We start from the raw sequence: 55,338 nt of genomic DNA, 5'->3' as shown, positions 1-55,338 counted from the left end.
GCCGTTGGTTGGTTGATTGGCGCACGCCAGAGGCAGCCTGAAAAGCTGTTTTGAAGCCGTGGCGAATGATGAGTCTGCTTTAATTGCTCCACGCCATTCAATAGGATGCAAGAGCACGGCTTGCAAGCAAGCCGTAGAGGCGCGGGGATGGTTTTCAGGCTGCCTCATAGTGCGCCCGCGTTGAGGCAGCCTGAAAACTATTTCGCTGGCGATGCGCTGGATTGATGTTTCTCCCATTTGGCGCGGTGTTCGGGGGCGTAGGCGAGGTTGATGATGATTAAGGCGGGGATTTTGTTTCTTGTGTTGGCTTGGGCGGGGATGGCGAGCGCAAGCAGTGTGCCTTTTTTAAATAGCAGGATGCCTGCTTGTTGCATGCCTTGTTTGCGGCTTTCGGGGGTTTGGCTGGGATCGATTTGCAAAATGGCAAATTCATCGGCGGTTAAATCGGGGTAGGGGGCGAAGCCTGCGGTTTTCAGGCTGCCTAATAGTGCGTCAAAATTGAGGTCGGTGCGCAAGAATAAGATGGATTGCAACACTTTGCTGTCGTTATCAAACATAAACATTTGCTGTGGCACGTTGCCTTTGATGTCGCGCATATAGACGGCGATGTCGCCTGATTCAACGGTGATGCTGCGGTTGCCATAGGTTAAATAGCCGCTGTCGCTTTGCAGGACATCGGGATAAAGTTTTTTCAACTGTTCAACTGTGGTGCTGCCGATTTGGATTTGCTGCAACACATCGCTTTGGCTGGTGACAACGGCTGGGGCAGAATCGGTGTTGTTGCCCATGCGAACATCGCAAGCGGTGAGCGCGAGCGCGAGCAGGATGGGGGCAATCAGATTGAGTTTCATGGGCACTCCTTGGTTGGTAGGATGGAAGCGAAGTTGAGGCAGCCTGAAATGGCAATTAGGCGCATGAGGCAGCCTGAAACGGTGGCACAGCCGCGCCGCAGCGTTGCAACAGGGCGATGGTTTCAAACACGGGCAAGCCCATCACGCCGGTGAAGCTGCCTGCCAAATGCTGCACAAACACGCCGCCGATGCCTTGGATGCCGTATGCGCCCGCTTTGTCCAGCGGCTCGCCCGTGGCGATGTAGGCGGCGATTTGCGCGTCGCCCAGCGGGCAGAACTGCACGTTGTTTTGCTGCACGCAGGCGTGTTCGTGTTCGCCGAACGACACGCACACGGCGGTGAGCACTTGGTGCGTGTCGCCCGATAGCTCGCGCAGCATGGCGGCGGCGTGTTCGGGCAAGGCGGGCTTGCCGAGGATTGCGCCGCGATGCACCACGCTGGTGTCGGCGCTGATAATGGGGAACTGCCGCGCGTGCGGGTGGGCTTGGCGGGCGGCGCGGTTTTTGGCGACGGCAAGGCGCAGCACATAGTCGTGCGCGGGTTCGTTGGGGCGCGGGGTTTCGTCGATTTCGGCGGCGATGTTGTGGATGGTGTAGCCGAGATTTTGCAGGATTTCGCGGCGGCGTGGGCTGTTGGAGGCGAGGTAGAGTTGGGGCATGGGGTGTCCTTGTGGGCGGGCGGTGTTGCGCGGAGCAGGCAGCCTGAAAACATTGTTAGAGACACGTTTTAGCTTCGCTGAAACCCGCTTCGCTTGTTTTCAGGCTGCCTTGTTTTTGTTTCGCTTGGCGCGCATCCATTCCATCGCCATGGGGACGACGGAAAAAACCACGATGCCGATTACCAGCGCGCCAAAGTTGTTTTTGATAAACGGCACGTTGCCGAAGGCATAGCCCAGATAGGTGAGCGACACCACCCACGCGATTGCGCCCACGATGTTGTAGCGCAAAAAATGCCCGTAGTGCATTTTGCCCATGCCCGCCACAAACGGGGCGAAGGTGCGCACGATGGGCACGAAGCGGGCGAGGATGATGGTTTTGCCGCCGTATTTTTCGTAAAACGCATGGGTTTTGGCAAGGTATTCAGGCTTGAAGATTTTGCTATCGGGGCGTGAGAACAGCTTTGCGCCGAAATATTTGCCGATTTCAAAATTGGATGCGTCGCCCAAAACGGCGGCGGCAAGCAGCACGGCAACGATGATGTGCACGTTTAACGCGCCAGCGGAAGCAGCGGCGACTGCGCCTGCGGCAAACAGCAGCGAATCCCCTGGTAAAAACGGCGTTACCACCAAGCCTGTTTCGCAGAACACGATGATGAACAAGATAGCGTAAATCCAAATGCCGTGTTGCGCGGCAAGGGCGATGAGGTGTTGGTCGATGTGGAGGATGAAATCTAGCATGGTTAGGGCAGCCTGAAAAAAGGTTGGATGAGAGGGGAAAAGGGAAGGGCAGCCTGAAAACGAGCGAAGCGGGTTTTAGCGAAGCTAAAACGTGCCTCTAACAATGTTTTCAGGCTGCCTAATCGCGCTCGCGCCACCACGGCAGCGTGATGTCGGGCAGGTTCCAGCCGCGATACACCGCCAGCATCCGAACGGCGAAAATCAGCGCGATGGTGGACAGGCTGCGCAGCCAAGCGTTTATGCCCGTTTGCAGCATCAGCAGGTAATAGCCGCTGCCGATAATCGACGCGGTGATGTAAATTTCCTGGCGCAGCACCAGCGGGATTTGGCGGCACACAATATCGCGCATCACGCCGCCGATGACGGCGGTAAACGCGCCCATCAAAATGGCGATGGTTGCCGTCATGCCACGGCTGAGTGCGGCTTCCACGCCGATGATGGTGAACGCCGCCAAGCCCAGCGCGTCAAACCAGCGAATCACATGGTTAATTCGCGCAAAAAAGCCGTAAAACATTTGCACCACCGTGCTCAGCAGCAAAATGGTGTAGAGGTAGTTCAAATCGTGCAGCCAGAAAATGGGGTGGCGGTTAATCAGCAAATCGCGCAAAGTACCGCCGCCCACGCTGCCGAGAAACGAAACCAGCACCGCGCCCCAAAAATCTAATTTGAGCTGTTTGGCCAGCACGGTGGCGGCGATGGTGCAGGCGATAACGCCGACGATGTCCAGCGCGTAGATGATGTTTTTGATTTCGGGTAGGGGCAGGGGATTGGGCATGGCGGCGTGCGGGGGGAACAAGATGGGCGCGATTATAACGGATGCGGCGGGCGAGGCAGCCTGAAAAACCCATCCGCATGGCAAAAAACCGTTTGGCGCGGCACGAAGCGGCTGCGTTTTCAGGCTGCCCCGTCATCCCGACGGCTAACGAAAAAGGCAGCCTGAAAAAGCAAAAATGTTATAATCCACGCTTCTTTTGCCCACTGTTTTGCCCGCCGCGGTTCGCTTTGCGACGCAGGCTGCTCCAATCTTACGGAAACCCCATGCAAGCGAAGTCTCCCCAAATTGCCCTATTGCCCCAAGAATGGCGCGCCGCTGTGTCTTTGGCAGGCGTGTATGCCTTGCGGATGCTGGGGATGTTTCTGGTGCTGCCTGTGTTGGCGTTGCACGCGCACGATTTGGCGGGGGCAAATGCCGCCAATGCGCCGAAAATGGTGGGCTTGGCGATGGCGATGTATGGCTTAACCCAAGCTTTGTTACAACTGCCGCTGGGGATGCTGTCTGACAAAATTGGGCGCAAAAAAGTGATTTATCTGGGCATGGGCGTGTTTGCGCTGGGCAGCTTTTGGGCGGCAATGGCAACCGATGTGCACACGCTGATTATGGCGCGGGCGGTGCAGGGCGCGGGCGCGGTGAGCGCGGCGGTAACGGCGTTGCTGGCGGATTTAACCCGCGAAGAAGTGCGTACCCGCGCGATGTCGTTGATTGGATTGAGTATTGGGCTCACTTTTTCCGTTAGCTTGGTGCTGTCGCCGATACTCAGCCGCTGGCTGGGCGTGAACGGCTTGTTTGCGCTGATGGGCGCGTTGAGCCTTGCCAGCATTGCGCTGGTGGCGTGGTACACGCCCAATCCCACCAGCGCACAATCGCGTTTGCATGAAGATGCGCAACTGCAAGTGGGGCATATTGGCGAAGTGTTGAAAAATGGACAGCTTTTGCGGTTGAATTTTGGCATTTTTGTGTTGCAAGCGGGACTGATGGCGATGTTTACCACGCTGCCGTTTGCGTTAAAAAATCTAGGCTGGGACAAAGCCAGCCATTGGCAAATCTATCTGCCCGCCACCGTGATCGGCTTGGTGCTGATGATTCCCGCCATCATCATCGGCGAAACGCGCAATAAGCTCAAACTCGTGTTTTTGCTGGGCATCGGCTTAACCACCGCCGCGCAGTTCGCGCTATTAGGCAGCCTGAATGCGGCATGGCTCATCGGGCTGAGCTTGGTGGTGTATTTTATCGGCTTCAATATTTTGGAAGCCAGTATGCCCTCGCTGGTGTCCAAAATCGCGCCCAGCGACCTTAAAGGCACGGCGATGGGTGTGTACAACACCTTGCAATCGGTGGGCGTGTTTTCGGGCGGCATCATCGGCAGCCGCTTATACGCGCAATACGGCTTTAACGGCGTGTTTATTTTTTGCGGCGCAATCGGCATGGCGTGGTTTGCGCTTGCCGCCCGCGCCCCCGCGCCCAAGCCCGTTAAAAACATCATGTTCGCCGTCCCCCCTGCGTGGCAGGGCGATTTGGGCAGCCTGAAAACTGCCATTCAAACTACGGCGGGCGTGGAAAGCATCGCGTTTAGCCACGACAACCAAACCTTATTTATCAAAGCCTTGCAGCAAGGATTTGACGAAGCCGCCATCCAAACCATCTTAACAGGAGCAAACAAATGTCATTGAACAAAGTGATTTTAATTGGCAACTTGGGGCGCGACCCCGAGCTGCGCTATATGCCCAACGGCGATGCGGTGTGCAATTTTTCTATTGCCACCAGCGAATCGTGGAACGACCGCAACAGCGGGCAACGCCAAGAGCGCACCGAATGGCACAACATCACGCTGTATCGCCGCCTTGCCGAAGTGGCGGGGCAATACCTAAAAAAAGGCAGCCAAGTGTATATTGAAGGCAAAATCCAAAGCCGCAAATACACCGACAAGCAAGGCGTAGAGCGCACGGCATACGACATCATCGGCAACGAAATGAAAATGCTCGGCTCGCGCGGCGGCAATCAGCAAGGCGGCGGTTATCACGACGATGCAGGCTATGCCCCTGCGCCACAGCAAAACTACGCGCCGCAGCCGCAACAGCCCTACGCGCCGCAACAGCCCGCTTACGACGCGCCGCCTCCTGCCGCGCCCACCCAACGCCAAGCGCCCGTTGCCCCCGCCGCGCCGGTGGACGATATTGACGACGATATTCCGTTCTAAACACAGGTTCACTGTTAAGGCAGCCTGAAAAGCAGCATGGCGTTGCTTTGGCAAAAGATAGCCGCAGATGCTGCTTAGCGTGTCTGCGGTTTTGTTGTGCGCCAAAGGCAGCCTGAAAACGAACCCAGCGCGTTTCAGGCTGCCCCAACCCGCCGCCCTAGGCAGCCTGAAAACCCATCAACCCACAAGGAAACCGATGATGAAATACCGCGACCTGCGCGAATTTATCCAAATGCTCGAAGCCAAAGGCAGCCTGAAACGCATCGCCGCGCCCGTTTCGCCGCATTTGGAAATGACCGAAATCGCCGACCGCGTGCTGCGCGCCGAAGGGCCGGCGCTCTTGTTTGAACACGCCGTGCGCCCCGACGGCAGCCGCTACGATTTTCCCGTGCTCGCCAACCTGTTCGGCACGCCCGAGCGCGTGGCGATGGGCATGGGCGCAGACAGCGTTGCCAAGCTGCGCGAAATCGGGCAGACGCTGGCCTACCTGAAAGAACCCGAGCCGCCCAAGGGCATCAAAGACGCATTCTCCAAACTGCCGCTGTTAAAAGACATTTGGAGCATGGCGCCGAACGTGGTGAAAAAAGCGCCGTGCCAAGAAATCGTGTGGGAGGGCGGCGAAGTGGATTTGACGCGCCTGCCGATTCAGCATTGCTGGCCTGAAGACGTTGCCCCGCTGGTAACCTGGGGCTTAACCGTAACGCGCGGGCCGCACAAAAAACGGCAAAATCTCGGCATCTACCGCCAGCAGCTGCTCGGCAAAAACAAGCTCATCATGCGCTGGCTCGCCCATCGCGGCGGCGCGCTGGATTATCAGGCGTTCCGCAAAGAAAACCCCAGTGCGCCCTACCCCGTTGCCGTGGTGCTCGGCTGCGACCCCGCCACCATTCTCGGCGCGGTTACGCCCGTACCCGACACTTTGAGCGAATATCAGTTCGCCGGCTTGCTGCGCGGCTCGCGTACCGAATTGGTGAAATGCATCGGCAGCGATTTGCAAGTGCCCGCCCGCGCCGAAATCGTGCTCGAAGGCGTGATTCATCCCGACGAAACCGCGCTGGAAGGCCCCTACGGCGACCACACCGGCTATTACAACGAGCAGGACTACTTCCCCGTGTTCACCGTTGAGCGCATCACCATGCGCGAAAACCCGATTTACCACAGCACCTACACCGGCAAACCGCCCGACGAACCCGCCGTATTGGGCGTGGCCTTAAACGAAGTGTTCGTGCCGCTGTTGCAAAAACAGTTCCCCGAAATCACCGATTTCTACCTGCCACCCGAAGGCTGCTCCTACCGCATGGCGGTGGTGAGCATGAAAAAACAATACGCCGGCCACGCCAAGCGCGTGATGATGGGCTGTTGGAGCTTCCTGCGCCAGTTTATGTACACCAAATTCATCATTGTGGTGGACGACGACGTAAACGTGCGCGACTGGAAAGAAGTCATCTGGGCGGTTACCACGCGTATGGATCCCGTGCGCGATACGGTTTTGATGGAAAACACGCCGATTGATTATTTGGACTTCGCCAGCCCCGTAAGCGGACTCGGCGGCAAAATGGGCTTGGATGCGACCAACAAATGGCCGGGCGAAACCCAACGCGAATGGGGGCGTGTGATTGAACGCGATGCCGATGTGGCGGCGAAGGTGGATGCGATGTGGGGCGAGTTGGGGTTGTGATGTTTCAATTGCTTTATTTGCTTTTAGCGGCTGGCGAATTGGTGATGTTGGTGATGTGGACTGTGCAGCAGTTTAAAGACGATTGGCGGCGGGGGAAATGGTCGGAAGGGTCGGTGGTGGTGGCGTTGCTTTGGCTGGTGTTTGCTGTGATGGTGGGCGTGGGGCTGTGGTTGGAATTTGCCTGATGCCGTTTGAAAAGCCAAAGGCAGCCTGAAAATCGTTAAAATAAAATCGCGTGTAATGGCAGCCTGAAAGATTGATTGGGATTTTCAGGCTGCCTCAATCATCTCTCAACAAAAGGAAAAACATGAGCGACACCATCAACATCAACGGCACAGATTACGCCGTCCATACTTTTCGCGGCAAAGTGCTGCCAAACCCTGCTGCCAGCGTATCCGAAACCTACGCCGCGCAGCTCCAATGCGGCAAACTGTGCTTGGAAAACAGCGAGGGCAAGCAAAACGTTACCGAGCGGGTAGATGCCCGCGTGCTGGATTGGGTGGGGCATGATGTGGCGAAGATTTGGCTTACCCGCGAGGGCGATGAAAACGGGATAACGGTGGGCTTTTTCAATGCCACGCTGAATAAATTTTATTGGGTTGCTGATGCGTGGCAAGATTTTTTTAACTACTACCCAACTTGGTTTAAGGGTCAAGCATCTTCATTGTATAGAGGAGGGGAAGTTAAATCTGTTGTTAAACCTCAATTGGGAATAGGTGGTATGTTGAAATGGGATATTTGGAACGGAAGAAGTAAAGGATATGAAAAAATTAGATGACAAAGAACAAGCAATGTATATTGCGAAAAAATTTCAAAAAAGAATGTTAATTCCTAAGATTTTTTTTATTTCCGTAGCCTGTATATCTGGTGCGGCAACCCTCCAAGAAATTGTTATAAATAATAATTTCTTAGAGAAAGATATTTTTTTTATTATATATACTATATATTGGGTTGTTGGATTACTTTTTTGTATTATTTATATTCCGATTGCCAGCATATGTCCATATTGCCATTCTTTTCAAAAATTTAATGGCAAATCATTTGAGATTGATGCTAATAATTTAACTTATTCAAGAGGAATTTCTCCATTTAATAAAGATTATTGCACCGAGTGTAAAGCACCACTATCACCTAAAGCCGTAGAGTATATGTATTCCAAAATAGCTGATGAGTAAGTATAACAGGCGTAGCCTATAAGTAGGATGTGTGCGGAACGCACGCATGCGGTTCTCAAGGTTTGAGCTAAGAGGCCGTCTGAAACAACAAATACGTTTCAGACGGCCTTTCTTTTAATAATTAGAGACGATTGGTGTTTTTATCGTGTTTGGTGTGGTGTTTTATATTAAGCCGATGGTTGATGATTGGGTGTATCAGGGGCTGTTTTTCGGTTTATTTGGTGTTCTTTCGCTCTATATAACGTGGTTGGAGAAGAGAAGCAGCCTGCGTGCGCGGGTTTGGCAGCGGGATATCGCAGGGATATTGAATAAGCAGTATGGCTGAAATAAGGCAGCCTGAAAATCGGATTTGCGCTTTCAGGCTGCCTCAATCAGCCTTCAATAAAACCATTTTGGAGAACAGCATGACCGATTACGAACTTGCACATCCCAAAGCCCTGCGTCGTGTGTTGATACTGGGCTGGTGCTGCGTGGCTTTGCCTTGGCTGGGGTTTCACTGGGTGAGTAGCGCGCCGTTGTTTTTTATAACGCCGTATATACCGCTCCTCTTGCTTAACCTCGGGCAGTTGCTCAAACCAGAATACGAGCGGCATGCGGAATACCCAAGCGTGCAGGTTGCGCTCATGACAGCAGCCTTGCTTGTGTTGGGGGTTTGGTTAATTGCAGTAGGGTCTATTTGGGACAAAATGCAAGTGGTGCGCGATAACAGCATCAACACGCCGCCTGCCATGATGTTGCGTGCCGAGGGCGTGGTACCTGCTTATCCCAAGCGCGTGCTCCGCAGCGATTATTTTGTGCTGAGCGGTGTGCGCATGGGCTGCCCTGGGGATAGCTCCTGCCGCGATGAGGGCGTATACCGCTTCGTAGGCGAACAAGCCGTTGCCTTATATATGCCCAACCATAGGGGCTTCAATAGGTTGTATAGCTTGTCGGTGAACGGCAAGGAAATCATCCGCTTCGCCGACAGCCGCGCATACTATTTTGCCCTGCGCGAGAAGGCGGCTCGCCAAGCCCTTGCTGAATTGGTGCTGGTGTTGTTGCCGTTGGCTTATTTGTTTTACTGCTTAGTGCGTTTGGCGCGCGAAGAAAAAAAGCATGAGGCGCATGAAGAGGCAGCCTGAAAACGGGATTTCTTGTTTTCAGGCTACCTTTTTGTTCCAGTTATTGTTCCGGCCCCAATTCGTCGGCGGGCTGTTCAAACTGTTGGTTTCTTGTGCCTTGGTTGATTGAAGTGAAACTTTTTCAGGCTGCCTTTTTTGATGATGGAGGCAGCCTGAAAATGTATCTGGCGCAATCAATCCAGCGCGTTTTGGATTTCGCGGTGCAGTTTGTCCAAAAAACGCCCTTGGCGCACAAGGTCGCTGGCGACGGGGTAGTCTTGTTGGTTGAATGCGTGTTCTAGCTGTTGATAAAGCTGGGTTTGGGCTTGGGCGATTTCGTTTTGCAGGGCGTGTAGTTCGGCGGTGTTTTGCTCGGCTTGAGCTTCGGCTAGGGTTTCGCGCCATTGCATTTGTTGCATCAGAAATTCGGGGTCTATTTGGGTGTTGTGGGGGTCGTCGGGGTGGATGTTGCGTTGTTGCAGGATGTAGGCGGCGCGGTCTATGGGGGATTGGAGCGTGGTGTAGGCTTGGTTGAGGGTGGCGCTCATCATCAGGGCTTGCTTTTGCTCGAAGGGGTTGGCGGTGGTGTGTTTGTCAGGGTGGAACTGGGCGGCGAGGGCGCGGTAGCGTTGTTCCAGTGCGGCGGTGTCTAGGGGGTATTGCTCGGGGAGGTTGAAGAGTTGGAAGTATTGGGACATGGTGGATTTCCTTGTGTGGGCGGTTGCTGGGGGGATTGAGGCAGCCTGAAAAGGGGATTTTCTATTTTCAGGCTGCCTTTGTTGTTTCGCTGCTGGTTTACGGCTGTGTATCAATCAACACGAATTGTTCGTGCTTGCTGCGGGGGCGCCGCCCTGTCCACAGGATTTTGCCGTGGATTTCAGGCTGCCTTTGGGCTTTGGGGTTGTATTGCAGGAGCATATAGTGGCAGTTGGGTGTGCTGCTGGTGATGGGCAGGGTGCTGTATTGTTGCCATGCGATGCGGGTGTCGGTTTGGCTGGGGGGGATGTAGAGGCAGCTGGTGTGGCTGTGTAGGGAGACGAGGATGTCATCGCTTAGGCTGTTTTGCATTTGTTGCACGATGGGGCGGTGGCTTTTGGCGGCATCTATCCACGGCAGAAACAGGGTCATCAGCAGCGCCCACACGAGGGTGATGCCTGCCGCCCAGTTGGTTACGGCTTGCCGCCCGCGTATGTTTTTGCGGGTAATGGCGATGAGCCACATGGGGGTGAACAGCAGAGCGACGATGATGGGCATGGGGTCAATGTCGCGGGTGTAGTAGGGGCTGAAATAGGCGGCGCGCTCGGCGAGTTTGGCGGGGATGCCGTAGTTCATAGCGATAAAGCCTATCCATAGGAACAGCGCGGCTGCGCCGAAAGCCATCGCGCCAAACCAGTTAAGAAAGGCGACTGCGCCGCGGCGTAGGTTGTCCAGCTGGGCTGCGCCGAGCAGGGCGAGCGGCGGAAGGATGAGCACGAGGTTGTCTTGGTTGCGCTGCGGGTTGAGGGCGATGAACAGCGTGAGCAGGGCGAGGGTGTAGCCAGCGTAGCTGCCTGCGTTGGCAGGCAGGGTTTTGCGGCGGCTGGCTGTCCAAACGGCAAGCGGCAGGGCGGGAAAGGCGAACCACAGGATGTGTTGCAAGTAATAGGGGAGCCGGAAGGCAGCCTGAAAATGCTGTGTACCGCCGTAGCCGCCGAACAGGTGTTGGTGAACATATTGGGCGAACGCGGCAGGATGGGTGACGGCGAGGGCGACGGGGTGGATGCTGGCGAGCGGCAGGGCGGTGAGCGTGGCGCAGACGAGGGTGATGAGAATGCGGTTGCTGCGCCATTGCGCGCTGGTGAACCAGAGCAGCCAGCCTGTGAGCAGGGGCGCGGCGGCGATAAGGATGCCCGCGCTTTGCATCAGAAATACGCTGGCAAGGGCGATGAGCAAGGCGGCGAGAATGGCTTGGCGGTGGGCAACAGCGTAGCCCCACATCGCCAGTCCGATGCCTGCAAACAGCAGCGATTGGCTGTCGATAAAGTGGGCGACGGGCAGCAAGCCTGCCGAGCCGATGAGAATGAGCACCACGCTGCGCCCGTGATGCCGCCCGAGAAAGCGGTAGCCCGCCATGCCGCTGCCCAAGAGCCCGAGGCTGGTGTAGAACACGCTGGCGAAGCGGGCGGCGGAATAGGCATCGGCTGCCCACGGCGTGAGCAGGCGTTGGAACAGCTGGGCGGTTTGCACGTATAACGGGGCAGCCTGAAAATTGGGCTCGCCAAACAGCATCGGCAGCCATGCGCCGAACGGGGTTTCGCTGATGGTGGTGTAGAGCTCGGGTTCGCCGGGCTTCCACAAATCGTGCGAAAACACGCCCGGCCACAGCCATGCGAAGGCGAGCAGGAGCAGCAGCCACGGGTATTCGCGGGTGGGTTGGACGGGGCGTTTGGGCGTGGGGGTGTAGGTGAGCATGGGACGGGTGGAGATTTTGCGGATGGGGGATTATAGCGTATTTGGGTTGGCGGGCTGGGCGGGCGGGTTTCAGGCTGCCGTTGGATGGCGGCGGCAGCCTGAAACCGTTGCGTATATAAAAAGGCGGATGGGCAATCCGCCTTGCTGAATGGTGTTGAACGGGGCGCAAGCCGTTTTGCCGCGCGATGGCGTTTTCAGGCTGCCTATCTGCTCAGCGCAAGGCAGATGAGCCCGAGCAGGGCGGGGGCGGCTTGAATCAGCGCAGGGCGTTGTTTGCTGGGCTGGCTGTACCACAGGTATGCGCCTGCGGCGGTGGCGGTGCCGAGGGCGGCGAAGATTAAGCCGTTTGCCATGCCGTAGAGGTAGTTGCTGTTGGCGACGATGTGCAGCAGGATGCCGAGGCTGGCGGCTAGGGCGAGGGCGATGTTGTAGATGGCGAGGTTGTTAAACGGGGCGCGCACGATGGGCAGGTGTTCGGGCGGGATTTGGAACACGCGGCGGAAGTTGCTCGCGCCGTAGGCAAGCAGTTCCAGATAGAAGATGTAGAAATGGGTGGCGGCGGTGAGGGCGGCGCAGAGGAGGGCGAGGGCGAGCATTTTAGTCTTTCATCATGTGGTTGAGTTTTTGGGCTTTGGTGTTGAGGTAGTTTTGGTTTTCGGGGTGGATGCCGACGTGCAGCGGGAGGCGTTCGGTGATGTGGATGCCTGCTTGTTGCAGGGTGTGGACTTTTTCGGGGTTGTTGGTGAGCAGGCGGATGCTGCGGATGCCGAGGTGGTCGTAGATTTCTTTGGCGAGGGTGAAGTCGCGCGCGTCGACGGGCAGCCCAAGGGCGAGGTTGGCTTCTACGGTGTCCATGCCTTTGTCTTGCAGGGCGTAGGCGCGGATTTTGTTGATTAAGCCGATGCCGCGCCCTTCTTGGCGCAGGTACACAATCACGCCGCGCCCTTCGGCGGCAACGGCTTGCATGGCGGCTTTGAGCTGGGGGCCGCAGTCGCATTTTTGCGAGAAGAGGGCGTCGCCGGTGAGGCATTCGGAGTGGACGCGGGAGAGGACGGGCTCGGGCGTGGTGATGTCGCCCATCACGAGGGCGATGTGTTCTTGCCCTGTTTGGCTGTCTTGGTAGCCGTGCATTTGGTAGATGCCGTGTTCGGTGGGGAGGCGGCAGGAGGTGATGTGTTGCAGGGTCATGGTTGTGGTCTTTCTTGTGTGTGTTGATGGGGCAGCCTGAAAAGGGTTTTCAGGCTGCCATTGGAAAAAGTAAAGTGTTTTCTGCTTTGTGGTCGGCATCCGATTGGGTTTAACCATGCGTCTCGTGCCGACGGGGCACTTCCTTTTCTTTGCTTCGCCAAAGAAAAGGAAGCAAAAGAAAGGCGACTGCGGTTGCAGGTTTGGCTGCGCCAAACTTCCCTCGCTTCACGCGATTTTTCGGGCGGACAAAAAACTCGCCGCTTCGCTGCTCAAACAGTTTTGTCCTTTTTTCCCGAAAAATCGCGTTCCACTCGGCTGCGCCAGCAGGAAAGGTGCTTTGTGGTAAACGTTCTTGATGGGATTTAACTTTGCTAAGACTTGTTTTCAGGCTGCATCAGGCGTTTGCGGCAGCCTGAAAAGGGGTTTGCGGCTTGGTTCGATTGGGTTTTCAGGCTGCCTATTGTTCTTCGCTTGGGGCTTGGGGCAGCAGTTGGCTGAGAACGGGGTGGATGCCGAGGGCGACGCCTATCCAGTGGGCGAGTTGCTCGTCGCTGAGCGGGGCGGGGGTTTCCAGGTGGAGCACGCCGTACACGATGCCGTCTTCGCTGCTGACGGGCAGGCTGGTTTGGCTGGCGCTGCGCCGGTTGTGTGCGCCGGTGAGTTCGCCGTCGGCAAGCCATTGCTCGGTGCTGGGGGCGATTTGCGCCCAACCTGATTGGGCGGTGCGGGCGGCGAGGTGTTGCCAGTAGTGCTCTTCGTTGAGCGGGATGCGCTCTTCAACGGGCGCGCCGTGTTGGATGAGGCGGATAAGGCTTTGGCTGGGGGCGTGGTTGCCGTAGAGGCTGGCGGTTTGGGCGGGGTGTCGGCTGTGGGCGGAGTCCAGCGCCATGTAGAGTTGTTTGAGCAGGGCTTCGTTTTCAGGCTGCCTGATGTCTTCGGGCAGGTGTTTGGGTTGCAAAATGCTGCGCTCGATGTGGGCTTGCCCGTGGGCGATGACGGCTTGGGTGGCGGCGCGGGCGATGGCGATGCTGTCGGGGTTGAGGGCGAGGGCTTGGGTTTGCAGGTAGTCTCGGATGGTGTTCATGACGGGGCTCCGTTTGGTTTCAGGCTGCCGTTAGGTGGGGGGTGTTACGGTGTAATCAAGAGTGCATGAGGCAGCCTGAAAGCCTTGATTGCGTGCGGCTATGGCATCGGCGGCACAGGCTCATTTGCCCCGCACTTCAATTATCCACACTTCGCTTTGCGAGCCGAGGCGAAAGGGGATGCCCCAGAAGCCGTAGCCCGAGGTTACGACAAAGTGTCCGTTGCCGATGGCTTGGTAGCCGTAGGATAGCGGGCGGTAAATGGTTTGGGCGATAAAGTTGGCGGGGAAGATTTGCCCGTTGTGCACGTGTCCCGACACTTGCAAATCAATCGGCAGGCGCGCGTGTTCGGCGACGTGGTCGGGGCGGTGGTCCATCAGGATGACGGGTTGCGCGGGGTTGGTTTTTTGCACGAGTTCGGCGGTGGACAGGCGGTGGCTGTTTAGGTTGTCGGGCCGCCCGATGAGCCAGAATTGCCGGTTGATAAGGATGGCTTGGTCGTGCAGCACGGTGATGCCTGCGTCTTCAATGGCGCGGGTGATGGCTTGGGGGTTGATAAAGTAGTCGTGGTTGCCCAGCGTGGCGTACACGCCCAGTGGGGCGCGCAGTTTGGCGAGGTGGGGCTTCATGTTTTCGGCGGTGTAGGCGGCGATGTCGTCGTCCATGATGTCGCCTGGCAGCAGGATGATGTCTGCTTTTTCCTGCTGCATGATTTGGGCGAGTTTGTCTAACTGGCGCGCGCCTACGAGCGTGCCGAGGTGGGTGTCGGATGCCATGCCGATGCGGATAGGCTGGGCGAGCGGTTTGTCGATTCGGATGCTGACGCGGCGCACCACAGGGGTGTAGGCGTTGTAAACGGATAGGGCAAACAGGGCGATGAGCAGGGCGGGGGCGATGTGGCGCAGGTCGCGCCCGAGCTTTTCAGGCTGCCTGAGGCGGCGGGCGATGCGCCCGATAACCAGCACGGCAAGGCCGGTAAGCGCGATATAGAGCAGGGCAACCAGTAGGGCGGCGTTGAGCCGGAACAGCAGGCTTTGGCGCAGGATAAGCGCGGCGAGGGTGAAGCCGTTGCACAGCGCATAGGCGAGAATGTAGAAGGTTTTGCGTTGGGCGGGGGCTTGGATGCGGAATTGCCACAGCAGGGCGCGGGCGGCGCAGTAGATTAAAAATTGCAGGGCGATGAGTACGGCGATAAAGACGGGGGGCATGCTTGGGATTGGGCTGTGTGTGCAAAAAAAGGGGGGCGATTTTAGCAGAGTTGCACGGTTTTCGCTTTTCAGGCTGCCTATGGGGATAAGGCAGCCTGAAAAACGGTCGGGCTTTATCTGTTTATCTGGTTTTGCTTTTTGCTTGGCGCGAGGCGCATCCGCGCGTTTTCAGGCTGCCTATGGGAGGGTTCGGATGGCTCCAAGGCAGCCTGAAATCATTTGTCCAGCCCGTCCTGCACCATCTCCGCCGCGCGCAACACCGCCCGCGCCTTGTTTTGCGTTTCCTGCCATTCGCTTTCTTCCACGCTGTCTGCCACGATGCCCGCGCCGCTGCTCACGAACAATTCGCCGTTTTGCACAATCGCGGTGCGGATGGCAATCGCCAAGTCCATGTCGTTGTTAAAGCCCCACACGCCCACCGCACCGCCGAAAATGTTGCGCTTGGTGGTTTCCAGCTCTTCGATGATTTCCAGCGCGCGCACTTTGGGCGCGCCCGAGAGCGTGCCGGCGGGGAAGGTGGCGGCGAGGATGTCCATGTTGCTGGTGTCGGGTTTCAGGCTGCCTTCCACGTTGGAAACGATGTGCATCACATGCGAATATTTTTCCACCACCATTTTGTCGGTTACGGCGACTTTGCCGATTTGGCTGATGCGCCCCACGTCGTTGCGCCCCAAATCGATGAGCATGGTGTGTTCGGCGATTTCTTTGGGGTCTTTGAGCAAATCCCGCTCGTTGGCAAGGTCTTGCTCGGGTGTTGCGCCGCGCAGCCGTGTGCCGGCGATGGGGCGCACCACCACTTTGTCGCGCTCGCGGCGCACCAGAATTTCGGGCGACGAGCCGACGATGTGGAAATCGCCAAAATCGTAGTAAAACAAATACGGCGAGGGGTTGAGCGTGCGCAGGGCGCGGTAAAGGTGCAGGGGGTGGTCGGTAAACGGCAGTTTCATGCTTTGCGCGGGAACGACTTGCATGCAGTCGCCGTTGAGGATGTATTCGCGCACGCGGCGCACATAGCTTTTGAAGGTTTCTTCGCCGGTGAGATGCTGCGGCACGGTGCGCCGGCTGCCGAGCGAGAGCGGGATGGCCACGCTTTGGCGCAGTTTTTCGCGCAGGCTTTCCAGCTTGGCGCGGGCGGTTTCGTAGCCTTGCGGATGGCTGGGGTCGGCATACACAATCAGGTGGATTTTGCCGCTTAAATTGTCTACCACGGCGAGCTCTTGCGACAGCATCAGCAGTATGTCGGGCGTGTTCAGCGGGTTGTGTTTTTCAGGCTGCCGCAGACGGTGGGCAATGTGTTCGAAATGGTAGATGCTTTCGTAGCCGAAGTAGCCCACCAGCCCGCCGGTAAAACGGGGCAGGCCGGGGATGTCGGGGGTTTTGAATTGGGCGTGGTATTGTTCGATGATGTGCAGCGGGTTGCCGTGGTGCGTTTGCACGAGCCGGTGGTCTTGATAGATTTCGGTGCGGCTGCCCGATACTTTGATGTAGTCGCGGCAGGGCAGCCCGATAAACGAATAGCGCCCGAAGCGTTCGCCGCCCACCACCGATTCCAGCAGATAGCTGAACGGGCGGTTGGCGAGTTTGAGATACAGCGAGAGCGGGGTGTCCAAATCGGCGAGCAGCTCTTGCACGAGGGGGATGCGGTTGTAGCCTTGCGCGGCTTGGGCTTGGTATTGGGCTTTGGTAATCATAACGGGCTTTCCGGTAATGGGGGGATTGGTTTTCAGGCTGCCTACTATATCAAAAAGTGCGGCAGGGTTTGATGTTTGGTCTTCAATTTGCTTTGCGGATGCTATTGGAATATTTATTTTATTTTAGGCAGCCTGAAAGCTGGTTCAGCCATGCTGCGCCATAACTAGTTATAATCTCAAATCTTTTATTGAATACGGCGATGTTTATGAAGCCCAGTTTTGTTTCCCGTTTGTTCAGCCATGTTTCGCAGCAAAGCCACGAGGCAAGGGCTTGGCTGAAACGCTATGCCCGCAATCCGCGCAATGTGGGCAGCATCTTGCCGTCTTCCAAAATGCTGGGGCGGGCGATGACGGCGGCAGCGTTGCGCTATGGCGCGCGCGATGCGCTGTTTATCGAGGCGGGCGCGGGCAACGGCGCGATTACGCGGGTGCTGGCGCAATCGCTGGCGGGGAGAAACCGTTTGGTGGCGTGCGAATTTTTGCCGTCGTTTGCGCAGGAATTGCAGCGCAGGCTGCCTGAAATTGAGGTGGCGTGTTGTCGGGTGCAGGATTTGCCGCATTGGCAGGAGGCGGGCAATAAAACGATTGTGTCGTCGCTGCCGTTTCGCAGTTTGGCGAAGGATGAGGCGCGGGATATCGGCGCGTTTTTGCAAAGCGAGTTGCACAAAAATCTGCGCTCGGTGTTGGTGCAGTTTACCTACGGGCTGAAAAACCCGATTCCGTTGTTGGCGGCGGACGCGTCGGTTGAGAGCTTCCGCCATGCGATGGTGTGGCACAATTCGCCGCCTGCCGCGGTGTGGGTGTACCGGCTGGCCGTGCGCTGACAGGCAGCCTGAAAACGGGAAACACGTTTGGCTTCGCGGCTAAACGTATTTTTGTTTGCGGATGGGGTTTTCAGGCTGCCTTTGCGTTACAAAACGGTGTTGGCAGGCTCGTAACGGATGATTTCGCGGATTTTGTTCGCCCCGTCCACCAGCACCACTTTGGGCTGATGCGCGGCAATTTCGGGTTCAGACAGCAGCACATACGACATGATAATCACAATGTCGCCCGCCTGCACCAGCCGCGCCGCCGCGCCGTTCAGGCACACGATGCCGCTGCCGCGCTCGCCTGCGATGGTGTAGGTTTCAAAACGCGCGCCGTTGTTGTTGTTCACGATTTGCACTTTTTCGTTCACGCAGATGTCTGCCGCGTCGAGCAGGTCTTGGTCGATGGTGATGCTGCCGACGTAGTTCAAGTCGGCTTGGGTTACGGTGGCGCGGTGGATTTTGCCGCCGAGCAGGGTTCTAAACATGATGTGTACTCAAAAATTTTGAAAGGCGCGGATTATACGCGGTTAATGGGTTTCAGGCTGCCTTTGCGCATGGGGCAGCCTGCGTAGCGTAGCGGAGTTGCGAAGCTAAAATGGGGTTGGTGTATTTCACCCTTATTTTGTATTTTCAGGCTGCCTAAACCGCCATTTCAGCCACACGGCTATCGCAGCCAGCAAGCCAATAAACGGCAGCGAGCCGCCGAGCCGCATAAATGGTGTTTCGCCTGTCATGCCTTGCACGCTGCCTTCTAGCACGGTGGCGGTGTTGGGCGCGGCTTGTTGCACGATGCTGCCTTGCGGCGAAACGATGGCGGTTGCGCCTGTGTTGGTGGCGCGAATCATGTAGCGTCCGAGTTCTAGGGCGCGGGTTTGCGATTGTTGCAGCTGCTGCCACATGGCGTTGGAATCGCCATACCACGCCATGTTGCTGGCGTTGGCCAGCAGGGTGGCTTGGCGGGCGGAGGCGATGAGTTCGTCGCCAAAGCCGTCTTCGTAGCAGATGTTGAACGCGACTTTTTGGTTTGCCATGCTAAACGGGGCTTGCGCTGCGCCGCCGCGTTGGAAGTCGCCCAAGGGCATGTTCATGGCGTTGTAGAGGAACTGGGTGAGCGGTTTGAGCGGTTTGTATTCGCCAAAGGGGACAAGGTGGTTTTTGGCGTAGATGGGCAGCTTTTCAGGCTGCGTTTGCGGGGTGTAGTCGGTGAGGTTGACGATGGCGTTGAGGTAGTTTTCGCCATCGGCTGTAAACAGCGGCACGCCCACGGCAAGGCTGCTGCCGTTGCGGCGGGCGGTTTGGGCGAATTCTTGGATGATTTCGCCGGGGGTGTTTTGCAGGAACACGGGGAGGGCGGTTTCGGGCAGGATGACGATTTGGGCGCGGGTGGTAGCGACTTGGCTCAGATAGCGTTGGTAGGTGGGGAGGAGTTGGTTTGGGGCGAATTTAAGCCGCTGTTCTATGTTGCCTTGCGCGAGTGCAACGGTGGTGGGGCTGCCTGTGGGTTGGGTGAACGCGATGGTACGCAAAAGGCAGCCTGAAAGCAGGATGGCAACGATGCCGACGGCGGCGGCGATGCGGGGCTTGGCGGTTTGGCTGTTTACCAGCAACACCAGCCATGTGCCCATCAGCGCGGTGGCAAAGGTAACCAAGTGGATGCCGCCCAGCGGGGCAAAGCCTGCCAGCGGGCTGTTATCGGCGATTTGCGAATAGCCCAATGCGCCCCAGCCAAAGCCTGTGAGCAGGCGTTCGCGGGCGAATTCGGTGAGCGTCCACAGCACGGGCAAGCCGATGCCGAGCCCCACGTTGCGCGGCAGCCTGAAATGGCGGTAAAGCCAGAAGGCGAGCGCGGGATAGAGCCCCAAAAAGGCAGGCAAAAGCAGGGTGAGCGGCAGGGCGAAATATTCGGGCAGCTTGGCGATGCCGTGCAGCGCGGTGTGTATCCACCAAAATTGGGCGGTGTAGCCAATCAAGCCAAACCAGTAAGCAGAACGCACGGCGCGATGCGGTTTAAGCTCAATCAGGCGTACCAAGCCGCCGAACAGTAGCGGCATCAGCCAGAAGTGGTAATAGGGGGCGAAGGTGAGCGGGGTGGCGAGGGCGAGGGCGGTGAGCAGGAGGCAATAGACGGCGGGGATTTGCCAGATGCGGTCAAGTTTGGGGAACATGGCGGTGGAGGGATGGGAAAAAGGTGGGGATTATAGCGGGGGATTGGTTTTCAGGCTGCCTTTGTGTAGGGAAAAGGCAACCTGAAAACGGCATTTATTCCATTTCAGGCTGCCTTTATCAAGCACACAAAGGCAGCCTGAAAACCATCCCAATAAAAATCATCCCCATCCCAAAAAGCCGTTTCACCTTTCCAGATGGGGATAACCGTTTTAGCTTCGCAACTCCGCTGCGCTACGCAGGCTGCCTACTTCGCTTGCGCCCGATACCAAGCCACAAATTCATCGGCAGGCGCGTAGCCCAGCAAGCCTGCGCCGTGGCTGCCGTCGGCTTTAAGCACAAACAAACCGGGCGGGCCAAACAGCCCGTATTTTTTCAGCAACGCCTGATGCTCGGGCGTGTTGGCGGTAACGTCGATTTGCATCAGCCGCGCCATCGGCACCGCCGCCTGCACTTGCGCCGCACCAAAGGTTTTCGCCTCCATCTCCTTGCACGACACGCACCAATCGGCATAAAAATCCAGCAGCACAGGTTGGCTTGGATCGGCGGCAAAGGCAGCCTGAATCGCCTGTTCCAGCTCGGCAACGCTGGCGGTTTTGATGCCGTGCACCGCATGGGACGATGGCTGATGCAGGGTTAAAAATTCGTGCATCGGCGTGGTTTGTCCGCGCACGCTTTGCACGCCGAACCACGCGCCCATCGCCAGCAACACCGCGCCCAAGCCCAGCGCAACCGTTTTCAGGCTGCCTGAAAACGCGCGGGCGCAGTAAAACAAATACACGGCAGGCGCAACCAGCAGCGCGGTATAAAGCCCCGCCACCACGCCATACGGCAGAAACGGTGTCGCCAAATACACCGCCACCGCCAGCAAAATCACGCCAAACGCATATTTGATGCCGTTCATCCAATCGCCCGCGCGCGGCAAAATATGCCCGCCAAACGTGCCAATCAACATCAACGGCACGCCCGTGCCCAACGCCATTGCGTATAACGCCGCCCCGCCCAACAGCGCGTCGCCCGTTTTGCCGATGTAGCCCAGCGCAAAAGCCAACGGCGGCGCAACGCACGGACCAACGATGAGTGCAGACAGCATCCCCATCACAAACACGCTCGCCACCTTGCCGCCCGACAATTTATTGCTCTGGGTTTGAAAATAACTTTGCAACGCGCTGGGCAGCTGGATGTTAAACAAGCCGAACATCGACAACGCCAGCAGCACCATCAAGCCCGCCGCTGCCAAAACCACCCAAGCCTGTTGCAGCCAAACGGTGAGCAACGCGCCCGTCAGCCCCGCCAGCACGCCCACCAGCGTGTAAGTCAAAGCCAAGCCTTGCACATACACAAACGACAGCGCAAACGCCCGCCGCTTGCCGCCCGATTTGTCGCCCACGATGATGCTGGACACAATCGGCAGCAGCGGATACATACACGCAGTGAAACTCAACCCCAAGCCAAACACAAAAAACCACAGCAAATTGCTACCGATGGTGTCGCGCGACAGGGTGAAACGGCTGTCAGCATTGGCGGACGAAAGGGGAGCATTCTGCGTTGCCGCGGGTTGCTCCACGGCTAACGAATCCGCCTGAACGCTCCCCTGCGGCTTTACAAACATATCCTTCGCGTTATCCGCCGCCACCTCTTGCGGCGCATATACGCCCGGGCCGTTGATGCTCAATTCCGTGTCCACAGGCGGGTAGCACACGCCCGCTTCCGCGCAGCCCTGATAATGCAGCGTGATTTTATAAGCCGCGGGCGCAGGGCGGGCGTAATCCCATTTCACGTTCGCCGCGCGGTGGTACACCACTTGCTTGCCGAAAAACTCGTCTTCCTTTTGCTCGCCTTGGCTGAACGCCGCCTGGTCGCGCAACAGCTTTTCAGGCTGCGTATCCGCCGTAATCTTGCCCTGATACAGATAATAGCCATCGGCGATTTTAAACTGTACGTCCACACCCTTGTCCGACGCGGTTACCGTGGGCACAAACGCCTGCTCGGGCGGCAACAAATCATCCGCGTTCACCGCCGCATGGGCAAACTGCGTCAGGCTCAAACACGCCGACAGCGCGTAAATAAATGGTTTCATCGGGATTCCTTTCTCTATTTTCCGTTTGCAGGCATCGTTTGCCGGATAGGCAGCCTGAAAATAAAAACGGGCGCATTATCGCTTGTTTTGCGCTGCGGCGCATCCGCTTATCTGCTCAATAGATTGCCTGAAAATTGCAACGATAGCCTGGAATAATGGCAAGCGTTTTTCAGCCCTTGATTTTCAGCACTTGAAATACTGTAAACAAGGCTAGGGCGGTTTAAATTGAAAAAGGCAGCCTGAAAACGCACGTTCTCGTTTTCAGGCTGCCTCTGTTTGAGGTTTAACGATTATTCTTCGTCGGGCATTTCACCATCGGTTTCATCCAAAACGTCTTCGGTGATGATGGGGTTTACCAAGCCTTCGGCGCGGATTTTTTCGGCGATTTGGTTGGCGATTTCGGGGTTTTCTTTCAGCCAGATGCGCACGTTTTCTTTGCCTTGCCCGATTTTGTTGCCATCGTAGCTGTACCACGCGCCCGATTTTTGGATGATGCCGTATTTGTCGCCCAAATCAATCAACTCGCCCTCCCAGCTGATGCCTTCGCCGTACAGGATGTCAAACGCAGCGGAGCGGAAAGGCGGCGCCACTTTGTTTTTCACCACTTTCACTTTGGTTTCTTTGCCGATTGGTGTTTCGTCTTTGCCTGTGGGTTTGATTTGCGTTGTGCCGCGAATGTCTATGCGCACGGACGAATAGAATTTCAGCGCGTTGCCGCCGGTGGTGGTTTCGGGGTTGCCGAACATCACGCCGATTTTCATGCGCAGCTGGTTGATGAACACCACCAGCGTGTTGGTTTTTTTGATGTGCCCCGTGAGCTTGCGCAAAGCTTGGCTCATCAAACGGGCTTGCAAGCCGACGTGGCTGTCACCCATGTCGCCTTCAATCTCGGCTTTGGGCACCAGCGCGGCAACAGAATCCACCACCACCATGTCCACGCCGCCTGAGCGCACCAGCATATCGCAGATTTCCAGCGCTTGCTCGCCTGTGTCGGGTTGCGACACCATCAAATCTTCCACTTTTACGCCGAGTTTGCGGGCGTAAACGGGGTCAAAGGCGTTTTCGGCATCAATAAACGCGCACACGCCGCCGATTTTTTGGCATTGGGCGATGGTTTCCAGGCAAAGCGTGGTTTTGCCTGATGATTCCGGCCCGAAAATTTCCACGATGCGCCCGCGCGGCAAGCCGCCTACGCCAAGGGCGAGGTCCAGCCCGAGCGAGCCTGTGGAGATGACTTGCAGCTCTTCTTGCGGCGTGCTGCCGTCCATTTTCATAATCGCGCCTTTGCCGAAGCTTTTTTCAATTTGGGCGAGGGCGGCTTTGAGCGCGGCGGCTTTGTCGGTGGGTTTATCGGTGTTTTTGTCGGATTTCTTTTCTGCCATGATTGGATTCTCTTGTTGCATAGGGTTTTTGACGGGGGCGGATTATCGCATAGTTTTCAGGCTGCCTGAAATGGGATTGTGCGGGGATGCTGCTTTCGCTTTGCTGTTTTATTTTCTACACAGGCTGAGCCTTGTTTAACGTTATGTGGTGATAAACCGTTGCCGTTCCATGCGCTACTGGAGCGTGCATGGTTTTCAGGCTGCCTTACGCGCGGTTTTCGGGGTCAAGCGCGGCGGTGGCTTCGCGCAGCCATTGCCATGCAAGGCGGTAGTGGTCGTCGAACGCGTCAAACAGCGTGTCTTCGCTCAACACGCTGTATTCGCCTTCGGTGCGCAGCGACACGGGCAGCCCGTCCGCCACGGCATTCGTGTATGCCATATATTCGGCGGCGTAAAACTTGTCCAGCTCCGTCATGATTTGCGCCGCCTGCCGCCATTGCTGCTGCGCGGCTTCAAGCTGGGGCAAGAGTTGCAGCCAGCGGCGGTATAGGGCTTGGATTTCGTCAATGCGCTGCTGCGCTTGTTCGGGGGTGAGGGGCATGGGGGTTCCTTTCTTTGCATAATTTGGCGGGGGCTACAATTTTAATTTTTTCGGATCAAAGGCGGTGGGGTCGTATTTTAAAATTCGCTTGGTGTAATAATCGGTTAGCTCGGCTAGTTCTTCTTGATAGGCGGGGTTATCGCGGTTGGATAGGATTGTTAGGATGTGAGCATAACCATACACGCCGCCGCAATTTTCAAATGCAGCATGGTTTGCGCCATCTACGCAGTGCGGCAGGCGAATTTTGGGTGGTTTAACCATCAAGGCTTCGCAGTAGATTTCATGCTCCCAGCTGTCGCCAAAGTCGTACACATAAAACAGGCTTTCGCCAACTTTTAATACTTTGTGTAATGGTGGCGCGGGCGGATATTTGCCGTTGTCATCGGGCTCAACCATGCTTCCATCTTCGTCCGATGGGGGATACAAGACTTCTCCCCAAGGGTCGCCTTGGCAGAATTGGAATAAGTGCTCGTGATTCCATTCAAAAGCGTTTTGGATAACATAATGCAAATTGTGTAAATCAAAATGCACGGGCACCAATATTCTGCGCCAAATATCGGGCTTGGAATCTATTAAGCGGATATGCAGTTGATAGACTAATGTTGCAGGCGTTCTTTTTGCCATGACGCTTCCTTAAATGATTGCGAGAAAAGGAAATTATCTCAAATTTATTAGCGATGGATAAAGGATTGCTTGCTGTTTTATTTTTTTATATTGCTCGCCCCGCTCCCTCGCATCGCACGCAAATTCTTCAACACATCTTCAATCGCGGGCTTGGCTGGCGCAGCTTGGGCGCAAATGGGGATTTGTTCTACGCTGGTGTAATAAGCGCGGCATTGGGCGGTGAAGTCGGCTTGCAGCTGTGGGTAGTAGGGGCTGTCCATAATCGGGTCGGAATAGGCGGAGAATTTGCTGGGGTAATAGTGATACATCAGCATCATCCAATCGCGGGCAGCCTGAATTTTGCCTGCGCGGTAGGCGGCAAAGGCGTAGCGTTGGGCGTTGGCATAGGGGCGGTAGCGCAGCGACTCGGCGGCTTCTTCTGCCCATGGCGGCACCGTTGCGCTGCTGGGGTCAAAATGGCTGATTAGCTGGAAATGGGCGTAGTAGCGGAGCATGGCGTTGTGGCGGGCGATGCGTTGCAAGCCGGCGATGTTTTTGGCTTGTTGCGCGGTGTTGCCGCCGCCGGCGGAAAATTGGCGCAAGTCTTGATACACGGTTGCGGTGTACACAATGCCTGCGCTCAATAGCGCGATTGCCAACGCGGTAGCGGCGTAAACCGTTTTCAGGCTGCCTACTGGCGGTTGGGCGGATGCTTTTGCCGATGCGGGCGCAAAGCCAATAAACAGGGCGAAGATGCTTAAAAAATAGATGTACCACAGCGGATATTCCAGCGCGCTGTGCACCAGTGAAACGCCCATCAGCGCGAGGATGAACACGCCCGCGGGCGCGTTGGCGCGTTGAAAGCAGCCGCGAATCGCCCAAAGCATGCCCAATAAAACCAAGGCGGTGCCTACAATGCCCATTTCAGCGAGCAGGTTGAGAAAGGAATTGTGGCTGTGGGTAAACAACACATCAGTTTCATACGGGCGGAAGGTGGTGGGGTAAACATTGGTTAAAAAACCATACAGCGGATAGCTGCCCCAGCCATGCCCAAACCACGGCGCGGATAGGAAAATTTGCCACGCTTTTTGCCATTCGTAGCCACGCCCCGAGCCGGCGATTTGCGAGCCGCTGCTGATGCGGTCTGCCGCGCTGGTGATTGTGCCTTCGCGGAACAAATCCAACACAGGCTCAACGGCAAATTGCCCCAGCAGCACCAATGCCGCCGCCAAGCCCAAGCCCCACACCGTGCGCGTGCTGAGGCAGCCTGAAAACAGGCGATACAACGGCAGCAGCACCGCCATCGCCAACACATAGCCAAAAATCGTGCGCGAACCCGTTAAGCCCATAGTCGCCGCAATCAACAGTATCAACGGCACGGCAACAAACCACGCCAAACGCCGTTGCGCCCAAAGCCAACCCGCCGCCAGCATGCCCCACATCAAATAATGGGCAAAATGGTTGCGCTGGGCAAGCTGCCCCTCCACAATGCCTTTGCGATACATCAACACGCCGTGGAATTTTCCTGCCAAATCAGTATATTGCAGCCAGCCCACCATCGCTTGCAACACCGCGCCCAGCAGCAGCGTGCCCGCCAACACCGACAACGCCCGCTCCGCGCCCAACCGCGCCATCCAACCACGGCACGCCCAGCACAGCAACGCCAATATCGCAAACGTCCACGCCACCATGTCGCTCATGCCCGTATAAACAAGCTGCATAACACGCGCCTGCGCCGCCCAAAAAACCGCCAGCGCCACAAAATAATACGATGCGGCGGGCGGGCGCGTTTTCAGGCAGCCTGAAAACAAGGTCAGCGCCACCAAAATCAAACCGCCCAGCAGCGAGCCCGCTTCCAAAAAGAAGCTGGGCAACGGCCCCACGCGCATAATGGAAAACGGCACGGCAACCGCAATCAGAAACAAGCCCAGCCAAAGCGGCAGCGTTTCTCGGGTAAACAAAGTATCGCGTTGAGACAAATCCATGCGTTTAATCTTTCTTTTTAAACTGTTTCAAATACAACAGGCAACACACAAAAAACGCCGCCGAAAGCACCGTTTCCACGCCCGCCAGCGCGCGGCTTAACGGCGTGGGGTCAAACCAGCGCATCACGCTTTCGCAAAAATACGCCAAAACCAGCATAGAGCAATATTGATAGGTGTACACCCGCCCGCGCAAAATCCCGCGCAATGGCAGCAGCAAGGGCAGCAGCTTAATCAGCAGCAACGCACGCCCCGTATGCAGCGGCGCAAACGCCCAATCCCACAGCAGCGTGAGCGCAATCAGCGCACACCAAGCGGCTTGCGCAAGCCAAAGAGAATAGGGCGGACGATTGTTGTTCATAAGAAAACCTTGTTGAGGCAGCCTGAAACGGGAAAAAGCGTTTTCAGGCTGCCTAATGTGTTTGTTATCAATCAGGCGCAACCAATCATCAGGCAGCCTGAAAAGCATACGGCGAACACGCAACCCATTTTAGCTACGCTGAACTGCGTTTCAGGCTGCCGTGTTATATAGATTGAAACCTTTGCAAAGGTTTCAGATTGGCAAGCAAATAAATATCGGATTTAACAATCCGACCCCATAATATCGCCAAAAAAAGCGCGGTATTATATCGCCCAGTTATAAAACAAAGTAACAGAAATTCTTTTATTTTCCCCCTATTCCCCCGTAACATAGCCCAATCGCAATTTTGCAAAACCAACCAAAGGACGCAATCATGGCCATCGCAGCAAACATCAACGCCTTAATCGGCAACACCCCCCTTGTTCAGCTTAACCAGCTCGCGCAAGGCTTGCCCGCCCGCGTGGCAGTTAAACTGGAATTTTTTAACCCCGCTGGCAGCGTGAAAGACCGCATTGCCATCGCCATGGTGGAAAGCGCCGAGAAAGCCGGTAAAATCAAAGCAGGCAGCACCATCGTGGAAGCCACCTCGGGCAACACAGGCATCGGCTTGGCGATGGTGTGCGCGGCAAAAGGCTACAAGCTGGCCATTGTGATGCCCGAAAGCATGAGCAAAGAGCGCAGAATGCTGCTGCGTGCCTACGGTGCAGAGCTGATTCTCACCCCCGCCGCCGAAGGCATGAGCGGCGCGATTGCCAAAGCCGAAGAGCTGGTGAAAAACCATCCCGACACCCACTTTATGCCGCGCCAGTTTGACAACCCCGCCAACCCCGAAATCCACCGCCAAACCACCGCCGAAGAAATCTGGCGCGACACCGACGGCAAAGTGGACATTTTCCTCGCCGGCGTGGGCACAGGCGGCACGCTCACCGGTGTGGGTGAAGTGTTGAAAGCGCGCAATCCCAACGTGCAGATTTATGCCGTGGAGCCCGCCAATTCGCCCGTGTTGAGCGGCGGCGAAAAAGGCGCGCACGCCATTCAAGGCTTGGGCGCAGGCTTTGTGCCCAGCATTTTGAACACTGGTGTTTATGGCAGCGTCATCACCGTAACCAACGAAGACGCGCTCGCCACCGCCCGCGCACTCGCCGAAAAAGAAGGCATTTTGGCGGGCATTTCATCAGGCGCGGCGGTATGGGCGGCGCTTGAACTGGCGAAAAAACCCGAAAACGCCGGCAAGCTGATTGTTACCGTGTTGCCCGATTTCGGCGAGCGTTATCTTTCCACCGCGCTGTATGCCGATTTGGCGTAATGCCCGTCATTAAAGGCAGCCTGAAAACGCCGTTTGCCCGTTTTCAGGCTGCTTTTTGTTTGCCCGATTTGGATGCGTGTGAACAAGCAGAGCGCGTTGAGGCAGGCGCATCGGCATCATCCTGTTTTCAGGCTGCCTGTTCATCCCGCCCAAGGCAGCCTGAAAATCCTGCCCATCCAACCCGCCCGCAAAACTTTGCGCTATTGCAAAAATAGGTTAATATTCCGCGTTAATAAGACTCGGAATATTACTCGGAGACCCAGCCATGATGAAAAAAGCCCTTACATTAAGCCTGCTCGCCATCGCGTTGAGCGCGTGCCAAAGCGGATTCAACAGCGGCCGCACGCCATCGAGCAGCGTTTCCGCCGCAGGTTTTAGAATGAAATCCAGCCATTATTCCGATGTGGCGAAAATCCGCGCCGAAGCCAACCGCTTGGGCACGCAAGTGCGCGAAGGCAAGCTCACCAAAGTGCAGGCCGCGCAGCATTTGAACCGCTTCCGCTTGGATTTGGTGGGGCATAACAATGTGGACGACAGCGTGTATGAAGTGTATCTGCGCTCCGCTGTCGACAACCAACGCGGCAGCATCACCGCGCAACAGCAACGCGCCTATGTGGAAAACGCGCTCAAAGGCTGGCAGCAACGCTGGTCGTCCATGCACGAAAAACCGAACAACCCCGCGTTCACCAACTTCCTGTTGGAATTTATGGGCATGAAACCATTGCAATAAATCGCGCATTTGATACAATGCCGACCAATTTGATTGACTCCGCAAGCCGCATTTCAGATGTGGCTTGCCTTTTTATTGATACCTAAAACTCATTTTCAGGCTGCCTCATCATGTTCCGCAAAGGCAGCCTGAAAACCAAAATCTCATCGGAGTAACACGAACATGCAAAAAATCCCTTTAACCGTTGCGGGCGCAGAAAAGCTCAAAGCCGAATTGCAACAGCTCAAAAGCGTTGCCCGCCCCGAAGTCATCGCCGCCATCGCCGAAGCGCGCTCGCATGGCGATTTATCGGAAAACGCCGAATACGAAGCCGCCAAAGACCGCCAAGGCTTTATTGAAGGGCGCATCGCCGAGCTGGAAAGCAAGCTCTCGCACGCGCAAATCATCGACCCCAAAGAAATCCACGCCGAAGGCAAAATCGTGTTTGGCGCAACGGTAACCGTGTCTGACTTGGAAACCGACGAAGAAGCCACCTATCAAATCGTGGGCGACGACGAAGCCGACATCAAAATCGGCAAGATTTCGGTGAACTCGCCCATCGCCCGCGCCATGATTGGCAAAGAAGAAGGCGACGTTGCCGAAGTGCAGGCTCCCAGCGGCGTGCGCGAATACGATATTTTGAACGTGCAATACATTTAACAGCGCACACTCAGCCCAGCCCTTGTTTGCCCGCAAGGGCTTTTGGCATTTTCAGGCTGCCTATATAATCCCGCATCAACCAAATTAACCTGCCAGAGCGCATTCATGAAACTTTTTCAACGCATCTTCGCCACCTTTTGCATGGTCATCATCTGCGGCATATTCGTTGCCAGCTTTGCCTTTTGGGTCATCCAAAACCGCCTGTCGGAAACCCACACCCAGCAAGCCCGCAACATGGAAACCGCCCTGCTCGCCAACGCGCTGGTAACCTTCCAAACCCAAGGCGCGCAAGCCACGCGCGAGCTGTTGCAACGCTGGCAGATGCCCACCGCGCAAAACATCTACATCATCACAGGCAGCACGGGTTCCGACATCCTCAACCGCAGCATTCCCGCCGGCGAGATTGAACACGCCTACGATTTCGCGCTTAAAAATCCGTCGTCCAACCAATCGCTTATCTATCTTGACCCCTACGGCGAAGAATATCTGTTTTTCATCCGCAATTTTGACAAACCGCGCATAGAACGCCTGCCCACCTTTATGATTCCGGGGCTGCCGATTGCCCCCGTGTGGCACGAATTCATCGTGTTCGGCGGCGTGCTCATCATCGGCTTGCTGCTGGCGTATATCCTTGCCAGCAACATTTCCAAACCCATCCGCATCCTTGAACACGGCATGAACCGCCTTGCGGCAGGCGAACTTAACGCCCGCGTATCGCAGCAGCTGGACGACCGCAAAGACGAACTCTCCAACCTCGGCATCCAATTTGACAAAATGGCGGCGCAGCTGCAACAACTCGTTGAAAAAGAACGCCATCTGCTGCACCACGTTTCCCACGAAATGCGCTCGCCGCTTGCCCGCATGCAAGCCATTGTGGGGCTGATTCAAGCCCGTCCCGAAAAGCAGACCGAATACATCACGCGGCTGGAAAACGAACTCACCCGCATGGACGACCTTGTGGGCGAATTGCTTACCCTATCGCGCCTAGAAACCGCCAACATCCCCATGGAAAAAGAGCCGCTGGCGATTGTGCCGTTTATGCAGCAACTGATTGAAGACAGCCAAGACGTTGCCGCACAAAACAACGATACCCTGCTGCTGGACACAGGCAGCCTGAAACCCACCACCAAGCTAGAAGCCAACGAAAGCTATCTGTATCGCGCGCTGGATAACGTGATTCGCAACGCCATGAAATACAGCCCGCAAGGCAGCACCATCCGCGTTATCCTGCACGAAGACCGCCGCAACATCCACATCGTCATCATCGATAACGGGCCGGGCATCAAACCCGAGCAGTTGCCGCACATCTTCACCGCGTTTTACCGCGCCGACAGCAGCAACAACACCTCGGGCACAGGCTTGGGGCTGGCGATTACCAAACACATTGCCGAGCAGCACCACGGCAAACTCATCGCCGAAAACGTGCAGCCCAACGGCTTGAAAATGCACTTTATCCTGCCCAAGCTCGGCAAACAAAAAGCCCCCAAAAAAGACAACCACGAGCCCGCCGAAAGCAACCGTCAGGCAGCCTGAAAATCCATCCGCAGCCATCCTGTCGGCGGCATCCGGTTTTCAGGCTGCCTCAGATACGCCGGACCGCGCACAAACGCACTCCCCATCCCCAAAGGAACCCGCCATGTATTTCCTGCTTTCCCCCGCCAAAAACCTCAACGAAAGCCACGAATTCACCCCCAAATTCTATTCCACCCCGCCGCTGCTCAACCACGCCGCAGAGCTGATGCACACCCTGCGCCAACTCGCCCCGCAGCAAATCGCCGAGCTGATGCACGTTTCCGACAAAATCGCCCTGCTCAACACCGAGCGCAACCAAAACTGGCAGCCCCCGTTCACGCCCGACAACGCCAAACTCGCCCTCTATCTATTTAACGGCGACGTATACGACGGCATCGCCCCCCGCAGCCTCGCCGAAGAACACATCAGCTACATCCACAACCACGTCCGCATCCTATCAGGGCTATACGGCATCCTGCGCCCGCTGGATTTAATGCAGCCCTACCGCCTAGAAATGGGCACCGCCCTTGCCAACCCGCGCGGCAAAAATCTCTACGAATTTTGGGGCGACATCATCACCGAACGGCTCAACAGCACACTGCAATGCGCCGAAGACAACATCGTTATCAACCTCGCCTCGCAAGAATACTTCAAAGCCATCCAGCCCAAAAAACTCAACGCCCGCATCATCACCCCCGTGTTCCAAGACGAAAAAGACGGCAAATACAAAATCATCAGCTTCTACGCCAAACGCGCCCGTGGCTTAATGGTGCGCTACGCCGCACAACACGCCATAGAAAACGCCGAGCAGCTGAAAAACTTTGACCTGGACGGCTACCGATACAACGCCGCCGCCTCCAACGAAAACGAATGGATATTCCAACGCCGCGCGCAGGAGAGGGCAGCCTGAAATCTTCGCAAAACCGTAGGTCGGGCATGGATGCCCGACGTTTTTTTGTTGCGGCATACACGCAGGCTGCCTTGATAATAGGCAGCCTGAAAACGTTAAAACAAACCGGCTTGCTGCGGATTGGGCGCGGAGGCGTTTTCAGGCTGCCGCAGCATATAGCGGGCAATCCAGTTGAAAAAATCGGCGGAAATTTCAAAATGCCCGTAGCGCAGCATGCCGGCGTATCGCTGCCATTCGCGGTGTTGGCGGGCGATGCTGAGCGGGCAATCGCGCGCAATCTCGGCATAGGCGACATTGCGGCGAAAGGGGATGAAGTCGGCGCTCATTTGAAACGGGTAGGCTTGGTCGTCGGCAATCTGCCCGACTGCGGTAAAGGCTTGCAGCTTTTCGTTGCCGTGCAAACGGATTTTGGGGCTGTAATACAGCAGCCAGTCGCCACGCTGCATGCGGTTGAGCGGGGCGGCTTTGCCGTGGCAGACTTGGCAGAAGCCGCCTGCCACGCCGCGCAAAACGTGTTCTTGGCAAACCGTGCCAATCCAGTATTTCATGTTTGCTCCTGCGGTGGGGTGGATGGGAAACGGTGTTTCAGGCTGCCTTTTAGGGTTGATTGAAGTTGCGATGATACGGCGTTGCCGCCTTGTCTCATTTTCTAATCAACCCTAAAAGGCAGCCTGAAACACCGTGTTGCAATGATACGCGCGGGGTGTGTCAGTTTGTGTCAGCAGTCTTTGGCGCGGATGTTTTCGCGTTGCTGCCATTGGCGCAGCAAGAGTTCGTGCGGCGTGGAGCTGGGGCTGCCAAGGGCGATGCTTTGGATGCGGTCGCAGCGGAAATGGCGGAAGTCTTGCCGTTGCTCGCACCATGCGGCCAGCAGGCGCACTTCGGGGAAATAGCCCAGCGCGATGGGCTGGATTTGGCGGCGGCTGGGGTTGCCGTGTTGGTCGGTGTAGCCGATGATGAGGCGGCGGTTTTCGCGCAGGGCTTGGCGGATGGGGGCAAGGGCGCGGATTTCTGCTTCGCTGTATTGCGGCGCGGGGCTGATGGAAAACTGCGCGTTGGCGGCGGTGTGGGACAGCCACGGCGGCAGCACGCTGCGGATTTTGGTGAGCGCGTGTTCGGCAGCTTGGGCGAGGGTCGGCTCGGTGTGCCCCGCTGCCCAGCGTATGCCGATGATGATGGCTTCCAGCTCGCTTTGGCTGAACATCAGCGGCGGCAGTTGGCTGTGGTCGCTGTGCAGCTGGTAGCCGATGCCTGCTTCGCCGCGAATGTCTGCGCCTTGCGCGCGCAGGGTGTCGATGTCACGGTAGAGCGTGCGCGGGCTGATGCCCAGCTCGGCGGCAAGCTCGGCGGCGGTGGCGGGGCGTTTGCTGCGGTGGCGCAGGATGTGGAGCAGTTGGAGCAGGCGGGTGGATTTGGTCATGGCGGTTTCAAGTTCAACGGGATGGGTAAAACGGGAGGGTGAGCGGCGCAACCACGGCTGGTGATTTTCAGGCTGCCTATGCCAAGGCAGATTTTATCGCTGCTTGGCGTAGCATGGCGCGCGGCATCGCCACCCCGATTGCCGCCCGCATTGTACCGCGCACCCCCGAGGCAGCCTGAAAACACGCAACGCGCGTTTGGGCATCGCGCAATCCGCGCAATCCCTTATTCAACTATATTCAACTATAATCCGCCTTTCCCATTGTTCCCCAAAGCCCATCATGACCGAATCCCTCACACTCGCCCCGCGCCGGCTCAAAGCGCACAACACCGTTGCCCTGCCCGGTTCAAAAAGCATCAGCAACCGCACCTTGCTGCTGGCGGCTTTGGCAGACAACGCCTGCGAAATCCGCTCGCTGCTCAAATCAGACGACACCGACCGCATGCTGGAAGCCCTTGCCGCATTGGGCATCAAGCTGGAAACCACGCCATCAGGCAGCCTGAAAATCCAAGGCAGCGGCGGCGCATTCCCTGTAAAACACGCCGATTTGTTTTTGGGTAACGCGGGCACGGCGTTTCGCCCGCTTACCGCCGCGCTGGCGATTTTGGGCGGCGATTATCATCTGCACGGCGTGCCGCGCATGCACGAACGCCCGATTGGCGATTTGGTGGACGCGCTGCGCTTGGCGGGGGCGCGGGTGGATTATTTGGGCAACGCGGGCTTTCCGCCGCTGCGCATCCATGAACGCGCGGATAACGGCATGCGCCAGATTCCGATTAAGGGCAATGTGTCCAGCCAATTTCTCACCGCGCTGCTGATAGCGTTGCCGCTCACGGGCGAGGCATTTGAAATCCGCGTGGCAGGCGAGCTGATTTCCAAGCCGTATATTGATATAACCTTGAATTTAATGAAACAATTTGGCGTGAGCGTGGCAAATCAGTCGCATCAGGTTTTCAGGCTGCCTGAAAACGCGCGTTACCATGCGCCACAGGTGGTGAACGTGGAAGGCGATGCGTCCAGCGCGAGCTATTTTTTGGCGGCGGGCTTGATTTCAGGCTGCCCCGTGCGCGTAACAGGCTTGGGGCGGAACGCGATTCAGGGCGACGTGGCGTTTGCGCACGAACTGGAAAAAATCGGCGGGACGGTGCAATGGGGCGACGATTTTATTGAAGTTTCCCGCGCGGCGGGGCAAGCCGTGTTGCCGTTTGACTTGGATGCCAACCACATCCCCGATGCCGCGATGACGCTGGCGGTGGTGGCGCTGGCAACGGGCGCGCCCTGCCGCATCCGCAACATCGCCTCTTGGCGCGTGAAAGAAACCGATCGCATCGCCGCGATGGCAACCGAGTTGTGCAAGCTGGGCGCAACCGTGCGCGAAGACCCCGATGCCATCCGCATCACGCCGCCCGCCGCGCTCACGCCCAACGCCGCGATTGATACGTATGACGACCACCGCATGGCGATGTGTTTCTCGCTGGTGTCGCTGATGGGCGTGCCGATTATCATCAACGACCCCAAATGCGTGGGCAAAACGTTTCCGCAGTATTTTGATGTGTTTAATGCGTTGAGCGCGTAGCATAGAGACAGCCTGAAAGTTTGTTTTCAGGCTGCCTATCCACTATATTCCCCCTTTCTCCACCCACCCCAAAGGTCTCCCCATGAACCAACCCCTCTCCGCCGTCCTGCTTGCCGTTCTCGCCGCGCCCACCCTTGCCGCCCCCGCGCCTTTGAAAACATCGTGTATGTTCTAAAACCCGCCGACACCCGTTACCAAACGCTGAACGTTTACATTCCCGAAGCCTATTTTTCAGGCGGCAGCATTGACGGCTACACCGCGCAAACCGCCCCCATCTTCTTCCCCAACAACATCGGCGGCTATATGCCCGCCACCGCAGGGCAGCCTGAAAACGACCAACGCGCAGGCGGCAAGCCCAACGCCATTATGCTCGCCCTATCCAAAGGCTATGTGGTTGCCAGCGCAGGCGCACGCGGGCGCACCGAAGCCAACGGGCACGCCCCCGCCGCCATCGTCGATTTAAAAGCCGCCGTGCGCTACCTCAAAGCCAACGACCAAGCGATGGCAGGCGATGCCAACAAAATCATCAGCAACGGCACCTCCGCAGGCGGCGCACTCTCCGCCCTGCTTGGCACCAGCGGCGGCAGCAAAGACTACGAACCCTATTTGCGCCAACTGGGCGCAGCCCGCGCCAACGACACCATTTTCGCCGTGTCCGCCTATTGCCCCATCACCAACCTAGAATACGCCGATGCCGCCTACGAATGGCAGTTCAACGGCGTAAACGACTACCAAAAAATAGACATCTCCATGCTGGACTACAAAGTAGAACGCAAGCTGGTAAAAGGCACGCAAACGCCCGCGCAAATCCAGCTTTCAGGCAGCCTGAAAGCCCTGTTTCCCGCCTATGTAAACAGCCTGAAACTCAAAAACGCGCAAGGCACGCCGATGACTTTGGATGCCAACGGCAACGGCACGTTCAAAACCGAAATGGAAGCCATGCTGCTGCAATCGGCGCAAAAAGCATTAGACAACGGCAAAGATTTATCCGACCAAACATGGCTCACCATCCAAAACGGCAAAGCCATCGCCGCCGACTTTGCCGCCTACGCCCAATTTGTCGGACGGCAAAAAACCGCGCCCGCGTTTGACGGCGTAGATTTGTCCACAGGCGAAAACCAGCTTTTCGGCGACGCGCGCACCGACAAAAAACACTTCACCGCGTTTAGTCTCAAAAACAGCACCGTAGCAGGCAGCCTGAAAGCCGATGCCCACACCGTCAAGCTGATGAATGCCATGAACTACACCAGCCCTACGCAGCACTACCGCATCCGCGTAGGCGAAAACGACCGCGACACCTCGCTGGCAATCGGCTTACTCTTATCGCTCAAACTGAAAAACAGCGGCAAAAACGTGGACTACGCCCTGCCATGGGGCGTGCCACACAGCGGCGATTACGATTTAGACGAACTGTTTGCATGGATGAAAAGCGTGGCGATGAAGTAAGCACGCATCAAGGCAGCCTGAAATGTGCCGTGCTTCATTTTCAGGCTGCCTATGCCCCCGCAAAAGGCAGCCTGAAACGGTATAATCCCCCGCCATTGCCATCCCCCAGCCCCCTTTTTCAGGCTGCCCACCATGACACTCAACCAAATCACCCTAATCGGCGTAGGACTAATCGGCGGCTCGTTTGTGCTGGATTTGAAACGCCAACGCCTTGTCCGCACCGTTATCGGCATCGACACCCGCCCCGCCAATCTGGAACGCGCCCTCGAACGCCGTGTGATAGACACCGCCGCCAGCCAAATCACCCCGCAAGCCGTCCGCAACAGCGATTTGGTGCTCATCGCTACTCCCGTTGCCGCGCTGCCCGCCATCTGCCAAGCCCTCGCCCCGCTGTTATCCGCCCGCACCATCGTCAGTGACGTGGGCAGCACCAAGCAATCCGCCCTCGCCGCCTTTGCCCAGCACCTGCCGCAGCACTATCCCCGCTGCGTCGCCGGCCATCCCATCGCCGGCTCAGACCGCAGCGGCGCGCTGGCGGCGCGGTTCGGGCTATACCAAGGCAAAAAGCTCATTCTCTGCCCGCACGAACAACAAGACAGCGGCAGCCTGAACACCGTCGCCGCGCTGTGGCAAAGCATCGGCGCGCAAGTCCACCAAATGACCGCCGCCGAACACGACCGCATCTTCGCCGCCGTGTCGCATTTTCCGCACCTGCTCGCCTTCGCCTATGTGCACCAAATGCTGGACCACCCGCAAGGCGCGCGTTATCTCCAATTCGCAGGCAGCGGCTTTCGCGACTTCACCCGCATCGCCGCCAGCAGCCCCGAAATGTGGCGCGACATCGCCCTTGCCAACCGCGACAGCCTGTTGCAGCTCATCGGCGAACAAAAACAGCAGTTAGACAAATTGGAACGCAGCCTGAAAAACCGCAACGCGCAAGAACTGCACGACTATTTTCAGGCTGCCCAACAGCTGCGCGAAGAATGGGGCGACACGCATTAGTGGCAGCCTGAAAACGCAAAATGGCGCGGCGGCGGTTCGCCAACATCGCCCACCTGAAATCTTTGCCAAACCTAAAATAAAAAAATTCCCGCTTGCGCGGACATGACGGCATTTCTTGTTTTGAGCTTCTCAACGCAGGCGGCTGTTAAGGCTTTACAGTTAGCCAAAATAACAACGGCACAAATAGGGTGTGTGGCTCTGCCACGCACGCGGTTTGCAAAATCTTCTGAGCCCAAGTGCGTGCCTGTGGCGCACACTCTACACGCTGATGGAATTAGATATTTCTTTGGTTTATTCCACTATACAAAGATTTCAGGCTGCCTTTGGGTGCTTAGATTGAGGCAGCCTGAAAACAAGATTTACGCCATTTTCAGGCTGCCTAAAACCTTCACAATCCATTACAATCCCACCCCACCATTTCCCCCAGCACCCGAAAGGATACCCCACATGACAGCAAAAATCGCCATCCTACGCGGCGACGGCATCGGCCCCGAAATCATCGCCCAAGCCGTGCGCGTGTTAGATAAACTCATCGAGCAAGGGCTGGACGCGCAATACCAATACGCCCCGCTCGGCGGCGAAGCCTACGACCAATACGGCGCGCCCTATCCCGAGTTCACGCAAAACCTGTGCCGCGCCGCCGATGCCGTGCTGCTGGGCGCAGTCGGCTCGCCGCAATACGACACGCTGGAACGCCCGCTGCGCCCCGAACGCGGGCTGCTCGCCATCCGCAAAGACCTCAACCTCTTCGCCAACCTGCGTCCCGCCGTGTTGTACAAAGAACTCGCCAACGCCTCCACGCTCAAACCCGAAGTCGTCGCAGGGCTGGACATCCTCATCGTGCGCGAGCTCACGGGCGACATCTACTTCGGCGAACCGCGCGGCATCCGCACGCTGGAAAACGGCGAGCGCGAAGGCTTCAACACCATGCGGTACAGCGAAAGCGAAATCCACCGCATCGCCCACGTTGCCTTTCAGGCTGCCCAAAAGCGCAACAAAAAAGTCTGCTCCGTAGGCAAAGCCAACGTGCTGGAAACCACCGAACTGTGGCGCGAAATCTTTGACGAAGTGGGCAAACAATACCCCGATGTGGAACTCTCGCACATGTATGTGGACAACGCCGCCATGCAGCTGGTGCGCGCGCCCAAACAGTTTGACGTCATCGCCACGGGCAATATCTTCGGCGACATTTTGAGCGACCAAGCATCCATGCTCACCGGCTCCATCGGCATGCTGCCCTCCGCCTCGCTGGATGAAAACGGCAAAGGGCTGTACGAACCCTCGCACGGCTCCGCGCCCGACATCGCAGGGCAAAACCAAGCCAACCCGCTGGCGACCATCCTGTCGCTCGCCATGCTGCTGCGTTACAGCCTGAACGACGAAGCGCGCGCCGTGCAAGTGGAAACCGCCGTGCAGCGCGTGCTGGAACAAGGCTACCGCACCGGCGATATTTTTGAAGCAGGCGCAAAACGGGTGTCGTGCAGCGAAATGGGCGATGCCGTGTTAGCCGCGTTGTAAGCCACGCCGAACCGAACCAATAGCGAGGCAGCCTGAAAACCCGTTTTTGCTTCACCCGTTTTCAGGCTGCCTCCCGTTCCCTCACTCCAAAGGAATCCCCATGAAAAAACTGCTTATCGCCACTTTGCTCGCCGCCGCGCTCAGCGCGCAAGCCGCCCCCCCAGCAACCGCGCTGCCCATCCCCGCCGCCGCAGCAGAAGTCGCCCGCCAATCCGAAGCCGACAGCGCCAAGCTGGTCGCCCAAGCCGAAACCCGCACGCTCGCCTACTACGATGCCGAGGGCAACGAAACGCCGCAAGCCAGTGCGGGCGGTTTCTACCGCATGCTCATCGGGCGCACCGCCGACGGCAAAGCCGTTATCCAAGACTTCTACCAAGACAGCAAAACCAAACAAATCGACCCCGTTGTCATCCCCGACGACAAAGACCTGAAAAACTTTGACGCGTTTGTTGCCGCCGACGGACGCATGGTGTGGTACACGCCCGAGGGCGAAGTGCTGAAATTCCAAGACATCAAAAACCACCAAGGCACCGCAACGGGACACTACGAAAACGGTAAGCTGGCGTTCAAAACCGAATACACCGGCCACACCCTGCGCATCCAAATGTACCACGACAACGGCAAACTCGCGTTTGACGGCTCGGGCAGCCACGACAGCAGCAAAGTCAAATTCAAAATCATCGGCAGCACGGGCAAAGTGCTTGCCGACAGCGAGAAAAAAATCAAAGCGTCGGGCAAAAACGCCGAAGAAGCCGCCGACATTCTGATGCGCGTGCGAAAATTCAACGAAGACTGATGCCGGCGCATCATCCCCAAACGATTTGTCCGCTTTTCCATTTTCAGGCTGCCTCTAAGCATTTGGGCAGCCTGAAAAGCCTAAAACCCACCCCTTTTCCATCACGTTCTCCATGCTTTTTGACCTCACCCGCTATTCCCCCGCCGATTTCAAACATGAAACCCGCCAGTTGCTCGCCCTCGCCATCCCCATGATGCTCGGGCAAATCGCCACCGTTGCCATCGGCGTGGTGGACACCGCCATGTCGGGCGCGGCGGGCAAAGACGACCTCACCGCCGTGGCGCTGGGTAGCTCGGTGTTCTCCACCCTGTTCATCACCTTTATGGGCATTATGGCGGCGCTCAACCCCATCATCGCCCAGCAGCACGGTGCGGGCGGCACGCACGAAGTCGGCGAAACGGGGCGGCAAGGCGTGTGGTTCGGGCTGCTGCTGGGCATTCTTGGCATGGCGGTTTTGTTCGCGCTCATCATCCCGCTGCAAAACTATCTGGACATGAGCGCACACATCAAAACCATGTTCGCCCGATACCTCGGCATCGTCGCGCTCGGGCTGCCCGCCGCGCTAATCTACCGCGCCCTGCACGCCTACGCATCCAGCCTGAACAAACCGCAGCCCATCATGTGGATTAACTGGGCGGCGCTGCTGCTCAACATCCCTTTAAACTACCTGTTCATTTTCGGCGCGGAAGGCACCGCCGACCTCGCCGAGCGTTTTCAGGCTGCCCCTGCGCTCATTGCATGGCTGCGGCAGCTGCCTGTTCCCGCGCTCGGCGGCGTGGGCGCAGGCGTGGCCACCACCATCGTGTTTTGGTTCAGCACCTTCGCGCTTGCCGTGTACATCGCCAAAAGCCAAGACCTGCGCCGCTTCGGCTTCACCCAACGCTTTTGCCTTCCCAATTGGCGTACGCAAAAAAACATCGCCAATCTGGGCTGGGCGATTGGGCTGTCGTATTTTTTGGAAGCTAGCTTGTTCACCTTTATCGTGTGGCTGATTGCCGATTTGGGCGAAAACCACGTTGCCGCGCAGCAAATCGTGCTGAGTTTGAGCAGCGTGATTTACATGATTCCGCAAGCCATCGGCTCCGCCGCCACCGTGCGCATCGGCTATGCCATCGGGCGCAAACAGTTTGCCCGCGCCCGTTATATTTCGGGCGTTGCCATTGTGTGCGGCTGGATTTTGGGCGCGTGCACCCTCGTTGCCCTGCTGGTTTTCAGGCTGCCTTTGGCGAAAATCTACACCCAAGATGCCGCCGTGCTCACGCTCGCCGCCAGCCTGATTGTGTTTGCCGGCGTGTTCCAAGTGTTTGATTTCACCCAATGCATCGCTTCCTACGCCCTGCGCGGTTACAAAATCACCCGCGTGCCGATGATTATCCACGCCGTCGCCTTCTGGTGCTTGGGGCTGGTTTTGGGCTACATCCTCGCCCACGCCGCTCACATGGGCATTTACGGCTTTTGGACGGCGCTCATCATCTCCCTCGCCAGCGCCGCCGCCGCTCTGGTATGGTATTTGGAACAACGCAGCCGCTTGGCAAAACACGATCGGAAAGCATGAACGGCAGCCTGAAAAACACAACCGTTTGGTCGCCGTTCTGTGCGCCAAACGGTTTTTTGTTGGATGAAACCTTTGCAAAACCGGCAACCGATGGAGCATCGGCGGCTTGCCGACATCATGCCAACCCGTAAAGCCCTATTGAATTCACCCTTTGGCAACGAGCCGTCGCCGTTGCATTTAGGTTTCAGGCTGCCCCCAAAGTTTGCGCCCAACCACCAACCGCGCCCCCATAACCAAAGGCAGCCTGAAAACGCGTTCCCCCGTTTTCAGGCTGCCTTATCTGTTGTTTACTTGGCTTATTGTTCCAGCGCCTTCAAAGAAACCGCGCCCACATCGTCAAACACCGATGTCCCTTTGAAATTGTTGATTTTCTCGTTATCCGAAGCGTCAATTTCAATTTCGCTGCCCTCTGGCAACACTTCATCCTGCTGCTCGTCAGGGCGCACCGACATACCACCATAAGGCTCAGTTAAATCAGCCGAGCCGCTTTTCCACGCGATAGAAGCCAGGCTGCCCTGAATGCGCGCGCCTTTTGCCGAGCAAGTCAGGCAAACGGGTTTCGCCGCCTGCGCCTTAATCACCGCGTCGATTTTGGCGGTGCTGACGGTGCGCCCGTTTGCCTCGCCCCAAGCGGCGATGCTTTGTTTTAGCGTGCTGGTTTTCAACGCGCCTTTTTTATACGGGTCGCGGAACACCGCCAGCCACAAATTGCCCGCGTCGTCTTGGTTCAGCGCGATGCGCTCGTAGCTCACCGTGGCGGGCGAGCCGGTGTGGATGGTTTTGGCGAATTCCAGCGCGTCGGGCGATTTCATGCGCACGCAGCCGTGGCTCACCACCCCTGGCACGCTGGCGGGATTGCTGGTGCCGTGGATGCCCAAGCCCAGCTTGGGATTGCCCAAGCGCACAAACACAGGGCCCAGCGGGTTTTTCGGGCCGGGCGGCACCGATTTCACCCCGTCGCCGCGTTCTTTTTGGATGGACAGCGGGATGTGCCAAGTGGGGTTAAACGCTTTCGCGCCGATTTTGTGTTCGCCAATATTGGTTTGCGACATCGCTTTGCCCACGCCCACCGGATAAACCTTTTTCAGGCTGCCGTCTTTAAACAAAAACAGGCGTTGCTGCGGGATGTTAATCACCACTTGATAGCCCGCTGCGGCAGGCGCGACATCGGGCACGGGAATGGTTTGCGCCGCGAAAGCGGGAGAAGCGAGCGCCACCGCGCCCAAGCTCAGTAAAGCGTATTTATTCATATAGTTTTTAAGATGAAACGTACAAACAAAAGAGTTCGCCATGATACGCTAGTTGAGCGCAGTTTTATGCGAAAATAAGCGTTTATATTAGTGAACAATTTTAATTGTTGCAGCAACACAACATTTCACATCACCATGAACCCTGCCTACATCACTTCTTTAGATTATGAATCGCGCGGCGTTGCCAAGCTCAACGGAAAAACCATCTTTGTAAACAACGCGCTGCCGCAAGAAATCGCGCAAATTCGCATCACGCAAGATAAAGCCCATTTTGCCGAAGCACAAGTTGAGCAAATTGTCCAGCCATCGCCCTATCGGCGCGCGCCCGCTTGCCCGCATTATGGCGACTGCGGCGGCTGCACGATGCAACACGTTGAATTTACGGCGCAAGTTGCCATGAAGCAGCGCGTGTTTGAAGAGCAGTTGCAGCGCATTGGCAAGGTGCAGCCTGAAAGCCTGTTGCCGCCTGTTTACGGCACGCCGTGGCATTACCGCAGCCGCACGCGTTTGGCGGTGCACACCAGCGCGAACGGCAAGGTGGTTTTGGGCTACCAAGCCAAGCGCAGCCACAAAATTGTGGGCATCAACCAATGTTTGCTGCTGCCCGAGCACGTTTCAGGCTGCCTCGGCATCATCCACGATGCGCTGCAAGATATGGTGAATGTGCAGCCAAAAGTAGGCATTCGCAGCGTGGAAATCAGTGTGGGCGAGGGGGTTACGGCGGTGAACATCGTCAGCCAAAAAAGGCAGCCTGAAAACGTGTTGTGCGCGCTTTCAGGCTGCCTCAATCGCGGCGCGGGCGGTAAAACAGTTTGGCAAGTGTGGCAACAAATAGGCAACGCGAAACCGCAAGCCGTGTCGCCGCACGATGCGCCGCCGCTGGTTTTCAGGCTGCCTGAGTTTGGCTTGACCATGCCGTTTCAGCTGGGCGATTTCACCCAAATCAACCTGCCGCTCAACGAGATTATGGTGGCGCGCGCGGTGCGTTATCTTGACCCGCAGCCGCACGAGCGCATCGCCGATTTGTTCTGCGGGCTGGGCAATTTCACGCTGCCGCTGGCAAAGCGCGCTGCCGAAGTAGTCGGCATTGAAGGCAGCGCCGCCCTCACGCAACGCGCTGTTGCCAACGCCCGCGCAAACGGCTTGCCGAACGCGCAATTTGCCAGCGCCGATTTGTTCGCCGCCACGCCCGAAACCCTCGCCGCGCTGGGGCGGTTTGACAAAATGCTGCTGGACCCGCCGCGCGCGGGCGCGTTTGCCGTGGTGCAAGCCTTGCACGCGCCGTATTTGCCGCAGCGCATTGTGTATATTTCGTGCAACCCCGCCACGCTGGCGCGGGATGCGGCGGTGTTGGCGAGCAAAGGCTATCGCTTTGCCACGGCGGGGATGATGAATTTGTTTCCGCAAACCAGCCATGTGGAAGCGATTGGCGTGTTTGAACGGGTGTAGGCAGCCTGAAACGGCTTGACGGCTTTTCAGGCTGCCTCCTGATGGCGCGGTAAGACAGCCTGAAAACGCAGATAAAACGATAACAGCGCATCGCCAAATAATCGCCAAACACCATTCCACCCATTTTCAGGCTGCCTCAGCCGCGCAATATTAAGGCAGCCTGAACCCCCACCCATCCACAAGGAACCCCCATGAAAAGCAGCGCACGCAACCAACTCACCGGCACCATCCACCGCATAGAAGACTTTTCAGGCTGCCTCAGCATCGCCGTGCAATGTGGCAGCCATCTAGTGTACAGCCACATCAGCCCGCTCGCCTACCGCAGCCTGAAACCCCAAATCGGGCAAACCGCCGTGGTGCTGTTTAAAGCCAACGCCATCACCCTGTTCACCGAAATCCACCCGCTGCGCCTTTCCGCCGAAAACAGCCTAGAAGCCCGCGTAGAAGCCATAGAACAAGGCGCAGTAAACAACATCGTGCGCCTGCGCACCGACGACGGCTTCACCCTCGCCGCCGCCATCACGCTCAACAGCAGCGAAAGCCTAGACATCCGCGCAGGGCAACGCATCACCGCCGTGTTTTTAGCCAGCCAAACCATGCTCGCGATTTTGTAAACAAGCGCAGCGAGGCAGCCTGAAAACCCAGTCGTAGGCTGTGCAGCTTGCTGCGCACACCGTTCACGCATCCCCTCAATTTACCCTTGCCCATTTTCTCCTTAACCATTTTCAGGCTGCCTCAAAGCATGCTTTATCTTTTGCCAGAGCAGGCGTTTCGCCGCCTACCACGAGCAGGGGCAAGCCCCTGCACCCCAGCGTAGCCCCACCCTCGCTAGCCGACCCAAAGGCAGCCTGAAAAACAAAACCGCTTGGTGTTCTACCATGCAGTTTTTTTACTGGATAGATTGCCTTTCAGGCTGCCTAATTTATCAGATACGGTTGATGCTACTGCTCCCTCCCCTACACCCAACGCTAACCACAAAGCAGTAACCCAAAGCGTGATATGCAGTACAACGCACATTTCAGCCCAAACCAATTTTAGCTACTCTAATCTGAACTTAATTTCAGGCTGCCTAACCCCTACCCATCTAATCCAAAAGAACTACCCCACCTCCTCCCCCATTCCACCAATACCCAAGCCTCCACCTTTGCACTACGCTACGCCCTTTTCCCCCAAACGAACTAGCTCATTAGCTAATCAGAAAGAAAGACAAACCATGAAAAAATCCCTAATTGCCGCCTTGCTCCTAGCCGCCAGCGCGTTCGCCCAAGCCGAAGACATCACCGTTTCCGCTGCCGCCAGCCTTAAAGAAGCGTTCACCGACATCGCCCGCCAATACGAAAAACAATATCCCGATGCCAAAATCAAACTGAACACCGCCGCATCCGGCACGCTGCTGCAACAGCTCGCCCAAGGCGCGCCCGTGGACGTGCTCGCCACCGCCGACCTCGCCACTATGGACAAAGCCGCCGCGCAAAACCTCATCCGCCCACAAACGCGCAAAACCTTCGCCCTCAATTCGCTCGTGTTGATTACGCCCAAAAGCAGCAGCCTGAAAATCAAACAGCCCAAAGACCTGCAACAAGAAGGCGTGAAACGTATCGCCGTGGGCAATCCCGCCAGCGTGCCAGCAGGCGCATACACCCAAGCCGCGCTGGAAAAACAAAAACTGTGGGACAGCCTGAAACCCAAAATCGTGCAAACGCAAAACGTGCGCCAAGCGCTGGATTACGTTATCCGCAGCGAAACCGAAGCGGGCTTCGTGTATCGCACCGATGCCGCGCTCAAACCCCACGCCGTGAACATCGTCGCCACCGTTCCCACCGAAAAACCCGTTGCCTACCCCATCGCGCTCACCCAAAGCAGCAAAGCCGCCAACGAAGCGCAACGCTTTGTGAACTATGTGCTTTCCGCCAACGGGCAAACCGTGTTGCGCCGCTATGGGTTTAGCGCCGCGAAATAATCCATCCGTATCACAAAAGGCAGCCTGAAAACCCGCAAAATGCGTTTCAGGCTGCCTGCAGCATTCCACATCAATTTTCAGGCAGCCCCAAAACCCAAAGGCTGCCTGAAAACCATCCCGCCCCAACAGCCCAATAATCAGGAAACCCCGATGACCTTCGCCTATTTCAGCATACTTATCTTCGCCCTATTCAACAGCCTGTGTTCCCTCTTAGCCAAGAAGTCCGCCCGACTGCTTGATGCCGAAGCCAACCGCGAACCCCGCCGCCACCGCGCGCAGGCATCTGGCAAAGCGGCACGGCTTTTTGCCGCAGAGCAGAACGGCTACGAAATGCTGCCGCTTTATGCCGCCGCCGTCATCATTGCCCACGCCACAGGCGAAGCTGCGCAAAGTACTGTTAATACCCTGTCCGCCGCGTTCCTACTGCTGCGTGCCGCCTATATTTGGGCATACGCACAGGATAAGGCCGCCTTGCGCTCCAATATCTGGTACGGCTGCCTAATGTGTATCGTTGCGCTGTTTATCGCCGCCTGTTAAGTACGCCCGAATCCGCCGACCTTATAGCAATCCTCACGTTCATGAATATCCATATCCGCCCCTATTCCCCCGAATATTGCCAAGCCGTACTCAACCTTTCCCTGCGTGCATGGCAGCCCGTGTTCGCGCAATTGTTTCCCATCCCTTGCTTCTTGTTTACTGCAAACCGCCCATTTCACCATGCCCGAAATCTTCCCCGCCCTCTATCTCTCGCTCAAAGTCGCCCTTATCGCCACCACCGTTAATCTCGTGCTTGGCACGCTCGCGGGCTATTTTCTCGCCCGCAAACGCTTTATCGGGCGCGAACTGCTGGACACCATTCTTATGCTGCCGATGGTGCTACCGCCCACCGTGTTGGGCTATTACTTGCTGGTTTTGCTCGGCAAGCAGGGCATTATTGGCAAATGGCTGGACGACACCTTCGGCATCAATCTGATTTTCACATGGCAAGGCGCGGTTATCGCCGCCGTGGTGGTAACCTTTCCCCTGATTACCAAGCCCGCTCGCGCCGCGTTTGAAAACATCACGCCCAATCTGGAAAAAATGGCCACCGTGTTTGGCGCATCGCGTCGTCAAATCTTTTTTAATGTAACCCTGCCGCTGGCATGGCGCGGCATTCTCGCGGGCGTGCTGCTCGCCTTTGCCCGCGCGCTGGGAGAATTCGGCGCAACGCTGATGGTGGCGGGCAGCATCCCCAACGAAACGCAAACGCTTTCCATCGCCGTGTATGAAGCCGTGCAGGCGGGCGACGACGCGCTGGCAAACAAGCTGGTCATCATCATCTCGCTGGTGTGCATCGCCATGCTGCTCAGTGCAACCGCGCTGGCGAAATGGAAACAGCGCGGATAGGTTTCAGGCTGCCTAAGTGCTCGTTTAGGCAGCCTGAAAATGGGTAAGGGATAAATTTCAGGCTGCCTTTTGTTCTATGCAAAGGCAGCCTGAAAACCATGATTCGCTTACTGCGCAAACTGTTTCAAGAAACTCAAATCGTTGTCAAAAAACAACCGCAAATCATTCACGCCATAACGCAGCATGGCAAATCTATCCAGCCCAATGCCAAAGGCAAAGCCCGTGTATTGCTCGGGGTCAATGTTCACATTGCGCAACACATTGGGGTGCACCATGCCGCAGCCGCCCACTTCCAGCCATTTGCCGTTGTCGCCCATGATGTCAATTTCGGCAGACGGCTCGGTGAACGGGAAGAAGCTGGGGCGAAAGCGCACTTGCAAATCGTCGCGCTCAAAGAAGCGGCGGATAAAATCGGTGAATACCGCTTTCAAATCGGCAAAGCTCACGCCTTCTTCCACCCACAAGCCTTCGCATTGGTGGAACATCGGCGAATGCGTGGCATCGCTGTCCACGCGGTACACGCGACCAGGGGCGATGATGCGGATGGGCGGGTTTTTCTTGTCCAGCATATAGCGGATTTGAATCGGCGAGGTGTGGGTGCGCAGCACGTTGCCGCCTTCGGTGTAAAACGTGTCCTGCATGGCGCGGGCGGGATGGTTTTGCGGAATGTTCAGGGCTTGGAAATTGTGGAAATCGTCTTCAATCTCGGGACCGTCTGCCACGTCAAAGCCCATGCCGTGAAACAATTCCACCACACGCTGCAAGGTGAGCGTAACGGGGTGCAAGCCGCCTGCGGATTGGCTGCGCGCGGGCAGGGTTACGTCCAAGGCTTCGGCGGCGAGTTTTTGCTGCAATTCTGCGGTGGCAAAGGCGGCGCGCTTGGCATCGTAGGCAGCCTGAAAGCGGGTTTTACATTCGTTGATGTGCGCGCCCACGGTTTTTTTCTCTTCAACGGATAACGCGCCCAGCTGTTTGAGCAGGGCGTTGAGTTCGCCTGTTTTGCCTAAATACTGCGCTTTGATGAGTTCAATGGCTTGGGTGTTTTCCGCCGATTGGATGGCGGCGATACCGCGTTCGGCGATTTGGGTGGCGTTGTTTTGCATGGTGTTTTTTGGGATGGGAATTGGAGTTAGAAAGGGATAGGAATATGCGAAATGGCGTTTTCAGGCTGCCTTTATCGTTTTCAGGCTGCCTCAATTATTCCACATCAGGCACATCAGGCTCAGCTGCCGCTTGCTCAATCAAATGCGACAGCGTCATGCCGCGTTCCAGCGAGTGGTCGTATTCAAAATGCAGCTCGGGCACGCGAAACACGGTAATGCGGCGCGATAGCTTGCTGCGCAGAAAACCTTTGGCGTGCTCCAAGGCTTCGGCGCTGGCGGCACGGTCGCCGTTGAGTACGGTGTAATACACGGTGGCGTGGCTGTAATCGCGGGTTACTTCCACATCGTTAATCGTAATCAAGCCTGCGCGCGGGTCTTTAAGCTCGGTGCGAACCAGCTCGGCAAGCTCGCGCATAATTTGTTCTTTCACACGGTCCACGCGTGCGTAGCCGTTGCGTTGTTGCTTTTTCATGTTGATTGTTCTCGTTGCAAAATGGCGGCGATTATAACCGAAATGCAAGGCAGCCTGAAACGCGCAAAGCGCGTGCAACCAAAGCTAAAACATCGTTGCCAACCTTTTTTCAGGCTGCCTATCATTTTCAGGCTGCCTATTATCGGTATAATTAACCCGTTCTCCACAACCCGTCACAAGGAATCCCGCCATGCAAACCGACGTTCAAATCGCCCAAGCCGCTACGCTGCAACCCATCGCCCGAATCGCCGCCCAGCTCGGCATCGCGCCCGACGATTTGGAGCAATACGGCAAATACAAAGCCAAAATCAATCCCGCCAACGCTTTCAGGCTGCCTAACAAACACGGCAAACTGGTTCTCGTAACTGCCATCAACCCCACGCCCGCAGGCGAAGGCAAAACCACGCTCACCATCGGACTCACCGACGCACTCAACCGCATCGGCAAGCAAGCCATCGTTGCCATGCGCGAACCCTCGCTCGGGCCCGTGTTCGGCATCAAAGGCGGCGCGGCGGGCGGCGGCTACGCGCAAGTTGTGCCGATGGAAGACATCAATTTGCACTTCACGGGCGATTTTCACGCCATCGGCGCCGCCAACAACCTGCTCGCCGCCATGCTGGACAATCACATCTATCAAGGCAACGCACTGGGCATAGACCCCAAGCGCGTGCTGTGGCGGCGCGTGGTGGACATGAACGACAGACAATTGCGCAACATCATCAATGGCTTAGGCAAGCCCACCGATGGCGTGATGCGCCCCGATGGCTTTGACATCACCGTAGCCAGCGAAGTGATGGCGATTTTCTGCCTTGCAAACGACATTGTTGATTTGAAACAACGACTTGGCAACATCTTAATCGCCTACACTTTTGACAACCAACCCGTTTACGCCAAAGATTTGCACGCCCACGGCGCAATGGCAGCCCTGCTCAAAGACGCCATCAAGCCCAATTTGGTGCAAACGCTGGCAGGCAGCCCCGCGCTGGTGCATGGCGGGCCTTTTGCCAACATCGCGCACGGCTGCAATTCCGTGTTAGCAACGCGCTTGGCGCAGCATTTGGGCGACTACGCCGTAACCGAAGCGGGCTTTGGCGCGGATTTGGGCGCAGAAAAATTCTGCGATATCAAAGCGCGGCTGGCAGGTTTGCGCCCCGATTGCGCCGTCATCGTCGCCACCGTGCGCGCCCTCAAATACAACGGCGGCATAGAAAAAGCCGATTTAAACGCCGAAAATGTCGCCGCCGTGCAACGAGGTTTGCCCAACCTTATCAAGCACATCAACAACATGAAACAAGTTTTCAGGCTGCCTGTGGTGGTGGCGATTAACCGCTTCACCTCCGACAGCGATGCCGAGCTTGCCGCCATTGAAGCCGCTTGCCAACAAGCAGGCGCAGCCGTTTCGCTTGCTGAAGTGTGGGCAAAAGGCGGCGCAGGCGGCGAAGATTTGGCGCGCAAAGTGGTTGCCGCCATTGAAAACGAGTCCAACGAATTTGCCTTTGCTTACGATGTAAACGACAGCATCGCCGACAAAATCCACGCCATCGCCGGCAAAATCTACGGCGCAGCAGGCGTAACATTCAGCGCCGAAGCCGCCGCCGAAATCGCCAATTTGGAACGGCTCGGCTTGGATAAACTGCCCATTTGCATGGCAAAAACGCAGTATTCGCTCAGCGACAACGCCAAGCTGCTCGGCAAGCCCGAAGGCTTCACGATTAACGTGCGCGGGATTACCGTCTCCGCAGGCGCGGGGTTTATCGTGGCGTTGTGCGGCGCGATGATGAAAATGCCGGGGCTGCCCAAATCGCCCGCCGCCGAGCGGATTGATGTGGACGAAAACGGCAAAATCAGCGGCTTGTTCTAAGCGCGTTTCAGGCTGCCTTAGTGTGTATAGAGGCAGCCTGAAAACATACATTGAATCAGCATCCGCCATTCAAACCTGTTCTGTTTACATTTTTCAGGCTGCCTCATCCGCATAAAGGCAGCCTGAAATCATCTTTAAACAGCTTCTTAACCAACCTAAACAAAAACAAACATCTTATGATAGAATCGCCCGCATTGTTGCCAGCCCGTTCCAGCAAAGGATAAGCATATGAACATCACCATTTTAGGCGCAGGCGCATGGGGTACCGCGCTCGGCATCCATTTTGCGAAACACAGCCACAGCGTTGCCATGTGGACGCACAACGCCGCGCATGCCCAAGCCATGCAGCAAAGCCGTGAAAACGAACGCTACCTGCCCAATTTCAGGCTGCCTGATAACCTAAATGTGTATGCCGATATGTCCGAAGCCCTGCGCGATAGCGAATTGGTGCTGGTGGTAACGCCCGTGGTGGGGCTGCGTTCCAGCGTGGAGCAGCTGAAACAACACGGCGGCGGTCATCTCCCCATTCTCACCGCCTGCAAAGGCTTTGAACTAGATACAGGCTTGCTCACATTCCAAGTGGTGCAAGAAGTGCTGCCTGAAAACCCACGCATCGGCGTGTTATCAGGGCCCAGCTTCGCGCAAGAACTCGCCCAACAGCTACCCTGCGCCGTGTGCCTTGCCTCCGAAAACGAAGCATGGCTACACGGCTTGGTGCAAGCGTTGAACACCAACGTGATGCGCCTGTATGCCAACAGCGACGTGATTGGCGTGTCCGTGGGCGGCGCAGTCAAAAACATTATGGCAATCGCCACAGGCTTATCCGACGGATTGAACTACGGCTTAAACGCCCGCGCCGCCTTGGTAACACGCGGTTTAGCCGAAATTACCCGCCTTGCCGTTGCCATGGGCGCACACACCAAAACCATGATGGGCTTGGCAGGGATGGGCGATCTGATTTTAACGTGTACAGGCGCATTGTCCCGCAACCGCAAAGTGGGCTTGGGCTTGGCAGAAGGCAAAACCCTGCACCAAGTGCTCAAAGAAATCGGACACGTTGCCGAGGGCGTGCCTACCATAGAAGAAGTGCACAACGCCGCCGCCAAATACCAAATTGATATGCCCATCACCGATATGCTCTACCAACTCGTCCGCAACGAATTAGCCGCCAGCGATGTGATGGAACGGCTGATGCAACGCGAACCCAAAAGCGAATAGCACATCAGCCTAAACACAATTGAGGCAGCCTGAAAAACACCATCCGCACAATTCTTTGGAAAGCCCATGAACACATTAAAAGAACTAGACACCCTAGAATCCAAAATCAAAGCTCTCGCCAGCAAACTACACTATCTTTACGAAGACAACCAAAAGCTCAAAGCCAAGCTCGTGGTTGAACGCAGAGAATACGATGCCCAAGTTTTGCATTGGGAAGAGCAACTCGCCGCCGCCGTAAACAAAGCCAACACCGCCAACGACGAAGAGCTCAACCACAAACTGCAATTCCAAGAACAACAAATCAAACTCTTGGAAACCGAGCGCATCAACCTGCGCGATCAAATCTCCTTTTTGCAAAACACCATTCAAAACAAAGAAAAAAACTGGCAAGAGCGCTTTACCGAGCAAGAGCAACACGGCGATAAAATCCAAGAATTGCAAGAACAACTGCAATCCGCCGAAGACAGCGCATTGGTTTTGCGCCAAGAATTAACCTCGCAAAAACAACAAGCCAGCGAAGCGCAAAAAAGCAATGCCGAATTAACCGAGCAGCTAGCAGAATTGCAAGCGCAGCTGAGCGAAGCCGAACACCGAATCGCGCAATACGACAACGAAACCGCACAACTGCGCGCCTCGCTCACCGATGCCAAATCCGAATGGCAAACGCAAGAAAAATCCCTGTTAGATAGCGTAAACGCCGAAAAAGAAGCCCTTGCCACTCAGTTGGCGCAAGAAGCCGAGCGCTTCCGCATGGAATTTGCCCTGCAAACCGAGCAACACGAAAAAAGCCTAAACGAGCTCAACCAAATGTTTAACCAACAAAAAGAACATTTGGAAAACGAAAACACCCAATTGCAACAGCAAGTGGAACAACTTATCACGCAAAACCATGCCTATCGCGCGCTCTTGCAAGAAAATGCCAACAAAATTCGCGCTTTGCTAGACCGTCTGCCCGCGCTTGAAAACAATCACGAGGAAACCATCCCATGAGCATTGAACAAATCAGCGTTGAAATTCTCAACCGCCAATTTACCATTGGCACCCCCAACAGCGAGCGCGAAACCTTGTATAAAGCGGTGGAGATGTTGAACCAAAAAATCACCGCCATCCAAGGAGCCAGCCAGAGCATGGAAACCGAAAAAGTGGTGATTATGGCGGCGCTCAATCTTTCGCACGATTTGCTCAAAATAGCGAATAAATATGAACAAGAAGCCTTGCCAAGCCAAGAGTATGAACGTAAAATCCAATCACTCATCAAGCTTTGCGACGAAACGCTGAGCAAAAGTTGAACCCGTTAAATTTCCCTGCGGTGCTCGTAATGGCACACATTTCCTTGAACCAATAAAGTTTGCTCGGTTGTCGGGAGTTGTAACAGGCGCGAGCGGTCTCTTGTTAGATTGCACCCGAAGTTACCCGAGATGACCACCTTGTGTACAAGGTTCAAGCGGACTCAGCCGAAACGGCATTCGCGGGGTTCCATGTGAAAAACACCGTTTCCTGATGGAACGGTGTTTTGTTTTGCGCGTTTGTCTTGCGTGAAGACAAGCAAAAAGCCAAGTTCCGAAAAACTTGGCTTTTTTAGCTCCCCGAGCTGGGCTCGAACCAGCGACCTGCGGATTAACAGTCCCGAACTATATTTTTAACTAATTGATTATTAAAGAGTCAATACCTGCACAATACAGTCTAAAACAGTCTAATTCAGCCACATTCAGGCACAAATTGGACACACGCGCAAAAGAGCCAAAACGCAAACATCTACACGGATTTTTGTGGATTTTTTCGTTTTTGTTTTTTGCGAGGATTCATTATGTTTAAAAAAACCATTGCCCTTTTGCTGGCAACCGCTTTGCCTTTTCAAACAATGGCTGCTCAAACACCCCGCTCACTCAAACCCGCTGCCTCATCGCAGCGGGTTTCGTTTAACCAGCTAGCCGAGCAATGCGGCAGCACGGTACATCCCGATACCTTGCAAGCGGTGGCGCGGGTGGAGAGCAAATTTAACCCTTTTGTAATTGGTGTAGTCGGCGGCGCGCTTAAAAAGCAGCCTGAAACGTTGGGCGAAGCCGTTGCCGCCGCCAACAAGCTGCATCGGGAAGGACGCAATTTCAGCATGGGGCTGATGCAAATCAACAAGAAAAACTTGGCACATTTTGGTTTGAACTATGAAACCGTGTTCCATCCCTGCAAAAACGTCGCCACCGGGGCAGCCATTTTGCAAGAGTGCTTTAAGCGCGCGGGTGGGGCAACACAGGCTCATCTGCAAAAAGCGTTTAGCTGTTATTACAGCGGAAATTTTGGTACGGGCTTTAAAGCAGATTTCAAAGGGCAACCGCCCTATGTGGTTAAAATTCTCAATGCCGCCCGTGAAAACAACCAGCATCAACTGTTGGCATACAACGTGCCGGCTATTAATCCAACTGCGCCATTGGCTGCGTCCGGCAGAGCCGGCAAAACCAATTCTGTTCCCGTTACCCCGTCGGTTTACTTTAACCGCACACCACCTGCCAACGCACAGGCAGTCAAAGCGGTTCGCGCAGTCGCCTATCAGCCAGAACTGCGGCAGCCTGAAATCCCGTCATACGATGATGCCCCCGCACAACCAAACGTAGAAACCCAGCCTGCCAAACCACGCGCCGCATGGGACGTATTCGGCGAGTTCTAGTCTCGTTTTCCTTTCTTTTTCAACCATTCAAAAGCCACGTTAGCCCTAACTAAACGTGGCTTTTTTCGTAACTGATGCCGTGCCCCGTTGATGTTTTCTGAAATCAGCGGGGTATGGCTTTGGTCGGTTTTGCATTGCTGGCTGTTTGCGCGATGTAAAGCTGTTTTCAGGCTGCCCTAGTAGTGAAAGGGTGGCATTTTTTTTTGTTTATTTTTTGGAGTTTGTAACATGAATTTAAAAGAACGGCTGATGTTGATGTGCCTCAATAGCCAGCAAGAAGCAAAGCAACAATGGGCACGCATCAACATGAAACAAGTGGCGTTGGCTGCTGTTTTGGTGTTTGGTGCACAAGCAGCGATGGCGGCAGGTGGGTTTGACCAAGCCAACAAAATTGTAGAAAACATCCGCGATGGCATTTACACCATAGTAGGCATCGTGTGTACGGTTCTACTGATTTGGCAAATGGTACAAGGTGCGAGCCGTAAAAAAGACTGGATGGATGTGTTGGGTACTTGCTTGTGGATTCTTGGCGCTGGTGCGGCCATAGCCTTTGGCACTTATTTGTTCACCGAAGGCGGCAAAATGAAATTCAGTTAATTAACCCTGAAATACTTTTCAGGCTGCCTATTCGTTTACAGGATAAAGCAGCCTGAAAACAAGGATGAAAACCATGCCAGACTACCAAGAAGACATTCACACTGAATATCCCACTTACAACGGGATGAATCGCCCCGCCATGCTGGCAGGCGCGCCGCTTATGCCGCTCATCATTTGTTTTTTCATCTTGATGTTTATCGGCATGATAGCCCAGCAATTTATAGGCAGTTCTGCCTTGCTCATTGTGGGGTTGA

At 56.3% G+C, this 55,338-nt stretch carries 57 protein-coding genes, 1 other RNA gene and 1 pseudogene (2 of these 59 cut by a window edge); 34 read left to right on the top strand and 25 right to left on the bottom strand.

Going from position 1 to position 55,338, the window contains the following annotated elements; genetic code table 11:
* The 5 genes from H3L93_RS10100 to H3L93_RS10080 form a co-directional block, all read right to left on the bottom strand.
* A protein-coding gene (locus H3L93_RS10100; RefSeq protein WP_155802918.1) for a hypothetical protein crosses the window boundary here: on the bottom strand, positions 1-237 show its 5' portion. It extends 3 nt beyond the left edge of the window; 237 of the gene's 240 nt are visible here — the first part of the coding sequence; the start codon lies at positions 235-237; its stop codon lies beyond the left edge, outside the window.
* On the bottom strand, positions 198-851 hold the full coding sequence (locus H3L93_RS10095) for a hypothetical protein (RefSeq protein WP_003793436.1): 654 nt from the start codon (positions 849-851) through the stop codon (positions 198-200). Before H3L93_RS10095 ends, H3L93_RS10100 begins: the two co-directional genes overlap by 40 nt.
* A 55-nt stretch (positions 852-906) precedes the next feature.
* Entirely contained in the window at positions 907-1,509 is a 603-nt protein-coding gene (locus H3L93_RS10090) for a Maf family protein (RefSeq protein WP_040558045.1), read from the bottom strand.
* A gap of 99 nt (positions 1,510-1,608) precedes the next feature.
* Positions 1,609-2,247: a DedA family protein gene (locus H3L93_RS10085; protein WP_003793442.1), complete on the bottom strand. Its 639-nt coding sequence runs from the start codon at positions 2,245-2,247 to the stop codon at positions 1,609-1,611.
* A 118-nt stretch (positions 2,248-2,365) separates the two neighbouring features.
* Positions 2,366-3,106, bottom strand: a complete 741-nt coding sequence (locus tag H3L93_RS10080) for a trimeric intracellular cation channel family protein (RefSeq protein ID WP_246313971.1) — start codon at positions 3,104-3,106, stop codon at positions 2,366-2,368.
* Between the two features lie 179 nt (positions 3,107-3,285).
* Between H3L93_RS10080 and H3L93_RS10075 the strand changes: the two genes are divergently transcribed.
* From H3L93_RS10075 to H3L93_RS10045, 7 genes are all read left to right on the top strand, one after another.
* A complete protein-coding gene (locus H3L93_RS10075; protein WP_003793449.1) occupies positions 3,286-4,695 on the top strand; it encodes an MFS transporter in 1,410 nt (469 codons plus the stop codon).
* Positions 4,686-5,222, top strand: a complete 537-nt coding sequence (locus tag H3L93_RS10070; protein ID WP_003793450.1) for a single-stranded DNA-binding protein — start codon at positions 4,686-4,688, stop codon at positions 5,220-5,222. Before H3L93_RS10075 ends, H3L93_RS10070 begins: the two co-directional genes overlap by 10 nt.
* A gap of 199 nt (positions 5,223-5,421) precedes the next feature.
* The gene (gene ubiD, locus H3L93_RS10065; RefSeq protein WP_040558246.1) at positions 5,422-6,900 is read left to right on the top strand and encodes a 4-hydroxy-3-polyprenylbenzoate decarboxylase; all 1,479 of its coding nucleotides are present in this window, start codon (positions 5,422-5,424) and stop codon (positions 6,898-6,900) included.
* On the top strand, positions 6,900-7,085 hold the full coding sequence (locus H3L93_RS10060) for a hypothetical protein (protein WP_003793455.1): 186 nt from the start codon (positions 6,900-6,902) through the stop codon (positions 7,083-7,085). Before ubiD ends, H3L93_RS10060 begins: the two co-directional genes overlap by 1 nt.
* A 122-nt stretch (positions 7,086-7,207) precedes the next feature.
* Entirely contained in the window at positions 7,208-7,678 is a 471-nt protein-coding gene (locus tag H3L93_RS10055) for a hypothetical protein (protein WP_003793456.1), read from the top strand.
* Entirely contained in the window at positions 7,662-8,075 is a 414-nt protein-coding gene (locus tag H3L93_RS10050) for a hypothetical protein (RefSeq protein ID WP_182077722.1), read from the top strand. The genes H3L93_RS10055 and H3L93_RS10050 overlap by 17 nt, the downstream gene beginning before the upstream one ends.
* Positions 8,076-8,479: 404 nt before the next feature.
* Positions 8,480-9,196, top strand: coding sequence for a hypothetical protein (locus H3L93_RS10045; protein ID WP_040558047.1), 717 nt, complete (start codon positions 8,480-8,482; stop codon positions 9,194-9,196).
* Between the two features lie 173 nt (positions 9,197-9,369).
* On the opposite strand, the gene hscB is transcribed toward H3L93_RS10045, so the two are convergent.
* The 7 genes from hscB to trpE all read right to left on the bottom strand — a co-directional run bounded on the left by hscB (position 9,370) and on the right by trpE (position 16,795).
* Positions 9,370-9,873, bottom strand: a complete 504-nt coding sequence (gene hscB, locus H3L93_RS10040; RefSeq protein ID WP_003793467.1) for a Fe-S protein assembly co-chaperone HscB — start codon at positions 9,871-9,873, stop codon at positions 9,370-9,372.
* A gap of 97 nt (positions 9,874-9,970) precedes the next feature.
* Positions 9,971-11,626 (bottom strand): ArnT family glycosyltransferase, encoded by a 1,656-nt coding sequence (locus H3L93_RS10035; RefSeq protein ID WP_003793469.1) that lies wholly within the window; start codon positions 11,624-11,626, stop codon positions 9,971-9,973.
* Between the two features lie 203 nt (positions 11,627-11,829).
* Positions 11,830-12,222 carry a DUF1304 family protein gene (locus tag H3L93_RS10030; protein WP_003793471.1) on the bottom strand — a complete coding sequence of 131 codons (393 nt, stop codon included), beginning with the start codon at positions 12,220-12,222 and terminating at the stop codon, positions 11,830-11,832.
* A 1-nt stretch (position 12,223) separates the two neighbouring features.
* Positions 12,224-12,814, bottom strand: a complete 591-nt coding sequence (gene ribA, locus H3L93_RS10025; protein WP_040558048.1) for a GTP cyclohydrolase II — start codon at positions 12,812-12,814, stop codon at positions 12,224-12,226.
* 457 nt (positions 12,815-13,271) lie between these two features.
* Positions 13,272-13,898 (bottom strand): hypothetical protein, encoded by a 627-nt coding sequence (locus tag H3L93_RS10020; RefSeq protein WP_003793477.1) that lies wholly within the window; start codon positions 13,896-13,898, stop codon positions 13,272-13,274.
* 120 nt (positions 13,899-14,018) lie between these two features.
* On the bottom strand, positions 14,019-15,104 hold the full coding sequence (locus tag H3L93_RS10015) for a metallophosphoesterase (protein WP_003793479.1): 1,086 nt from the start codon (positions 15,102-15,104) through the stop codon (positions 14,019-14,021).
* Between the two features lie 215 nt (positions 15,105-15,319).
* Entirely contained in the window at positions 15,320-16,795 is a 1,476-nt protein-coding gene (trpE, locus tag H3L93_RS10010; RefSeq protein WP_040558050.1) for an anthranilate synthase component I, read from the bottom strand.
* 206 nt (positions 16,796-17,001) lie between these two features.
* Here trpE and H3L93_RS10005 point away from each other — a divergent pair, with 206 nt between their 5' ends.
* Positions 17,002-17,619, top strand: coding sequence for a class I SAM-dependent methyltransferase (locus tag H3L93_RS10005; RefSeq protein ID WP_050755532.1), 618 nt, complete (start codon positions 17,002-17,004; stop codon positions 17,617-17,619).
* Between the two features lie 86 nt (positions 17,620-17,705).
* Here the strand turns inward: H3L93_RS10005 and panD are convergent, their stop codons facing one another.
* From panD to H3L93_RS09965, 8 genes are all read right to left on the bottom strand, one after another.
* A complete protein-coding gene (panD, locus tag H3L93_RS10000; protein WP_003793490.1) occupies positions 17,706-18,089 on the bottom strand; it encodes an aspartate 1-decarboxylase in 384 nt (127 codons plus the stop codon).
* Positions 18,090-18,221: 132 nt separating this feature from the next.
* Positions 18,222-19,769 carry an apolipoprotein N-acyltransferase gene (lnt, locus tag H3L93_RS09995; RefSeq protein ID WP_003793493.1) on the bottom strand — a complete coding sequence of 516 codons (1,548 nt, stop codon included), beginning with the start codon at positions 19,767-19,769 and terminating at the stop codon, positions 18,222-18,224.
* A 245-nt stretch (positions 19,770-20,014) separates the two neighbouring features.
* Positions 20,015-21,847 carry a protein-disulfide reductase DsbD gene (gene dsbD, locus H3L93_RS09990; protein WP_003793495.1) on the bottom strand — a complete coding sequence of 611 codons (1,833 nt, stop codon included), beginning with the start codon at positions 21,845-21,847 and terminating at the stop codon, positions 20,015-20,017.
* A 290-nt stretch (positions 21,848-22,137) separates the two neighbouring features.
* Positions 22,138-23,229 (bottom strand): recombinase RecA, encoded by a 1,092-nt coding sequence (gene recA, locus H3L93_RS09985; protein WP_040558052.1) that lies wholly within the window; start codon positions 23,227-23,229, stop codon positions 22,138-22,140.
* A 205-nt stretch (positions 23,230-23,434) separates the two neighbouring features.
* Positions 23,435-23,770 carry a DUF4298 domain-containing protein gene (locus H3L93_RS09980; RefSeq protein ID WP_003793501.1) on the bottom strand — a complete coding sequence of 112 codons (336 nt, stop codon included), beginning with the start codon at positions 23,768-23,770 and terminating at the stop codon, positions 23,435-23,437.
* 33 nt (positions 23,771-23,803) lie between these two features.
* Positions 23,804-24,394 carry a plasmid pRiA4b ORF-3 family protein gene (locus tag H3L93_RS09975; RefSeq protein WP_003793502.1) on the bottom strand — a complete coding sequence of 197 codons (591 nt, stop codon included), beginning with the start codon at positions 24,392-24,394 and terminating at the stop codon, positions 23,804-23,806.
* Positions 24,395-24,471: 77 nt separating this feature from the next.
* On the bottom strand, positions 24,472-26,358 hold the full coding sequence (locus H3L93_RS09970; protein WP_003793504.1) for a PglL family O-oligosaccharyltransferase: 1,887 nt from the start codon (positions 26,356-26,358) through the stop codon (positions 24,472-24,474).
* A 4-nt stretch (positions 26,359-26,362) separates the two neighbouring features.
* Positions 26,363-26,716 (bottom strand): DUF2069 domain-containing protein, encoded by a 354-nt coding sequence (locus H3L93_RS09965; protein ID WP_040558054.1) that lies wholly within the window; start codon positions 26,714-26,716, stop codon positions 26,363-26,365.
* A 373-nt stretch (positions 26,717-27,089) separates the two neighbouring features.
* Here H3L93_RS09965 and cysK point away from each other — a divergent pair, with 373 nt between their 5' ends.
* The 6 genes from cysK (at position 27,090) to yaaA (ending at position 31,813) form a co-directional block, all read left to right on the top strand.
* Entirely contained in the window at positions 27,090-28,022 is a 933-nt protein-coding gene (gene cysK, locus H3L93_RS09960; RefSeq protein ID WP_003793511.1) for a cysteine synthase A, read from the top strand.
* Positions 28,022-28,237, top strand: coding sequence for a hypothetical protein (locus tag H3L93_RS09955; RefSeq protein WP_003793513.1), 216 nt, complete (start codon positions 28,022-28,024; stop codon positions 28,235-28,237). The genes cysK and H3L93_RS09955 overlap by 1 nt, the downstream gene beginning before the upstream one ends.
* Positions 28,238-28,287: 50 nt before the next feature.
* The gene (locus H3L93_RS09950; RefSeq protein WP_003793515.1) at positions 28,288-28,752 is read left to right on the top strand and encodes a hypothetical protein; all 465 of its coding nucleotides are present in this window, start codon (positions 28,288-28,290) and stop codon (positions 28,750-28,752) included.
* 162 nt (positions 28,753-28,914) lie between these two features.
* Positions 28,915-29,391 carry a transcription elongation factor GreA gene (greA, locus tag H3L93_RS09945; protein WP_003793517.1) on the top strand — a complete coding sequence of 159 codons (477 nt, stop codon included), beginning with the start codon at positions 28,915-28,917 and terminating at the stop codon, positions 29,389-29,391.
* A 105-nt stretch (positions 29,392-29,496) separates the two neighbouring features.
* Positions 29,497-30,924, top strand: a complete 1,428-nt coding sequence (locus H3L93_RS09940; RefSeq protein WP_003793520.1) for a HAMP domain-containing sensor histidine kinase — start codon at positions 29,497-29,499, stop codon at positions 30,922-30,924.
* Positions 30,925-31,027: 103 nt separating this feature from the next.
* Positions 31,028-31,813 carry a peroxide stress protein YaaA gene (gene yaaA / locus H3L93_RS09935; protein WP_003793521.1) on the top strand — a complete coding sequence of 262 codons (786 nt, stop codon included), beginning with the start codon at positions 31,028-31,030 and terminating at the stop codon, positions 31,811-31,813.
* 95 nt (positions 31,814-31,908) lie between these two features.
* On the opposite strand, the gene H3L93_RS09930 is transcribed toward yaaA, so the two are convergent.
* Together H3L93_RS09930 and H3L93_RS09925 are read right to left on the bottom strand one after the other, a co-directional pair.
* A complete protein-coding gene (locus H3L93_RS09930; protein WP_003793523.1) occupies positions 31,909-32,361 on the bottom strand; it encodes an EVE domain-containing protein in 453 nt (150 codons plus the stop codon).
* A 170-nt stretch (positions 32,362-32,531) separates the two neighbouring features.
* Positions 32,532-33,233 carry a helix-turn-helix transcriptional regulator gene (locus tag H3L93_RS09925; RefSeq protein WP_003793526.1) on the bottom strand — a complete coding sequence of 234 codons (702 nt, stop codon included), beginning with the start codon at positions 33,231-33,233 and terminating at the stop codon, positions 32,532-32,534.
* 38 nt (positions 33,234-33,271) lie between these two features.
* Here H3L93_RS09925 and H3L93_RS09920 point away from each other — a divergent pair, with 38 nt between their 5' ends.
* The 7 genes and pseudogenes from H3L93_RS09920 (at position 33,272) to H3L93_RS09890 (ending at position 41,126) form a co-directional block, all read left to right on the top strand.
* Positions 33,272-33,412, top strand: coding sequence for a hypothetical protein (locus H3L93_RS09920; protein ID WP_003793528.1), 141 nt, complete (start codon positions 33,272-33,274; stop codon positions 33,410-33,412).
* Between the two features lie 101 nt (positions 33,413-33,513).
* Positions 33,514-34,809 carry a 3-phosphoshikimate 1-carboxyvinyltransferase gene (gene aroA, locus H3L93_RS09915; RefSeq protein ID WP_003793530.1) on the top strand — a complete coding sequence of 432 codons (1,296 nt, stop codon included), beginning with the start codon at positions 33,514-33,516 and terminating at the stop codon, positions 34,807-34,809.
* A gap of 144 nt (positions 34,810-34,953) precedes the next feature.
* A pseudogene (locus tag H3L93_RS09910) lies at positions 34,954-36,255 on the top strand (subtype B tannase); the annotation flags it as partial.
* 132 nt (positions 36,256-36,387) lie between these two features.
* Entirely contained in the window at positions 36,388-37,257 is an 870-nt protein-coding gene (locus tag H3L93_RS09905) for a prephenate dehydrogenase (protein ID WP_003793533.1), read from the top strand.
* A 447-nt stretch (positions 37,258-37,704) separates the two neighbouring features.
* Positions 37,705-38,775: a 3-isopropylmalate dehydrogenase gene (gene leuB / locus H3L93_RS09900; protein ID WP_040558058.1), complete on the top strand. Its 1,071-nt coding sequence runs from the start codon at positions 37,705-37,707 to the stop codon at positions 38,773-38,775.
* A 100-nt stretch (positions 38,776-38,875) separates the two neighbouring features.
* Positions 38,876-39,571 carry a toxin-antitoxin system YwqK family antitoxin gene (locus H3L93_RS09895; RefSeq protein ID WP_003793536.1) on the top strand — a complete coding sequence of 232 codons (696 nt, stop codon included), beginning with the start codon at positions 38,876-38,878 and terminating at the stop codon, positions 39,569-39,571.
* A gap of 112 nt (positions 39,572-39,683) precedes the next feature.
* The gene (locus H3L93_RS09890; RefSeq protein WP_003793538.1) at positions 39,684-41,126 is read left to right on the top strand and encodes an MATE family efflux transporter; all 1,443 of its coding nucleotides are present in this window, start codon (positions 39,684-39,686) and stop codon (positions 41,124-41,126) included.
* Positions 41,127-41,422: 296 nt separating this feature from the next.
* Here the strand turns inward: H3L93_RS09890 and H3L93_RS09885 are convergent, their stop codons facing one another.
* Positions 41,423-42,376 carry a L,D-transpeptidase gene (locus H3L93_RS09885; RefSeq protein WP_050755533.1) on the bottom strand — a complete coding sequence of 318 codons (954 nt, stop codon included), beginning with the start codon at positions 42,374-42,376 and terminating at the stop codon, positions 41,423-41,425.
* 135 nt (positions 42,377-42,511) lie between these two features.
* Between H3L93_RS09885 and rlmD the strand changes: the two genes are divergently transcribed.
* The 5 genes from rlmD to modB all read left to right on the top strand — a co-directional run bounded on the left by rlmD (position 42,512) and on the right by modB (position 47,171).
* Positions 42,512-43,825, top strand: a complete 1,314-nt coding sequence (gene rlmD / locus H3L93_RS09880) for a 23S rRNA (uracil(1939)-C(5))-methyltransferase RlmD (RefSeq protein WP_003793545.1) — start codon at positions 42,512-42,514, stop codon at positions 43,823-43,825.
* 191 nt (positions 43,826-44,016) lie between these two features.
* Complete coding sequence (locus H3L93_RS09875; RefSeq protein ID WP_003793550.1) at positions 44,017-44,439, top strand: TOBE domain-containing protein; 423 nt, start codon at positions 44,017-44,019, stop codon at positions 44,437-44,439.
* A gap of 599 nt (positions 44,440-45,038) precedes the next feature.
* A complete protein-coding gene (modA, locus tag H3L93_RS09870) occupies positions 45,039-45,785 on the top strand; it encodes a molybdate ABC transporter substrate-binding protein (RefSeq protein WP_003793555.1) in 747 nt (248 codons plus the stop codon).
* A 150-nt stretch (positions 45,786-45,935) separates the two neighbouring features.
* Positions 45,936-46,322, top strand: coding sequence for an MAPEG family protein (locus H3L93_RS09865; RefSeq protein WP_040558255.1), 387 nt, complete (start codon positions 45,936-45,938; stop codon positions 46,320-46,322).
* Positions 46,323-46,502: 180 nt separating this feature from the next.
* Positions 46,503-47,171, top strand: coding sequence for a molybdate ABC transporter permease subunit (gene modB, locus H3L93_RS09860; protein WP_003793562.1), 669 nt, complete (start codon positions 46,503-46,505; stop codon positions 47,169-47,171).
* Positions 47,172-47,278: 107 nt separating this feature from the next.
* On the opposite strand, the gene pheS is transcribed toward modB, so the two are convergent.
* Positions 47,279-48,274, bottom strand: coding sequence for a phenylalanine--tRNA ligase subunit alpha (gene pheS, locus H3L93_RS09855; RefSeq protein ID WP_003793563.1), 996 nt, complete (start codon positions 48,272-48,274; stop codon positions 47,279-47,281).
* Positions 48,275-48,368: 94 nt separating this feature from the next.
* A complete protein-coding gene (rbfA, locus tag H3L93_RS09850) occupies positions 48,369-48,746 on the bottom strand; it encodes a 30S ribosome-binding factor RbfA (RefSeq protein WP_003793565.1) in 378 nt (125 codons plus the stop codon).
* A 190-nt stretch (positions 48,747-48,936) separates the two neighbouring features.
* On the opposite strand from rbfA, the gene H3L93_RS09845 reads away from it, so the two are divergent.
* The 8 genes from H3L93_RS09845 to H3L93_RS09810 all read left to right on the top strand — a co-directional run.
* Positions 48,937-50,607 carry a formate--tetrahydrofolate ligase gene (locus H3L93_RS09845; protein ID WP_003793567.1) on the top strand — a complete coding sequence of 557 codons (1,671 nt, stop codon included), beginning with the start codon at positions 48,937-48,939 and terminating at the stop codon, positions 50,605-50,607.
* Between the two features lie 228 nt (positions 50,608-50,835).
* Positions 50,836-51,825: an NAD(P)H-dependent glycerol-3-phosphate dehydrogenase gene (locus H3L93_RS09840; RefSeq protein WP_003793571.1), complete on the top strand. Its 990-nt coding sequence runs from the start codon at positions 50,836-50,838 to the stop codon at positions 51,823-51,825.
* Positions 51,826-51,891: 66 nt separating this feature from the next.
* On the top strand, positions 51,892-52,815 hold the full coding sequence (locus H3L93_RS09835) for a coiled-coil domain-containing protein (RefSeq protein WP_003793573.1): 924 nt from the start codon (positions 51,892-51,894) through the stop codon (positions 52,813-52,815).
* On the top strand, positions 52,812-53,114 hold the full coding sequence (locus H3L93_RS09830; protein WP_003793575.1) for a cell division protein ZapA: 303 nt from the start codon (positions 52,812-52,814) through the stop codon (positions 53,112-53,114). Before H3L93_RS09835 ends, H3L93_RS09830 begins: the two co-directional genes overlap by 4 nt.
* 9 nt (positions 53,115-53,123) lie before the next feature.
* Positions 53,124-53,304: non-coding RNA, 6S RNA (ssrS, locus tag H3L93_RS09825), on the top strand.
* A gap of 328 nt (positions 53,305-53,632) precedes the next feature.
* The gene (locus H3L93_RS09820) at positions 53,633-54,487 is read left to right on the top strand and encodes a lytic transglycosylase domain-containing protein (protein WP_003793577.1); all 855 of its coding nucleotides are present in this window, start codon (positions 53,633-53,635) and stop codon (positions 54,485-54,487) included.
* 228 nt (positions 54,488-54,715) lie between these two features.
* Complete coding sequence (locus H3L93_RS09815; protein WP_003793579.1) at positions 54,716-55,084, top strand: TrbC/VirB2 family protein; 369 nt, start codon at positions 54,716-54,718, stop codon at positions 55,082-55,084.
* 73 nt (positions 55,085-55,157) lie between these two features.
* Positions 55,158-55,338, top strand: the 5' end (the start) of a protein-coding gene (locus H3L93_RS09810) for a VirB3 family type IV secretion system protein (protein WP_040558259.1). It continues 260 nt past the right edge of the window; the window shows 181 of its 441 coding nt (coding positions 1-181); it begins with the start codon at positions 55,158-55,160; its stop codon lies off the right edge, out of view.

Source organism: Kingella oralis, assembly GCF_014054985.1.
Classification (GTDB): domain Bacteria; phylum Pseudomonadota; class Gammaproteobacteria; order Burkholderiales; family Neisseriaceae; genus Kingella_B; species Kingella_B oralis.
The sequence above is the reverse complement of the archived record's forward strand: the minus strand, read 5'-3'. Positions and strand labels throughout refer to the sequence as shown.

Excerpts from the sequence above, each read along its gene's own strand:
- H3L93_RS10095 (WP_003793436.1), bottom strand. The coding sequence starts at position 851 with ATGAAACTCAATCTGATTGCCCCCATCCTGCTCGCGCTCGCGCTCACC.
- H3L93_RS10090 (WP_040558045.1), bottom strand. The coding sequence starts at position 1,509 with ATGCCCCAACTCTACCTCGCCTCCAACAGCCCACGCCGCCGCGAAATC.
- H3L93_RS10085 (WP_003793442.1), bottom strand. The coding sequence starts at position 2,247 with ATGCTAGATTTCATCCTCCACATCGACCAACACCTCATCGCCCTTGCC.
- H3L93_RS10075 (WP_003793449.1), top strand. The coding sequence starts at position 3,286 with ATGCAAGCGAAGTCTCCCCAAATTGCCCTATTGCCCCAAGAATGGCGC.
- H3L93_RS10070 (WP_003793450.1), top strand. The coding sequence starts at position 4,686 with ATGTCATTGAACAAAGTGATTTTAATTGGCAACTTGGGGCGCGACCCC.
- ubiD (WP_040558246.1), top strand. The coding sequence starts at position 5,422 with ATGAAATACCGCGACCTGCGCGAATTTATCCAAATGCTCGAAGCCAAA.
- H3L93_RS10060 (WP_003793455.1), top strand. The coding sequence starts at position 6,900 with ATGTTTCAATTGCTTTATTTGCTTTTAGCGGCTGGCGAATTGGTGATG.
- H3L93_RS10055 (WP_003793456.1), top strand. The coding sequence starts at position 7,208 with ATGAGCGACACCATCAACATCAACGGCACAGATTACGCCGTCCATACT.
- H3L93_RS10050 (WP_182077722.1), top strand. The coding sequence starts at position 7,662 with ATGAAAAAATTAGATGACAAAGAACAAGCAATGTATATTGCGAAAAAA.
- H3L93_RS10045 (WP_040558047.1), top strand. The coding sequence starts at position 8,480 with ATGACCGATTACGAACTTGCACATCCCAAAGCCCTGCGTCGTGTGTTG.
- hscB (WP_003793467.1), bottom strand. The coding sequence starts at position 9,873 with ATGTCCCAATACTTCCAACTCTTCAACCTCCCCGAGCAATACCCCCTA.
- H3L93_RS10035 (WP_003793469.1), bottom strand. The coding sequence starts at position 11,626 with ATGCTCACCTACACCCCCACGCCCAAACGCCCCGTCCAACCCACCCGC.
- H3L93_RS10030 (WP_003793471.1), bottom strand. The coding sequence starts at position 12,222 with ATGCTCGCCCTCGCCCTCCTCTGCGCCGCCCTCACCGCCGCCACCCAT.
- ribA (WP_040558048.1), bottom strand. The coding sequence starts at position 12,814 with ATGACCCTGCAACACATCACCTCCTGCCGCCTCCCCACCGAACACGGC.
- H3L93_RS10020 (WP_003793477.1), bottom strand. The coding sequence starts at position 13,898 with ATGAACACCATCCGAGACTACCTGCAAACCCAAGCCCTCGCCCTCAAC.
- H3L93_RS10015 (WP_003793479.1), bottom strand. The coding sequence starts at position 15,104 with ATGCCCCCCGTCTTTATCGCCGTACTCATCGCCCTGCAATTTTTAATC.
- trpE (WP_040558050.1), bottom strand. The coding sequence starts at position 16,795 with ATGATTACCAAAGCCCAATACCAAGCCCAAGCCGCGCAAGGCTACAAC.
- H3L93_RS10005 (WP_050755532.1), top strand. The coding sequence starts at position 17,002 with ATGAAGCCCAGTTTTGTTTCCCGTTTGTTCAGCCATGTTTCGCAGCAA.
- panD (WP_003793490.1), bottom strand. The coding sequence starts at position 18,089 with ATGTTTAGAACCCTGCTCGGCGGCAAAATCCACCGCGCCACCGTAACC.
- lnt (WP_003793493.1), bottom strand. The coding sequence starts at position 19,769 with ATGTTCCCCAAACTTGACCGCATCTGGCAAATCCCCGCCGTCTATTGC.
- dsbD (WP_003793495.1), bottom strand. The coding sequence starts at position 21,847 with ATGAAACCATTTATTTACGCGCTGTCGGCGTGTTTGAGCCTGACGCAG.
- recA (WP_040558052.1), bottom strand. The coding sequence starts at position 23,229 with ATGGCAGAAAAGAAATCCGACAAAAACACCGATAAACCCACCGACAAA.
- H3L93_RS09980 (WP_003793501.1), bottom strand. The coding sequence starts at position 23,770 with ATGCCCCTCACCCCCGAACAAGCGCAGCAGCGCATTGACGAAATCCAA.
- H3L93_RS09975 (WP_003793502.1), bottom strand. The coding sequence starts at position 24,394 with ATGGCAAAAAGAACGCCTGCAACATTAGTCTATCAACTGCATATCCGC.
- H3L93_RS09970 (WP_003793504.1), bottom strand. The coding sequence starts at position 26,358 with ATGGATTTGTCTCAACGCGATACTTTGTTTACCCGAGAAACGCTGCCG.
- H3L93_RS09965 (WP_040558054.1), bottom strand. The coding sequence starts at position 26,716 with ATGAACAACAATCGTCCGCCCTATTCTCTTTGGCTTGCGCAAGCCGCT.
- cysK (WP_003793511.1), top strand. The coding sequence starts at position 27,090 with ATGGCCATCGCAGCAAACATCAACGCCTTAATCGGCAACACCCCCCTT.
- H3L93_RS09955 (WP_003793513.1), top strand. The coding sequence starts at position 28,022 with ATGCCCGTCATTAAAGGCAGCCTGAAAACGCCGTTTGCCCGTTTTCAG.
- H3L93_RS09950 (WP_003793515.1), top strand. The coding sequence starts at position 28,288 with ATGATGAAAAAAGCCCTTACATTAAGCCTGCTCGCCATCGCGTTGAGC.
- greA (WP_003793517.1), top strand. The coding sequence starts at position 28,915 with ATGCAAAAAATCCCTTTAACCGTTGCGGGCGCAGAAAAGCTCAAAGCC.
- H3L93_RS09940 (WP_003793520.1), top strand. The coding sequence starts at position 29,497 with ATGAAACTTTTTCAACGCATCTTCGCCACCTTTTGCATGGTCATCATC.
- yaaA (WP_003793521.1), top strand. The coding sequence starts at position 31,028 with ATGTATTTCCTGCTTTCCCCCGCCAAAAACCTCAACGAAAGCCACGAA.
- H3L93_RS09930 (WP_003793523.1), bottom strand. The coding sequence starts at position 32,361 with ATGAAATACTGGATTGGCACGGTTTGCCAAGAACACGTTTTGCGCGGC.
- H3L93_RS09925 (WP_003793526.1), bottom strand. The coding sequence starts at position 33,233 with ATGACCAAATCCACCCGCCTGCTCCAACTGCTCCACATCCTGCGCCAC.
- aroA (WP_003793530.1), top strand. The coding sequence starts at position 33,514 with ATGACCGAATCCCTCACACTCGCCCCGCGCCGGCTCAAAGCGCACAAC.
- H3L93_RS09905 (WP_003793533.1), top strand. The coding sequence starts at position 36,388 with ATGACACTCAACCAAATCACCCTAATCGGCGTAGGACTAATCGGCGGC.
- leuB (WP_040558058.1), top strand. The coding sequence starts at position 37,705 with ATGACAGCAAAAATCGCCATCCTACGCGGCGACGGCATCGGCCCCGAA.
- H3L93_RS09895 (WP_003793536.1), top strand. The coding sequence starts at position 38,876 with ATGAAAAAACTGCTTATCGCCACTTTGCTCGCCGCCGCGCTCAGCGCG.
- H3L93_RS09890 (WP_003793538.1), top strand. The coding sequence starts at position 39,684 with ATGCTTTTTGACCTCACCCGCTATTCCCCCGCCGATTTCAAACATGAA.
- H3L93_RS09885 (WP_050755533.1), bottom strand. The coding sequence starts at position 42,376 with ATGAATAAATACGCTTTACTGAGCTTGGGCGCGGTGGCGCTCGCTTCT.
- rlmD (WP_003793545.1), top strand. The coding sequence starts at position 42,512 with ATGAACCCTGCCTACATCACTTCTTTAGATTATGAATCGCGCGGCGTT.
- H3L93_RS09875 (WP_003793550.1), top strand. The coding sequence starts at position 44,017 with ATGAAAAGCAGCGCACGCAACCAACTCACCGGCACCATCCACCGCATA.
- modA (WP_003793555.1), top strand. The coding sequence starts at position 45,039 with ATGAAAAAATCCCTAATTGCCGCCTTGCTCCTAGCCGCCAGCGCGTTC.
- H3L93_RS09865 (WP_040558255.1), top strand. The coding sequence starts at position 45,936 with ATGACCTTCGCCTATTTCAGCATACTTATCTTCGCCCTATTCAACAGC.
- modB (WP_003793562.1), top strand. The coding sequence starts at position 46,503 with ATGCCCGAAATCTTCCCCGCCCTCTATCTCTCGCTCAAAGTCGCCCTT.
- pheS (WP_003793563.1), bottom strand. The coding sequence starts at position 48,274 with ATGCAAAACAACGCCACCCAAATCGCCGAACGCGGTATCGCCGCCATC.
- rbfA (WP_003793565.1), bottom strand. The coding sequence starts at position 48,746 with ATGAAAAAGCAACAACGCAACGGCTACGCACGCGTGGACCGTGTGAAA.
- H3L93_RS09845 (WP_003793567.1), top strand. The coding sequence starts at position 48,937 with ATGCAAACCGACGTTCAAATCGCCCAAGCCGCTACGCTGCAACCCATC.
- H3L93_RS09840 (WP_003793571.1), top strand. The coding sequence starts at position 50,836 with ATGAACATCACCATTTTAGGCGCAGGCGCATGGGGTACCGCGCTCGGC.
- H3L93_RS09835 (WP_003793573.1), top strand. The coding sequence starts at position 51,892 with ATGAACACATTAAAAGAACTAGACACCCTAGAATCCAAAATCAAAGCT.
- H3L93_RS09830 (WP_003793575.1), top strand. The coding sequence starts at position 52,812 with ATGAGCATTGAACAAATCAGCGTTGAAATTCTCAACCGCCAATTTACC.
- H3L93_RS09820 (WP_003793577.1), top strand. The coding sequence starts at position 53,633 with ATGTTTAAAAAAACCATTGCCCTTTTGCTGGCAACCGCTTTGCCTTTT.
- H3L93_RS09815 (WP_003793579.1), top strand. The coding sequence starts at position 54,716 with ATGAATTTAAAAGAACGGCTGATGTTGATGTGCCTCAATAGCCAGCAA.